Source organism: Ancylobacter crimeensis (assembly GCF_023016805.1).
Lineage (GTDB): Bacteria > Pseudomonadota > Alphaproteobacteria > Rhizobiales > Xanthobacteraceae > Ancylobacter > Ancylobacter crimeensis.
Genome location: NZ_JALKCH010000006.1, coordinates 336,572 through 385,003, shown reverse-complemented (window position 1 = coordinate 385,003; position 48,432 = coordinate 336,572). Strand labels below are relative to the sequence as shown.

Below are 48,432 nucleotides of genomic sequence, written 5' to 3'. Positions count from 1 at the left end.
TTCGAAAGCTCAACGCCGCTTCCGTCCGCCTTAACCCGGACCTTGACGTTGTAGTCAACAACGCGCTTCACGGGGACGAGGATCTTCATGTCGGAACTCCCACCACCCGAAAGGGCGGCGCGGCAGGGCGCGGAGGAGGGACCGACGCACCCGACCGACGCTTGAAGAAGCCGGACGACGCCCGCGCCGCGCCGCCTCGAAGCTCCCTGGCCGGATACGTCTCGCTCGGGAAATCGGCGCGAACCTATGGGCGCCCCCGCAGCCTGTCAACGTGGCGATTGGGCGGAGGGCGGGCCGGACGGAGGGCCTTCGGGAGGCGCCGCCGAGGGCGGCGGAGCGGGCGGCGTTCCGTCCCGCGTCGTGACCCAGAGCGGCACGCCCCGCCGGCGCATCGGAATGACCAGCAGCCCGCCCGCCACCAGCCCGCCGAGATGGGCGAGCCAGGCGGTGTCGGCCTGGTTCTGCGTCACCGCGCTCCAGACCTGGTAGAGGATCCACGCCCCGATCGGCCAGATCGCCGGCAGGCGCAGCGGAATGCGCATCAGCACCAGCACCCAGATCCGCACATTGGGATGCAGCATGGCATAGGCGCCCACCACCCCGGACACCGCCGCCGAAGCCCCGATCAGCGGCACCTCCGAGGCGGGATGGCCGAGGGTGTAGACGATGGCGCCGGCAATGCCGGTGAGGAAATAGAAGGCGAGATAGCGGGCATGGCCCAGCGCATCCTCGACATTATCGCCGAACACCCAGAGGAAGGCCATGTTGACGATGAGATGGCCCCAACCGCCATGGAAGAACATGTAGCTCGCCAGCGTCGCCTCGGCCGGCAGGTGAATGAAGTCCTCCGGCAGCACCGCCATATGGCTGAGCACGGCGGGAATCGTGCCGTAGGAAAAGGCCGTCGAGGTCTCGATGGCGCCGGTCCAACCCTGCTGCACCAGCAGGAACACCGCGACATTGGCGGCGATCAGCGCCCAGGTGACATAAGCATGGCGCACCTCCTCGAGCGGGTTCTCGTCATTGAGCGGCAGGAACATCGTCGCGGGTCTCGGAGGCGGGGACGGAGCCGGGTTTGCTGCCGCAGCGGCGCGGCCGATGAACTGTGCCGCCGAACCGGCGAAAGAGGAAGAGGGGATGCGCAGCGGCGGGCGGGCGCACGGTGGCGCCGGGACGCGACCCGTCTCAGCGCCCCGCCGCCGGCACCCACAGCACGTCGCCGGGACCGTCCTGCGCATTGGCGAAGCGGCTCGCCACGAAGAGCAGGTCCGACAGCCGGTTGAGATAGCGCATCGCCGCGGCGCCGACCTCCTCGCCCGGCGTGCCGGCGAGCGCGACGCAGAGCCGTTCCGCGCGGCGGCAGACGGTGCGCGCGACATGGAGATGCGCCGCCGCCGGGCTTCCGGCCGGAAGCACGAAGGAGCGCAGCGGCTTCAGCCCGGCATTGAAGCGGTCGATGTCGCGCTCCAGCCGGTCCACCTGCCCGGCCACGATGCGCAGCGGCTCATAGCCAAGAGGCTCACCGCTCTCCGGCGTCGCAAGATCGGCGCCGAGGTCGAACAGATCGTTCTGGATGCGCCCGAGCACCGCGTCGAGTTCGGGAAGCGCGGCCAGATGCAGCCGCGCCACCCCGATGGCGGCATTGGTCTCGTCGACGGTGCCATAGGCCTCGATGCGCAGGTCCGATTTCGCCCGCCGCTCCCCGCTGCCGAGCGCGGTGGTGCCGTCGTCGCCGGTTCGGGTGTAGATGCGGTTGAGCACGACCATCGGCAGCCTCCCTGCGGCGCGCGCCGGACCCGCGCAATCCGGCCCGCGCAACCGGCACGTTTTAGAGCGATTTTGGCGGGAGCGCGAGATTTCCGCGGGCGGCTTCCATGCCGAAGGGCCGAACCAAGATTTGCACGCGCCGGCGCGCTCAGCCGCCCGCCGCCGTGCCCAGCGCGGCGCGCAGCAGCGCAAGCGCATCCGGCCCCGCCCAGTCGGCCGGCCCGGCCATGAACCCGATCTCGCAGCCCTTGGCATCGACCAGCAGCGTCGCCGGCAGGCCGAAACCGCGGCCGGCGCTGCGCAGGTCCTGGAAGGCCTGCGCCTTTTCATCCGCATAGAAGGCGAGGTGCTGAACGCCGGTCTCCTTGAGGAAGTCGCGCGGCTTCTGCGGATCGCGGGTGTCGACATTCACCGCCACCACGCCGAAATCGTCGCCGCCGAGCTCGCCCTGCAGCCGGTCGAGCGCCGGCATCTCCTTGCGGCAGGGGGCGCACCAGGTCGCCCACACATTCACCAGCCGCACCTTGCCGCCGAGGTCGGCGAGCCTCAACGGCTTTCCGGCACCGTCGGTGAAGGCGAGGTCGGGCACCCGGCGCGGGGTCAGCGTGGGGGAGAAGGCGGCGACCTCGCCCTTCACGAGCGGCTGGATGCGGCGCGCGGTCTCGCTCGCCGAACTGCACTCACCATCCACCAGACTGGACTGACCGGCCACCGCCATTTCCGGCCCGGTCGCGTTCGCCGACGCATCGCCGTTGCGCGCCAGCCCTCCCATCCCGTATACGCCAGCAAGCCCGACGGCGCCGCCCGCCACCAGCGCCGCGGCAAGGATGAGGGCGAAGCGACCGCGCGTGATCCCCCGGCCCGACTTTGGCGGAAGGGGCTCATCAGGTCGTTCGGTCATAGGCCCGCCTCGCGGAGAAAAAGTCGCATGAGCAACAAGATGTGGGGCGGCCGGTTCGAAACCGGCCCGGACGCGATCATGGAGGAGATCAACGCCTCCATCGGATTCGATCAACGCCTGTACGCACAGGACATCCGCGGCTCAAAGGCGCATGCGGCCATGCTTGCGGCACAGGGCATCATCACCGCGAGTGATGCCGAAAAGATCACGGCGGGTCTAGACACGATCCTGTCAGAGATCGAGGCCGGCGATTTCACCTTCCAGCGGGCGCTGGAAGACATCCACATGAATGTGGAATCGCGCCTCGCCGCCCTCGCCGGCCCGGCCGCCGGCCGCCTCCACACCGCCCGTTCGCGCAACGACCAGGTGGCGACGGATTTCCGGCTCTATGTCCGCGACACCGTCGACACCCTCGACGTCCAGCTCGCCGACCTGCAGAAAGCGTTGGCGGAAAAGGCACTTGAGCATGCCGGCACGGTCATGCCGGGCTTCACCCACCTGCAGACCGCCCAGCCGGTGACCTTCGGCCATCACCTGCTCGCCTATGTCGAGATGCTGTCCCGCGACCGCGGCCGCTTCGCCGATGCGCGCCGGCGCCTCAACGAGTGCCCGCTCGGCGCCGCCGCGCTGGCCGGCACCTCGTTCCCGATCGACCGTTTCGCGACCGCAACGAGCCTTGGCTTCGATCGCCCCACGGCCAATTCGCTGGATTCCGTCTCCGACCGCGACTTCGTGCTGGAGACGCTGGCGGCGGCCTCCATCGCGGCCATGCACCTCTCCCGCTTCGCCGAGGAGATCGTGATCTGGACCTCGCCGCTGACGGGCCTGATGAAGCTGTCCGACCGCTTCACCACCGGCTCCTCCATCATGCCGCAGAAGCGCAACCCGGATGCCGCCGAGCTGGTGCGCGCCAAGATCGGCCGCATTGCGGGGGCCTTCTCCGGACTGCTGATGGTGATGAAGGGGCTGGCGCTGGCCTATGCCAAGGACATGCAGGAGGACAAGGAAGGCGCCTTCGACGCGTTCTCCACCCTCTCGCTGATGATCGCCGCCACTGCCGGCATGGTCCGCGACATGGTGCCGGACGAGGCGCGGATGAAGGCGGCAGCCGGCTCCGGCTATTCCACCGCCACCGACCTCGCCGACTGGCTGGTGCGGGTGCTGAACCTGCCGTTCCGCGAGGCGCACCACGTGACCGGGCGCATCGTCGCGCTGGCGGCGGGCAGGAACGCCCCCCTGCACAAGCTCACCCTCGCCGAGATGCGGTCGGTGGAGCCGCGGATCACCCCGGAGGTGTTCGGCGTGCTCTCGGTGGCGAAGTCGGTTGGGAGCCGCGTCTCCTATGGGGGCACCGCGCCGAAGAATGTGCGCGCGCAGGCGAAGAAGTGGTTGAAGACTTTGGAGAAATGAGGCGATGAGGCCGGGCGGAGCGGCGGCGTCCGGCCTCTCACCTCCGCTCAGGAGGCGCGACGCCCGCCGAGCAGCCGGAGTGCATTGGCGGTCACCAGCACCGTCGCGCCGGTATCGGCAAGGATCGCCGGCCACAGCCCGGTGATGCCGGCAATGGTGGTGACGAGGAACACCGCCTTCAGTCCCAGCGCGATGGCGATGTTCTGGTGAATGTTGGCCATGGTCCGCCGCGCCAGCGCGATCATGGCGCCGACATCACGCAGCCGGCCATGCAGGATCGCCGCATCGGCGGTCTCAAGCGCGACATCCGTGCCGCCGCCCATGGCGATGCCGACGTCGGCCGCCGCAAGGGCGGGCGCGTCATTGATGCCGTCGCCCACCTTAGCGACGCGCAAGCCCTCGGCCTGCAATTCATGAACGATCCGGCTCTTGTCGGCCGGCATCAACTCGGCCCGCACCTCGATGCCCAGCGCCGCGCCCACCGCCTGCGCGGTGCGCGCATTGTCGCCTGTAAGCATCAACGTGCGCAGGCCATGCGCCTTCAGCTCCGCAAGCGCGGCCGCCGCATCGGGCCGCGGCTCGTCGCGCAAGGCGATGAGGCCGGCCACCGTTCCCTCCACGACCAGCACGGCAATGCTCTTGCCCGCAGCGTTCAGCGCCTCGATCCGGCCGTCCATCCCCTCCGGCAGCGCCGCGAGAGCTGCCGCCGCGCGCGGCGAGCCGAGGAATAGCGTACGTCCCTCGACCGTGCCCTCCACACCCTCGCCGCCCCGCGCGCCGGCATTGCCGACGGCGGGAAGCGTGATCCCGTCAGCAGTGGCGCGGGCGAGGATGGCGGTGGCGAGCGGATGGGTCGAACCCGCTTCCAGTGCCGCCGACAGGCGCAGCACCTCATCGGCCGGCTGGCTGGCCGGCACGATGTCGGTCACGGTCGGCTGGCCGAGCGTAAGGGTTCCCGTCTTGTCGAAGCAGACGGCCGTAATGGTGCGCAACTGCTCCAGCACCGCGCCGCCCTTGATGAGCAGGCCGTTGCGGGCGCCATGGGCCAGCGCCGCCGCCACCGCGGCCGGGGTCGAGATCACCAGTGCGCAGGGGCAACCGATCAGCAGGATCGCGAGGCCCTTGTAGATCCATTCGTCCCAGGCGCCGCCCGCGAAAAGCGGGGGCACCGCCGCCACCAGCGCCGCGAGCACCACCACGAGCGGCGTGTACCAGCGCGAGAAACGGTCGATGAAACGCTCGGTCGGCGCCCGCGCCTCCTGTGCTTCCTCGACGAGCCGCACCACGCGGGCGATGGTGTTGTCGGACGCCGTCGCCGTCGCGCGGATGGTAAGCGCCGTCTCGCCATTCACGGTGCCGGCAAAGACGGGATCGCCCGGCGCCCGGCGCACCGGCACGCTCTCACCGGTGACGGGCGCCTCGTTCACCGCGCTGGAGCCTTCAAGCACCTCGCCATCGGCCGGGATGCGCTCGCCGGGACGGACCAGCAACACCGTGCCGACACCGACCGATTCGGCCGGGATGTCGCGGGTCGTGGCGCCCTCCACCAGCCGCGCCGTCTTGGGCACCAGGGCGGAAAGCGAGCGGATGGAGGCGCGGGCCCGGCCCGCTGCGACGCCTTCCAGCATTTCTCCGACCAGGAACAGGAAGACGACCATGGCCCCTTCCTCTCCGGCGCCGATCAACACCGCGCCGATGGCGGCAATGGTCATCAGCATCTCGATGGAAAAAGGCGTCCCGGCCAAAGCCGCCATGATGGCGCGGCGGGCGATCGGGATGAGGCCGACCAGCATCGCCGCGGTGAACAGATAGAGGTCCGCTCCCGGCATGAAGCGGCCCAGCCCATAAGCCGCGACCAGCGCGACCCCGCAGGCGATCGTCAGCCGCCCCTTGGCGCTGCGCCACCACGGGCCTTCCTCGAGCCCGTGATCGTGACCATGAAGACCGGACAGCGGCTCTGCCTGTGCCGCGACGTGGGCGTGGGCATGGGTGTGGGCATGGGTGTGGGTGTGGGTGTGGGTGTGGCCCGCATGATGATCACCAGCATGGTCGTGATGGCCATGCCCGTGATCATGATGGTCGTGGTCGTGCCCGCTGCAGGTATCGCCATGGGCGTGGCCGCAGACCGGGCCGGGCGGCTGCGCCGCGGCGGGCGACGTCGCATCCATCTGGGCAATGCGATAGCCGAGGCCGGTGACGCGCTTTTCCACCAGCGCCAGGTCGGCGCCGGCATGGCGCACCGTCATGGTGCCGGCCGTCACCGAGACGCGGACATCGTCCACCCCGTCGATCCGCCGCACTGCCGTGTCTATCTTCGCCGCGCAGGACGCGCAGTCCATGCCGGCGACGCGGAAGCGCGTGGCGAGGAGCGCGTCGGTCGGGACGGAGTCGTACCCAGTAAAGCTGTGATCAGTGGAGTTGGGGTCAGACATGGCGCATCGCTTTTGGACAAAGATCCGCTCGGACGAAGCGTCCGGCGCATCTTGCGGGATCGTGCCGGCAGGCTACATCCTCTAGCGACTGGAGGAGCAAGCCCCAAACTGCAGGAACAGGACATGCGCGAGCATCCCGCATCCACCATCGATACCCGCGCGCACAGCATCGGCGCGGCGGCGCAGGCGAGCGGCGTAAAGGTGCCGACCATCCGCTATTATGAGGAGATCGGCCTGCTGCCGGCCCCGCCGAGGACGGATGGCGGCCGCCGCGCCTATGCGATGGGTGACATCCGCCGGCTGGCCTTCATCCGCCATGCCCGCGAGCTTGGCTTCGAGATCGAGGCGATCCGCGCGCTGCTGGCGCTGCAGGACCGGCCGGACCAGTCCTGCGCGGCGGCCGACGCCATCGCCCGCGACCGGCTCGCCGAGGTGGAGGAACGCATTGCCAGCCTCACCGCGCTGAAGGCCGAGCTCACCCGGATGATCGAGGGCTGCTCGCATGGCGAGGTCGGGGTCTGCCGGGTGATCGAGACGCTGGCCGACCATGGCGCCTGCCGCCATCACCGCCGCGGCGACGCCTGAGCGATCAGCGCCCCATGCCGGCCGGCATCGCGGCGCGGGTGAGCAGTGCAATGGCGAACGCGCCGCCGATCAGCAGCACGAAGGCGCTGCGCAGCCCCCAGCCATCGGCGACAAAGCCGATCAGCGGCGGCCCGAGCAGGCCGCCACCATAGGCGAGGGTCACCACCATCGCCACGCCCGCCGTAGGTCCGATTCCGGGCAGCCGGCCGGCGAGCGAGAAGAACACCGGCACCAGATTGGCGATGCCGAGCCCGGCAAGGAAGAAGCCGGGCAATGCCGCCACCGGCGAGGGGGCGAGCACCACCGCCGCCAGCCCCAGCGCGGCGACCAAAGCTGAGAGCCGCAACGTCGCCATGTCGCCAAGCCGCGCCACCAGCCGGTCGCCGGACAGCCGCCCTCCGGCCATCGCCAGCGAGAAGGCGGCCAGCGCATGAGAACCATGGGCCGGGGCCGCGTGCATGACCTGGATGAGGAACAGCGCGCCCCAGTCCATCACGCCCAGTTCCAGCACGAAGCACATGGCGGTGAGCACCCCGACCCCCAGCACCTTGCGGGTGGGAAGCTGGAACAGCGGCGCGCCGGCCTCGCGCAGATGCTCCTCCGGAAGCCAGAGGCGCTGCGAGGCGAGGAGCGCCAGCACGGCGAGGCCCGACGCCGCTGCACCGAGGCCGCCGCCGATCGGCAGTCCGACCCCGATCAGGCCTCCGGCCGCGAGCGCGCCGGCAAAGGTGCCGATACTGAAAAAGGCATGGACGGAGGACATGATCGGCCGCCCGAGCTCACGCTCGACCGCCGAGGCGTGCGCGTTCATGCAGATGTCGAGGAAGCCGAAGCACAGGCCGAGCAGCGCCCCCGCCAGCGCCAGCGACGCCATGCCGGTGGCGAGCGCAGGCGTCACGACACTCGCGGCAAAGGCCGCCGCTGCCAGACGACCGGCCCGGATGGCGCCGAGCCGCGGTCGCAGCAGGCCCGCCACCGGCATGCCGCCCAGCGCCCCCAGCGCGACGCAGAGCAGCACGAGTCCCATGCGCGCATCGTCGAGATCGGCGCGGACTTTCAGCAGCGGGATATAGGCGGCCCACAGGGCGATGCCCGCCCCGGCCACGAAAAACACGACACCCACCGCTCGGCGCGAGGCCGCAAGGCGGCGCGCGTCCTCATCCTGCATCCGCCGCTCGTCACGCGGCAGGCAGGCGTCTCCAGCACTCATGGCCGCTCACTGAATTCTGCCGCGCTGCCCGCATTTGCACGCAGCGCCCATCCGCTCCTTCTGATGTGGATCGCCCGCAAATGCCATCGTCGGGCCCATCACGAATGACGACAGGCCGCACCACCACGCGCACATCCGTGAAGATGGCCGGCGCGATAGTCCCTTGTTTCACGTGAAAAGAACATATAGTGAACATATATGACGCGCCGATCCCTGAAAGAACGTCTCGCCATATTGTCGGATGCCGCCAAATACGACGCCTCCTGCGCGTCGAGCGGCACCAGCCGGCGGGATTCCACCCGCGGCGGGCTCGGCTCGACCGAAGGCTCCGGCATCTGCCATGCCTATGCGCCGGACGGGCGCTGCATTTCGCTGCTGAAGATCCTGCTCACCAATTTCTGCATCTTCGACTGCGCCTATTGCATCAACCGCTCCTCCAGCAATGTCGAGCGGGCGCGCTTCACGCCGGAGGAGGTGGTCTGGCTGACGCTGGAATTCTACCGGCGCAATTATATCGAGGGGCTGTTCCTCTCTTCCGGCATCGTGCGCTCCTCCGACCACACCATGGAACAGATGGTGCGGGTGGCGCGCGAGCTGCGCCTCACCCATCGCTTCAACGGTTATATCCACCTCAAGACCATTCCCGACGCCGCCTCGGCACTGATCGCCGAGGCCGGGCTCTATGCCGACCGGCTCTCCATCAATGTCGAGCTGCCGACCGATGCCGGCGTTGCGGCCCTCGCCCCCGAAAAGCGACCCGCCGGCATCCGTCGCGCCATGGCCGATGTGCGGCTCAGCATCGAGGAGGCAGGCGAACCGACCCTGCGCACCCGCACCCGTCGCCGCTTCGCCCCGGCGGGGCAATCGACCCAGATGATCATCGGCGCCGACAATGCCTCCGACGCCACCATCCTCGGCTCCAGCGCGCGGCTCTATGGCAGCTATGGCCTGAAGCGGGTCTATTATTCGGCCTTCAGCCCCATCCCCGACGCGTCCTCCCGCCTGCCGCCAGTGAAGCCGCCGCTCATGCGCGAGCACCGGCTCTACCAGGCGGACTGGCTCTACCGGTTCTACGGCTTCGCCATCGGCGAGGTGACCGCGCAGCGCCCGGACGGGATGCTCGATCTCGACCTCGATCCCAAGCTCGCCTGGGCGCTGGCCCATCGCGACCGCTTCCCCGTCGACGTGAACCGTGCCGCACGCGAGATGCTGCTGCGGGTGCCCGGCTTCGGCGTGCGCACGGTGGATGCGCTGCTCATCGCCCGCCGGCAGAAACGGCTGCGCCTCGACGACCTCGCCCGGCTGCGGGTGCCGTTGCGCAAGGCGCGCCCCTTCATCGTCATGGAAGGCTGGACGCCCCGCCGCCTTGCCGACCGCGCCGATCTGCGGGCGCTTTTCCTGCCGGAACCGCAACAGCTGGTGCTGCTGTGATGGAACGGGTGGAACTCGAGGGCCGCGGCGACCTGCGCGAATGGCGCGAGGCCGCGCGGCGCCTCTTGTTGGCCGGCGTGCCGCCGCACCGGGTCGACTGGAGCACCGAGCCGGCGGCGCCAGGTCTCTTTCCGGAGGAGCCTCGCCCGGCCGCCGCACCAACCGCGGAGCGATCGGCCCCACCCACCGTGCCGGCGCGTTTCATGGAGATGGCGGAAGCCGTCATCTGCCATCGCGATCCTGCCCGCTTCGCGCTGCTCTATCGGCTGCTGGTTCGCCTGCAGACCGAGCGCGAGCTTCTCGCGGTGGCGCCCGATCCCGATGTCGCCGCCGCCTGCCAGCTCGAGAAGGCGGTGCGCCGCGACTGCCACAAGATGACGGCCTTCGTCCGCTTTCACGAGATCGGGCCACAGGAGATTTCCCCGCGCCGGCGCTTCATCGCCTGGTTCGAGCCCGACCATCACATCGTGGTGCGCATTGCCCCGTTCTTCGCCCGCCGCTTCGCCGACATGGACTGGCTGATCCTGACACCGAAGGGCACGGCCGCCTTTTGCGACGGCACGCTCCACACCAGCACGGAGCCGGCGGAGAAGCCGGCGCTGGAAGACCCCACCGACGCGCTGTGGCTCACCTATTACGCCTCGATCTTCAACCCCGCCCGACTGAAGATCGAAGCGATGCGCGCGGAGATGCCGAAGAAATACTGGAAGAACCTGCCCGAGGCCGCGCTGATCCCGGAACTGATCGCCGGCGCCGGTGGCCGCGTCGCCGCGATGGCAGAGGCCTCGGACCAGCCGGCACCGCTGTTCCACGAGCGGTTGCAGGCCCGGCAGGCCGCGCCAGAGCCCGGCCCCGAGGTGCCCGCAACGCTCGACACCCTGCGCAAGCAGGCCGCAGGCTGCACCCGCTGCCCCTTGCATTGCCAGGCGACGCAGACCGTGTTCGGGGAGGGGCCGGAACGCGCGCCGCTCATGGTGGTGGGCGAGCAGCCCGGGGACCGCGAGGATCTTGCCGGCCGCCCGTTCGTCGGCCCGGCCGGCCAGCTCTTCGACGAAAACCTGCAGGCGGCGGGGATCGAGCGGGCGCGCACCTATGTCACCAATGCAGTGAAGCACTTCAAGAACGAGCCGCGCGGCAAGCGCCGTATCCACCGCACGCCCAATGCCGGCGAGATCCGGCAATGCCGGTGGTGGCTCGGCCGTGAGCTCGATCTCGTCAGACCGAAGGTCGTGGTGGCGATGGGTGCGAGTGCGCTCTTCGCCTTGACCGATGAAAAGCCGCGCCTCGCCGATCTGCGCGGACAGGTTCTGCCGCTCGGCACGGATCGGCACCTGCTCGTCACCGTGCACCCGGCCTATCTGCTGCGCCTGCCCGACGCCGGACGGCAGGCCGAGGAAACCCGCCGCTTCCGCCAGGACCTCACCCTTGCCCATGACTGGCTGAAAAAGAACGATGAATAGCCGGCAACTGATAGAAAACCGGACACTGTCCGACGCATCCGGTTTCTACGGATAGATAAGCATTTCAGGATATTAAGCCGGATTTCTTCCGCGCGCCATCTGCACTTTACCGCTCACACCACGGTAAAGCCGTGGGCGAAGGGGTCGCGGTCGTCGATGAAAATGGTGTTGTAGCCGGTCATCCGCGCCCAGCCGCCGATGGAGGGGATGATCGCGTCCCGGTCGCCCACCCGGGTTGCCGCTTCCACCCGGCCGCGGAACAGCGAGCCGATGATGCTCTCATGGATAAATTCGTCGCCCACCTTCAGTTCGCCCTTGGCGGCGAGCTGTGCCATGCGCGAGGAGGTACCGGTACCGCACGGCGAGCGGTCGATGGCCTTGTCGCCATAGAACACCGCATTGCGGGCATGGGCCTGCGGATGCTTCGCTACCCCGGTCCAGAGAATGTGCGAGAGCCCGCGGATCGCCGGCTTTTCCGGATGCACGAAGTCGTATTTCGCATTCAGCGCCGCGCGCAGCGCCGGACTCATGGCGATGAGCTGGCCGGCACTGAAATCGTCCATGTCGCGGAAGGCCGGCTGCGGGCCGACAATGGCGTAGAAATTCCCGCCATAGGCGACGTCCACCGACACTTCGCCGAGGCCCGGGCATTCCGCCGTTAGCCCCTCGGCATAGAGGAAGGCCGGAACATTGGTGATGCGGACCTCCTCCACATATTGTCCCTCCTGCCGGTACTCCGCCTTCACCAAGCCGGCCGGCGTGTCGAGCATCAGCACACCGGGCGTCTTCGGCGTCACCAGCCCGTGCTCGATCGCCATGGTCACCGTGCCGATGGTGCCGTGGCCGCACATCGGCAGGCATCCGGAGGTCTCGATGAACAGGATGGCGACATCGCAATCCGGCCGGGTCGGCGGGTAGAGGATGGAGCCGGACATCACGTCATGGCCACGCGGCTCGAACATCAGGCCGGTGCGGATCCAGTCGTGATGCGCGAGGAAATCGGCGCGCTTCTCGATCATGTTCGCGCCCTGGAGGTTCGGGCCGCCGCCGGCCACGAGACGCACCGGATTGCCGCAGGTGTGGCCGTCTATGCAGAAGAAGCTGTGTCGCGCCATGGTCGTGTCTCGGTTGCCGCTCAGAAGCGGTCGGGGCGGAAAGGCGAGGGGTCGATGCCGGGCGTGCGCCCAGTGGCAAGGTCGGCAACCAGCCGTCCTGTCGCCGCGCTCTGGGTAAGCCCAAGATGGCCGTGGCCGAAGGCATAAAAGATGCGTGGGCTGGCGCGCGAGGCGCCGATTGCCGGCAGGCTGTCGGGCAATGACGGGCGAAAGCCTATCCATTGCTTGCCGCCATCGGTCCTGAGGCCGGGCAGGAAGGCGGCCGCTTTCGTCAGCATCGCCGCCGAGCGGGCAAAGTTCGGCGGCAGCTTGAGCCCGCCCAGTTCCACCGCCCCGCCGACGCGGATGCCAGTTGAGAGCGGGGTGACGACAAAGCCGTGGCCACCGAAGGTGACCTGCCGCTTCAGGTCGAAGGCGCCCGGCGGCAGAGTTGTGTTGTAGCCGCGCTCGGTCTCCAGCGGGATGGCGTCGCCCAGCCTCTTCGCCAGCGGCCGCGACCAGGCCCCGCCCGCGATCACCGCCTGCCGCGCGGCGAGGGTCGTGCCGTCCGCGAGGCGCAGCGTCACGCCCTCGCCGGCCGGCTCCACCGCAACGACCTCGCCGCGGGCGATGGCGCCACCGCGCTGCATCACCGCGTCGAACAAAGCGAGCGCGAAGAGATAGGGATCGGCGACGCTCTTCCAGCCGGGCGTGAAGGTGCCGGCGACGAAGCGCGGCGATAGTCCGGGCTGCAATTCGGCGAGCCGGGCGCCGCGCACATGCTCGAAGCCGATGCCGGCGCGCTCGCGGGCCTGCCAGCCGGCCATGGACGCCGCCAGCTCCGCCTCGCTCTCATAGAGCTCGAGGTTGCCGTTGCTGCGGACATGGTCGGCAAGCCCGGCCTCGGCCACCATGGTTGTCATGGAATCGGCGGCATAAGCCATCAGCCGGCCCTGCACCTCCATGGAATGGCGGTAGCGGTCGGGCAGCGAGGCGCGCCAGAAGCGCAGCAGCCAGGGTGCGATGTTGGGAAGACAGGCGGGCGGAATGGCGAGCGGCCCGAGCGGGTCCATCAGCCATTTCGGCGCCTTGCGCAGGATACCCGGGGAAGCGAGGGGCAGGATGTCGGTGAAGGCGAAGGCCCCGGCATTGCCGAAACTGGCGCCTTCCGCCACCCCTCCCCGCTCGATCAGCCGAACCCTGTTGCCGTCGCGCTGGAGATGGAAGGCGATGGCAAGGCCGACAATGCCGGCTCCGACGATGGCGATCTCGTCACTCATGTCCCGTCCCGGGCTGGGAAAAGGCTGTCGCAGAAAGGCAAAGGCGGCCCGTGGGCCGCCTCTTCGTCTCAGGTCGTTCACGCCGCCTTGGCGAGCACCGGCCGGCTGGCCAGAGCCTCGGCGACGATGCGCTCGACCTTGGCGCGCTGTTCGCCTTCCAGCGGCAGGCGCGGCTCGCGCACGCGCTCGGTGGTGCCGGTGACGATGGCTTCGACCAGCTTCAGATTCTGGACCAGATAGGTCGAGACGTCGAGGTCGAGCAGCGGGCGGAACCAGCGATAGATCGCCAGCGCCTCGTCGAAGCGCTTCTGCTTCATCAGGCGGTAGATCGCGACAGTCTCATGCGGGAAGGCCACGACGAGGCCGGCAACCCAACCCACCGCACCGAGCGCCAGCGCCTCATAGGCGAGATTGTCGACGCCGGTGAAGATGTCGAAACGATCGCCGAAGGCGTTCTGCAGGTCGACGGTGCGGCGGATGTCGTCCGAGGATTCCTTGACCGCGACGAAGCGGCTGTCCTTGGCGAGCTCTTCCATGATCTCGACGGTGACGTCGACCCGGTAGGCGATCCGGTTGGAATAGATCATCACCGGCAGATCGGCCGCCTTGGCGATGGCGGAGAGGGTGGCGACCGTCTCCTTCGGGTTGGTGTGGTAGACGAGGCTCGGCACCACCATCAGGCCATCGGCGCCTTCCTTGGCGGCGCGGGCGGCGAGGCTGGCGCAATCCCGGGTGGCGGCGTCGGCGATGGTCATCAGCACGGGCTTCTTGCCGGCGACCGACTTGGCGGTCTTCAGCACGGCGATGCGCTCGTCATGGGAGAGCATCGGGCCTTCGCCGAGCGAACCGTTGACGATGAGACCATCCACGCCGGCATCCATCTGGAACGCGAAGCAGCGCTCCATCTCCTTGTGGTCGAGCGCGTCGGCTTCAGTGAACTTGGCAGTGACGGCAGGCAGCACACCGGACCACATGGGCCTCTCCTAAAGCTGTGATGGCAAGCGCGGGCGGCGCAGCGAATGGCGATGAAGAGAGCTTGCAATTTTTGGATCCAATTTGCAATATCCCATTCGAGATATTTTTGCAGCCAAGCCGCCCGCCCGTATGGTGGCCGGCAGGGGAACTGGCGCTATGAAGCTGAACACCACCAATATCGCCCAGATGGCGTCCGCTTCCGACGTGATCTTCGAGGCGCTGCGCGAGGCGATATCACGAGGCGACATCAAGGAAGGCGAGGTTCTGCGGCAGGAGAACATCGCCAGGCTGTTCAATGTGAGTCGGATCCCCGTGCGCGAGGCACTGACCCGGCTGGAGGAGCAGGGCCTCGTCGCCACCCAGCGCTATCGCGGCGCGGTGGTGACGACGCTGTCCATTGCCGAGATCCGCGAGATCTTCGAGTTCCGCGCCTTACTGGAGCCGGAGATGCTGCGCCACTCGATTCCGCGCCTGTCAGAGGAGGCGCTCGACAAGGCGCGCGAGGCTGCGCATGCCTTCGCCACGGAACCCGATTCCGCGCAATGGGGCGAACTCAACCGCCGCCTGCATTACAGCCTGTATGAGGAAGCCGGCCGCCCCTTCTATCTGCAGAGCATCAGCGCCGCGCTCGACCGGGTGGATCGCTATTCGCGCGCCCAGCTCGTGCTCACCTCCGGCATGCAGAAAGCAGTGGAAGAGCACCGCCTCATCATCGAAGCCTGCGCGGCGCGCGATGTGGAGATGGCGGTGCGGCTCACCCACGACCACATCATGGGCGCCTGCGAATCTCTGATCGCCTTTCTGGGGCGCACCCGCAGCAAGGCGAGCGAACAAGGCTGAGATCGCGTCTTCGCCAACAAGACAAAGACGTTATCAGGCAAGCTGCCAACAAAAGATCGCGCACCCGTCCAACGGGTGCGCGAGAGCCGGATCATCCATTGCCGATGATCTTGAAGGCGTAAACTTCCGCGCCGCTCATCGAAAGCGCAAAACCGGCGAGCAAAGCGACGGTCAGCCAGCCTTTCAGGCGAGACAAGGTCAGCATGTATCCTCCTGATCTTCTCGACATGGGCCCGACAGCGGGACGCCGCAAGCGCGGGAGGGCCATCACATTGCGGTGACGCCTTTGCTCACGCCACCGCGAAGATCGTGGCTCCGGTATCGGCCGTCCCGACCGCCGCCCGAAAGGCGCCGAACAACTCGCGTCCGACCCCGATATGGGACGGCGCGAGGTCGATCCGCGCCGGCGCACGCTCGGCCCAGGTGGTCGGATCAACCAGGACCGTCAGCGTGCCCGCCACCGCGTCGAGCCGCACGACGTCTCCGTCGCGGATCAGCGCGATCGGGCCGCCATCGGCGGCCTCGGGGGTTACATGGATCGCCGCCGGCACCTTGCCCGAAGCCCCGGAAAGCCGGCCGTCGGTGACCAGCGCAACCTTGTGGCCGCGGTCCTGCAGGACGCCGAGCGGCGGCATCAGCTTGTGCAGCTCCGGCATGCCGTTGGCCTTCGGGCCCTGGAAGCGCACCACCGCAACGAGATCGCCGGTCAGCTCCCCCGCCCGGAACGCCATCTGCAGTTCCTCCTGCGAATGGAACACCCGCGCCGGCGCCTCGATGATGTGACGCTCCTTCGCGATGGCGGAGGTCTTGATAACCGCGCGCCCGAGATCGCCGGCGAGCAATTTGAGACCCCCGGTCGCCTGGAAGGCGCCTTCGACGCCACGCAGCACCGCCTCGTCGCCGCTCGCCCGCGCCGCCTCGCGCCAGCCGAGCGCGCCGTCCTCGGCCAGAACCGGCTCCTGTACGTAATCGGCAAGCCCGCCGCCCCACACCGTCTCGACATCGGCGTGGAGCAGGCCGGCGCCGAGCAGTTCGCGGATGACGAAACCCATACCGCCGGCGGCGTGGAAATGGTTCACGTCGGCCTTGCCGTTCGGATAGACCCGGCACAGCAACGGCACGACATCGGCGAGGTCGGAGAAGTCGTCCCAGGTCAGGGTGATGCCGGCCGCCGCCGCCATGGCGACGATGTGCAGCGTGTGGTTGGTGGAGCCGCCGGTGGCGTGGAGGCCGACCACGCCATTGACGAAGGCACGCTCGTCCAGCATCCGCCCGATCGGCCGGTAGTCGTTGCCGAGCGCGGTCATCGACATCGCCCGCTCGGCGGCGGCACTGGTCAGTGCGTCGCGCAACGGGGTGTTGGGATTGACGAAGGAGGCGCCGGGCAGATGCAGGCCCATGATCTCCATCATCATCTGGTTGGTGTTGGCTGTGCCGTAGAAGGTGCAGGTGCCCGGCCCGTGATAGGACTGGCTCTCGGCTTCCAGCAGCGCCTCGCGCCCGACCTTCCCCTCGGCGAAGAGCTGGCGGATCTTGGCCTTGTCGTCATTGGGCAGACCCGAGGTCATCGGACCCGCCGGAATGAACACCGCCGGCAGATGGCCGAAGCTCAGCGCGCCGATCACGAGGCCCGGCACGATCTTGTCGCAGATGCCGAGAAACACCGCGGCGTCGAAAGTCTGATGCGAGAGTGCCACCGCGGTCGCCAGCGCGATCACGTCGCGGGAGAACAGCGACAGCTCCATGCCGGCCTCGCCCTGGGTGACGCCGTCGCACATCGCCGGCACGCCGCCGGCAACCTGCGCGACACCGCCCGCCGCCCGCGCCGCGGCGCGGATGAGATCGGGATAGCGCTCATAGGGCTGGTGAGCGGACAGCATGTCGTTATAGGCGGTGACGATGCCGAGATTGGCGCCGCCGCCTGCCCGCAGCATCGCCTTGTCGGAAGGGCCGCAGGCGGCGAAGCCATGTGCCTGGTTCGCACAGCCGAGCTTCTGCCGGCCCGGCCCCTTCAGCGCCGCCACCGCGATCCGTTCCAGATAGCGCGAGCGCTTGTCTCGGGAGCGATGAACGATGCGCTCGGTCACCTCGCCGATGCGGGCGTGGACGGTGGACGGAACGGCTGGGTCGGTCATCGGGACCTCCTGGCTTTTCGTAAAAGGCTGCGGAAACCGGAACGGACCGGCGAGGCGGCAACGCATCCAGACCTGTCGACGGGATAGGCCGACCACCCGTCAGCGGGATGGATCGCCCACCGTCCTGCGACGGATCACGGGCACCAGAAGATCTCAGGCGGACGTGGCGCGCGCAGGACGGCACGCACCGGCATCTCGCTCGCCGGGCCTTCGTCGAGCGCACGCGCTAACACCCGCCGCTTCTCCTCGCCCTCAATGTGCAGGAAGAGCGCATCCGCGGCCAGAAGAACCGGCAGCGTCAGGGTGATGCGCGGCTCGCCGGCCCCCGGCGCCCGCATCGGCAGGAGGCCGAGGCCGCCCTCCGGATCCAGCGCCTCCTCCAGCCGGTCGCCGCCCGGGAAGAACGAGGCGGTGTGCCCGTCATCGCCCATGCCAAGCACCGCGCAAGCAAGCGGCCAGGTCAATGCCTCCAGAGCCTCGTTCAGCGCGAAGAGGCCTTCCTCCGGGGTCGGCGCGTCATTGGCGAGCGGCACGAACTTCGCCGCCGCCGCCGGTCCCTTCAGCAAATGCTGGCGCACCAGCCGGGCATTGGAGCGGTCCGAGGTCTCGCGCACCCAACGCTCGTCCACCAGCGTGAAGGCAACCTTTGCCCACGGCAGATCCTGGGTCGACAACGCCTCGAAGAAATGCACCGGCGTCCGCCCGCCGGAGACGGCGAAGCTCGCCGTGCCGCCGCGCGCGATCCTTTCGCGCAGGCAGGACGCCACCCGCCCGGCCAGCGTGGCGGCCAGGGTAGCGCTATCTGCGAAGCGTTCGACATGCAATTCCGGGGCGGTGCTCATTCGCTTTCCTCCAGCCAGGTGCGGCCATCGCGTTCGATCAGCGCGATGGCGGCCGACGGCCCCCAGGTTCCCGCCGTATAGGGCCGCGGCGGCTCCTTGAGGTGGCGCCATGCGTTGAGGATCGGATCGACCCACTTCCAGGCCGCCTCGACCTCGTCGCGACGCATGAACAATGTCTGGTTGCCGCGCACCACGTCCAGCAGCAACCGCTCATAAGCGTCGGGATTACGCACCTTGAACGCCTTGGCGAAGCTCATGTCCAGCGGAACATGGGACAGGCGGATGCCGCCCGGGCCGGGATCCTTGATCATCAGCCACAGCTTCACACCTTCATCCGGCTGCAGGCGGATGACGAGGCGGTTGGCCTCGATCGGGCCGGCGCTCTTGTCGAACACCGAATGCGGCACATGGCGGAACTCGACCACGATTTCCGAAACCCGCGAGGCGAGGCGCTTGCCCGTGCGCAGATAGAACGGCACGCCGGCCCAGCGCCAGTTCTCGACCTCCGCCTTCACCGCGACGAAGGTTTCGGTGCGACTGCGGTCGGAGCCCAACTCCTCCAGATAGCCCGGCACCGCGCCGCCGGACGATGCACCGGCCCGATACTGGCCGCGCACGGTGAGGGCGTTGACATTGTGATCGTCGATCGGCTTCAGCGCCCGCAGCACCTTCAGCTTCTCGTCGCGCACCGCGTCGTCGTCGAGGGAGTGCGGGGGCTCCATGGCGACGAGGCAGAGCAGCTGGAGCATGTGGTTCTGCAGCATGTCGCGCATCGCGCCGGCGGTGTCGTAATAGCCGGCGCGTTCCTCGACCCCGAGGCTCTCGGCTACCGTGATCTGCACATGGTCGATATGCGCGTTGTTCCAGAGCGGCTCCAGCAGCGCATTGGCGAAGCGCAACGCCATCAGGTTCTGCACCGTCTCCTTACCGAGATAGTGGTCGATCCGGTACACGCTGTCTTCCGAGAAGTAGCGCCCGATCTGCTCGTTCAGGGCGAGGGCCGAGGCGAGATCCTTGCCGATCGGCTTTTCGATCACGACGCGGGCATTTTCGGCCAGGCCATGGGCGCCGAGCTGCTCGCAGATCGGGCCGAACAAATGCGGGGCCGTGGCGAGATAGAAGACGCGGATCCGCTCGCCTTCTCCGGCCAAAGCGTCCGCCAGATCGGTCCAGCCTTCGCCGCCCTCGGCATTCACCGCGATATAGCGCAGCCGGTCGAGGAACCGGTTCACCTCGGAGCCTTGAAGCTCGGAAGCCGGCACATGATCCATCAATGCCTGGCGCGCGAACTGGCGAAACTCGTCCTGATCGAGATCGCGGCGCGAGACCCCGATGATCTCGGCTTCATCGGGAAGCTGCCCGGCGAGGTCGCGGTGGAACAGCGCGGGCAGCAGCTTGCGCCGCGCCAGGTCGCCGGTCGCGCCGAAGACCGTGAGAACGAAAGGCGCTACCGGGATCACGCGGCTGGTCATGAAAGATCTCCTCTGCGCTCGTCATGTGGCGGGCGTGTGCGCGAACCCGGAGCCATGTGCCGGCCGAGCCGCCGTCACGGGGTATTTAGCAAAAATGATTCCGCGCCGCGACGGGGCGCGATCGAAATTGAGACAGCGCTACCCGGCTGCAGGTCACCCATCGGCATAAACTTCCGCAGCTGCCGTTCCGGCTTCCCCAGAGAAAATTCGTCGCTGCGGCGCACGCGCGCCACCTCCCAGGAACAACGCCGGAGGCATTCCGCAGGGTCTCATGCGCGTTACTTTGTCGCCGGATGATACCGTGCACGTTCTTGTTGTTCCCGCGTTGGCGCATGGGAAGGACCCCGCCGAGGCGGCGCGGACAGCCTGTGCGGGCGCCCCGATCGCTTTTCTTGGGATAATTCTCAAGCAGGATCAAATGCTTGAATAATAAGGCATGAGGCATTACGGCATACTGTATTTGGCATACTAAACACCTTGTTCCAGATGCCTGAAATGCTTATGGCGTCAAGTAAATCGACCGTGCGACGCAACATCGGTATCCGGATTTAGTACTTGGCAGCCCCGGATTCTTGGTACACCTTATTCTACATAATAACCGGGCATGTCGTTCCAGGCTCTCACCGGAGCGGCCTCTCGGTCATTGGACGCGAAAAGGTCCGGCAAGGATCGCGCGCAAAAGATGCCGACGCAAAACGAGCGGTACTCTGAGAAACCCTTATGGGAAGGAAACGCTAGATGAAGCATCTTCATGCCTTCGGGCTGGGCGTCGCTGCGGCGCTCGGTCTTTCCGCCATGACCCTCCAGCCCGCCGCGGCATGGGAGCCGACCAAGCCGGTCGAGTTCATCGTGCCCGCGGGCACGGGCGGCGGCGCCGACCAGATGGCTCGCACCCTCCAGGGCATCATCGCCAAGCATTCGCTGATGCCGACCCAGCTCATCGTCATCAACAAGTCCGGCGGCGCCGGTGGCGAAGGCTTCCTCGACGTCAAGAATTCCAAGGCGAATCCGCACAAGATCGTCATCACCCTGTCGAATCTGTTCACCACCCCTCTGGCAACCGGCATCCCCTTCAACTGGAAGGATCTGACCCCGGTCGCAATGCTGGCACTAGACGAATTCGTGCTGTGGGTGAATGCCGAGAAGCCCTACAAAACCGCGCAGGAATATGTCGAGGCCATCAAGGCGGCACCGGACGGCCAGTTCAAGATGGGCGGCACCGGCTCCAAGCAGGAAGACCAGATCATCACGGTCGCTCTTGAAAAGGCAATCGGCAAGAAGCTGACCTACATCCCCTACAAGGGCGGCGGCGAAGTGGCGGTGCAGCTGGTCGGCGGGCACATCGATTCCTCGGTGAACAACCCGATCGAGGCGGTGTCGCAGTGGCGCGGCGAGAAGGTGCGCCCGCTTTGCGTGTTCGACGACAAGCAGCTCACCTACACCGACAAGATCGTCGGCGATCTGTCCTGGTCGAGCATCCCGACCTGCAAGTCGGCCGGAATCGACGTGGAATATCTGATGCTGCGCGGCATCTTCATGCCGCCGGGCGTCAGCAAGGAACAGGTCGCCTATTTCGTCGATCTGTTCAAGAAGGTCCGTGAGACCCCGGAATGGCAGCAGCTGATGAAGGATGGCGCGTTCAACCAGACCTTCATGGCGGGCGACGAGTTCAAGACCTGGGTCGAAGGCGCCGAGAAGACCCACAAGGGTCTGATGCAGGAAGCCGGCTTCCTCGCCGCGAACTGACCGACAATCCGCCGCGCGCTCCTCATGGAGCGTGCGGCGCCACGGCTTGCGGTGCCGTGCGGGCGATCCGTCCGCCGGCAGGCAGCGACAGCCGGAGCCGGCAGCAGCGACATCCCCGAGCGCCAGAGGCCCCCGGGACCTGAGACATGAGTCGCGTGTGCAGGATGTGCCGGCGGAAGCCCTTCCGCCGGACGGGGCCGTGCACGCCGAATTTCCCCGGAGAGATCGTGATGCAAGAAGCCCCTCACGGCGCGGCCGCCGGCGTGAAACAGCGCTCCGCAGAGATCGGAGTCGGCCTGTTCACCCTGCTGCTCGGCGCCATCGTCATCTATGGAAGCAGCAAGGTCGGCATAGGTTGGGGCTCGGACGGGCCCGAGGCCGGATTCTTCCCCTTCTATGTCGGATTGTTCATCGCCGTCTGCAGCCTGATCAACCTGTTCAGCGCGCTGCGAGAGGACCCCGACGCGATCTGCTCCGAATGGAGCCAGATCCGCCAGGTCCTCAAGGTGCTGATCCCCACCGCCATCTACTGCCTGCTGGTGGAGCCGCTCGGCATCTACGTGCCGTCGATCATCCTCATCGCGGTCTTCATGAAATGGCTCGGCCATTATCGCTGGCCGATCACCGCCGCCATCGCCATCGGCGTGCCCGCGGCCTTCTACTTCGTCTTCGAGAAGTGGTTCCTCATCCCCCTGCCCAAGGGGCCGGTCGAAGCCCTGCTGGGGCTCTGACACCGACGCCACGCCGACATTCGCAGGCCGACATTGCGGTGACGGGCCTCCGGCACCTTCGAGGGAAACGCTCATGTTCGACAATTTTATCAATCTCTGGCACGGCTTCGCCATAGCCGGCGACCCGTTCAACATCCTCTTGATGGTGGTCGGCATCCTGCTCGGCGTCATCATCGGCGTGCTGCCCGGCCTCGGCGGGGCGAACGGCGTCGCGATCCTCCTGCCGCTCACCTTCTCGATGTCGCCGACCTCGGCGATCATCCTGCTGTCCTGCATCTACTGGGGCGCGCTGTTCGGCGGCGCCATCACCTCGGTGCTGTTCAACATCCCCGGCGAGCCCTGGTCAGTGGCCACCACCTTCGACGGCCATCCCATGGCCCGGCAGGGCAAGGCCGGCGAGGCGCTCACCGCGGCCTTCACCTCGTCCTTCGTCGGCGCCTTCGTCGCGATCATCATGATCACGCTGGTCGCCCCGCTGGTCGCCGCCTTCGCGCTGAAATTCGGCCCGGCGGAGAAGTTCGCGGTGTATTTCCTTGCCTTCTGCTCCTTCATCGGCATGAGCAAGGAACCGCCCACCAAGACCATCGTGTCGATGATGATCGGCTTCGCCCTCGCCGCCGTCGGCCTCGACATGGTGACCGGACAGCTGCGTCTCACCTTCGGTTTCGAGGAGCTTCTGAACGGCTTCGACTTCCTCATCGCGGTCATCGGCCTGTTCGGCATCGGCGAAATCCTGCTGACCATGGAGGAAGGCCTCGAATTCCGCGGCAAGGCGGCCAAGATCGACGCCAAGGTCGTGCTCAGGACATGGGCCACGCTGCCCCGCTACTGGGCGACCTCGATCCGCTCCTGCATCATCGGCTGCTGGATGGGCATCACCCCGGCGGGCGCGACCCCGGCCTCCTTCATGGCCTATGGCATCGCCAAGCGGGTGTCGAAGAACGGCAAGAACTTCGGCAATGGCGAGATCGAGGGCGTCGTCGCCCCCGAGACCGCCGCACATGCCGCCGGCACCTCGGCGCTGCTGCCCATGCTGGCGCTCGGCGTGCCCGGCTCGCCCACCGCGGCGGTGCTGCTCGGCGGCCTGCTGATCTGGGGCCTGCAGCCCGGCCCGATGCTCTTCGTGGAGCAGAAGGAGTTCGTGTGGGGCCTGATCGCCTCCATGTATCTCGGCAACGTCGTCGGTCTCCTGGTCGTGCTCACCACGGTTCCGCTGTTCGCGGCGATCCTGCGCATTCCCTTCTCGATCATCGCCCCGGTGATCCTGGTGATCTGCGCCATCGGTGCCTACACCGTGAACAACAACGTGTTCGACGTGGTGATGATGCTGGTCTTCGGCATAGCCGGCTATGCGATGAAGAAGACCGGTTACCCCCTCGCCCCGCTGGTGCTGGCCATCGTACTCGGCGACAGCGCGGAGGAAGCCTTCCGCCAGTCGCTGCTCTCCTCGGGCGGATCGATCAGCGTGTTCTGGGCCAATCCGCTGGTGTCGACCATCATGGGTCTCGGCATCCTGGCCCTCGTCTGGCCGCTCATCTCCAACGCCATGAGCCGCCTGCGCGTCGCCCAGCCGGCCTGACCAGGGGCCTGAAAGCGGTGCGGCGGACCACAACGGCCCGTCGCACGATACCCCTTCGCCTCCCCGCCGATGCGCGGATGCGGAGCTGCCGCCCGGTGCGGGATTCCTCCCTCACCCGATCCCTCATCCTCCCCGGAGAGCGGAGCTCGGGCATTCGCAGGACGCGGAAGCCCTCCACCGGCGGCACACGGGCACCATGCCCCGCGCCGGCCGGGCCTCCGTCGAAGACACCGGCCGGACGGCCTGATCCCGACGCGTGATCATCGGCGGCTCCACGGGCCCCGATCTTCCCGGGAACGGACAGGCGCCAATGCAGATCGACCCCGGCCGGGACTTCGTCCAGACACACGCGCTCCCCTTTGCACAGGCTTCGGGTTCGGGAGGACAGTGCCAATGCCCATCACCACGCGCGTCGCCATCGCGCATCCCGGCAGCGCCCCCGCGCGCCGGCGCGACTCCGCCGGCTGAGCCCGGAGGCCATTTCATGAGCTTCGATCCGCAGCTCCGTCGCCAGCAAGGCGCCTCGAAACTTGCCGTCGCCCCGCTGGAGGACACCTCCACCTTCAAGAACCGCGCCTACAGCGCGCTCAAGGAGGTCATCGTTTCGCTGAACATCTACGACCAGCCCCACGAGGTGCGGCTGGACGAGCGGCAGCTCGCGCAGAGCCTCGGCGTCTCCCGCACCCCGGTGCGCGAGGCCATGGCACAGCTGGAGCGGGAAGGCTTCGTCCATTCCGTGCCCCGCCGCGGCATCTATGTGGTGCGCAAGACCAAAGCCGAGGTCATCGAGATGATCCAGGTCTGGGCGGCGCTGGAAAGCCTCGCCGCACGGCTCATCACCCAGCATTGCAGCGACGAGGCCATTGCCCGGCTGCGGCAGATGTTCACCACCTTCGAGGATGGAACCCTGCACGCCAAGCTGGACGAGTATTCCGAGATCAACATCCAGTTCCACCAGACGATCATCGCCATGGGGGGGAACGGCATGCTGGTGAACCTTGCCGAGAACCTGTTCACCCATATGCGGATGATCCGCCGCAAGACCATCGGCGAGGAAAACCGCGCCGCCCGCTCCATCCAGGACCACCTCGCCATCATCCAGGCGCTGGAAGCCCGCGACACGGAGCGCGCCGAGCACCTGGTGAAGATGCATGCCCTCGGCCTTGCCGATCACATCGCCCGCCACGCCACCTACCTGGACTGACGAACGACGCCCGGCCCTCACCGCTGGACGGATGCCCGGCAGGAGCCTCGGCCCTGCCGGGCTTTTTCGTGCACCCTGGCCGATGCACCCGCGCATCACTGCGCGTCAAAGACCGCGCCAGAGACCGCACCTTGTCCCGACCGGCGTTGCACGCCCCCCGGCTTTCGGCTACCGACGACGGGTGGGCCTGCATCCGGCCGGCCGCCGTCAACCCCGATCCCCGCGAGGAGCCGAGCCCGGCCATGCTGCGCGCCTTGACCGATTTCATCGCCGAGATCGCCGGGGGACACCGGGAAAGCTTCGCTGAAAACGATTACCGGCTCGCCGCAGCGGCGCTGCTGGTGCATGTCGTCACCATAGACGGCATGGTCGGCAAGGCGGAAAGCGACAAGCTCCGCAGCCTCCTCGCCGAGCGCTTCGCGCTGACGCCCGCCCAGGCCGAGGAACTGGTCGAGGCCGCCATCGCCCGCGATGCCGAGGCGGTGGACCTCTACAGCTTCACCAGCATCCTCAATCGCGCCCTCGACGAGGACGGCCGCAAGCGCGTCATCGAGATGATGTTCGAGGTCGCCTATGCCGATGGCGGGCTGACCGAATTCGAGGACAATCTGGTCTGGCGGGCGGCCGAACTGCTCAACGTCGCCTCGCGCGACCGGGTGGAGATCCGCAAGCAGGTCCGCGATGCCGTCGAGGACGGCACCGCGGGCGACTGACGCTTGCCTGCTGATCCTGACTCCCGCGTTCGGCGCCCTCAGAAATCCGAGGCGATGCCCTTCACTTCCCAGTCGCCATAGCGCACCGGTTCCGGCCCGCCCCGGCCGTTGATCTCGCGCGGTGCCTCGTTCGCGTCGCGCTCTGCGCGCCGCGCGGCCGCTTCCGCCAGCGCACGCTCGGCCGCCGGCGGCAGGATGCGGGCGGGTTGGGCAGCCCCGCGCGCGGCATCGGCCGGAAGGTCCGGCCCGTCTGTGTTCCCGGTCATGGCCGGTATTGCAAACACCCTTGCCGGCGAGGGTCAAGTCGGAGCCATGTTCCGCTGCGGCAGATATGGGCTTGAACCTGCGCCCGCGCACCCCATCCTAATGCCTGCGGAGTGCTGTCCCGCCCGCATCCGCTTCGCTCTCGAACGACCGGCCGCTGCCGGAGGAGACCATGAACTATCTGCGCACGGCCATCCTGCTCGCCGGCATGACCGCCCTCTTCATGGCGGTCGGCTTCCTCATCGGCGGCCGCGGCGGCATGCTGATCGCCTTCGTGCTCGCGGCGGGCATGAACCTGTTCAGCTACTGGAATTCCGACCGCATGGTGCTCTCCATGTATGGGGCGCACCCGGTCGACCGCGCCAGCGCGCCCGATTTCTACGGGCTGGTCGAGGAACTCGCCCAGCGCGCCGGGCTGCCGATGCCGCGCGTCTACATCATGGACAACCCGCAACCCAACGCCTTCGCCACCGGGCGCAACCCGCAGAACGCGGCGGTCGCGGCGACGACGGGCCTGCTCAATTCATTGTCCCGGGAGGAAGTGGCGGGCGTGATGGCGCATGAATTGGCGCACGTTCGCAACCACGACACCCTCACCATGACGATCACCGCCACACTCGCCGGCGCGATCTCCATGCTGGCGAATTTCGGCATGTTCTTCGGCGGCGGCAACCGCGAGAACAACAGCCCCTTCGGCGCGATCGGCACCATCCTGATGATGGTGCTCGCTCCGCTCGCGGCCATGGTGGTGCAGATGGCGATCTCGCGCTCGCGCGAATACGAGGCCGACAAGCTCGGCGCGCAGATCTGCGGCCAGCCGCTCTGGCTCGCCTCGGCGCTGGCGAAGATCTCCAATGCCGCCCACCAGGTGCCGAACATGCCGGCCGAGCACAACCCCGCCACCGCGCACATGTTCATCATCAACCCGCTCTCCGGCCAGCGGATGGACAATCTCTTCTCCACTCATCCCGACACCGGCAACCGCATCGCCGCGCTGCGCGAGATGGCCCAGCAGATGGCCGCCACGCCCCGCGCCCGTTCCTCGTCCGGCAGCGAGGCCGGCTGGAACGGATTCCCCGACGCGGATGCCGATGTGCCGGCCGGCCCGTGGACCGCCGGCAGCGCCGGGCGTCCCCGCTCCGACGCATGGGGCGGCGGCGAAGCCCGGCCGCCCCGCGGCCCATGGGGCTGACGCGCCGGGAAACCGCCCCCTGCGCAAAAGCCGGGCCGCCGTCTTGAAATGACAGGCCTTCGCGGCTACAGAAGCCGCGGATGCCGCGGTAGCTCAGCTGGTAGAGCAACGCATTCGTAATGCGTGGGTCGGGGGTTCGAATCCCTTCCGCGGCACCATTTTCGAGCCGGCGCTCAAATCTCCATACATTCCAATCGATTATACGAGGAACGGCCTCACGCGCCTCCGTCGTGACGGCGGGAATGCGCGTCGCTGTGGGTATCGGCCGACGGCAGGACGCCTCTTGCCCCGCGCGACGGCGAGCGCCATCAAAGGGCGCACGGAAGCCGCGCACCGGCCTTTCCCGTCCCCATCCCGATTCGCCCGCCACGGAGCCCGCCTGTGAAGCCCGCGCCCATCACCACCGCCCCGACCGATGCCGAGGCCCGCCGCGCCATCGCCCCCGTGGTGTGCTACCCGGTCGAGACCCTGTCGCGCCCCGATCTTGCCGCCTATCGCGCGCTGCGCGAGGGGATGGAGTTGGTGGAAACCGTCATCGTGCCGCCGCGCGAGGCTTCCGCGTGGACGGTGCCGGCCGGCCATTTCTGCCGGATGGTGAGCCGCGAGGGACCGCAGGTCGGTGATCTCAACCTGTTCAACGCGAACGACCTGAAGGAGCGCTTCTATTCCGGCAAGACGCGGGCCCTGAACGGCACTCATGTCGGGCTCGGCGACCAGCTCTTCTCCAGCTTCCCCTATCTGCGTCCGATGGCCACCATCACCCACGACACGCTGGACTGGTACGGCTTCGACGCTTTCGGCGGCTCGGTGCACGACGTGATCGGCACCCGCTGCGATCCCTACACCCACAACCTGCTCAGCCATGGCGGGCAGTACCACCATTGCTGCCACTCCAACCTCACCCGCGCGCTCGCCGCCCATACCGGGCTGCCGCTGCATGAGGCGGAAGGGCATGTGCATGACGTGCTGAACGTCTTCATGTGCACCGGCTTCACTCGCGACACCGGCCAGTATTTCATGAAGGCGAGCCCGGTGCGGCCGGGCGACTATCTGGAGTTCTTCGCCGAGATCGACCTTCTGGCCGTGCTCTCCGCCTGTCCGGGCGGGGACTGCTCCTCCGAGCATTCCTCCGACACGGTGGCCTGCTATCCCCTCGTGGTCGAGGTCTATCGGCCCGCGGGACTGCCGGAAGGCTGGGCGCCGCCCGCCCTCAACGGCTATGACCGCACCCACGGCCTCTGAGGGCCGGCACGGTTGAGACGGGCGGGGCGGGGGAAACCCCGCGCCGCTCACTTCAGCGGCACGAAGATGTCGATGACCAGGTCGTCCGGCGAGCTGGTGCGCGGGTCGGAGCGGTATTCCTCGACATAGAGGTCCTGCGCCTCGAGGTCCTTGGCGTCGAGCAGATTGGCGATCTGCTCATAGGTCGGGTCCATCGCATCATAGGAACCGCGATGGGTGAAGCGCAGCGCCTTGCCCGCCGGGGAGGCGGAGAAGGCGAACCCCTCGCCCGGCTTCTCCGTGGTGGCCCCGGCGAAGGGCATCGCCACCTCATAGTCGAAGCCGGCATCGTCGGTGCCGGTATAGACCACCAGCGGCGCGCCGAGCGGCTTCAGCTTCAGCCGCGCCAGCTCCGCATCCACCGCGGTCACCGCCTTTACGATGGTCTGGAAGCCGTCGTCCCAGCTCGACTGGCCCTTCACCGTGAGCACGGGCTTGGGCTGCATCTGCACCAGTTCGCCGAAGCCGTCCGGCCGCTTCATCGGGTCGTCGGCCTGCGCGTTGGCCGGTGGCGCCGGCGGCACGGGCTGCGTCTCGACCGCCTTGGGGTCGACCACCGGCGGGCTCGACAGGTCGCCATCGTCCGGCACCGCGGGAGCGACGCCCGGCGGCGGGGTCTGCCCGGCATCGGGGACGGGTTCGGTCTTCCCGGGGGCGGCTTTGGGCGCGTCGACCTTGGGCGCATCGGCGGTCTGGGCAAGCGCCGGGGCGACCGGTCCCAGTGCGAGCACGCCGGCGAGGCCCCATCGACCCAGCACATGGCCCAAAAGCGGGCCAAAGGCGCGGATCCGGCGGAAGGTCGGGAAAGGCGAAGGCAAGCCTGCTGTCATCATCTCACCAAATCGGCGTCCGCTGGCACGTGGCAGCGCTGTTCTAGCATTCTCCCCGCGCCCTCGCGATGGCCCGGACACACCGAATTTTTCGGCATGCGGATCACGTCTGGCGCGTCAGCGACGCCCCGCTGACGCAAGGCTGGCCTTCACGCGGTGCTTTCCCATATAAGGGGCCGGAAACCGACCCGGATGCACGGGAAGCGGCAGGCTCGTCCCCATCCCTGCCTCCGCCGCGCCGATCCTGACGAAATGCGAGCCTTGAGCCGATGGCGACGCTGGCGAACCGCCCCTTCGTGAAGATGAACGGCCTCGGCAACGAGATCGTCGTTCTCGACCTGCGCGCCGATCCGGTCATGGTGCCGCCGCAGGAGGCACGCGCACTCGCCCGGCCGGAGGCGCTGCCCTTCGATCAGATCATGGCGCTCTATCCGCCGAAGCGGGCGGGCACCGACGCCTTCGTGCGCATCATCAATGCCGATGGCTCGGAGGCCGGCGCCTGCGGCAACGGCACGCGCTGCATCGCACTCTATGAATCGGTGCGCACCGGGCGCGACCATCTGGTGTTCGAAAGCCCGGCCGGCCTGCTCGATTGCCGCATGGTGCCGGACGGCATCACCGCCGACATGGGCGCGCCGCGCTTCGGCTGGCAGGAGATTCCGCTCGCCCACGCCGTCGCGCACACCGATGCGGTCGACCTCACGCTGGAGAACCTCTCCTCCCCCGCGCTCGCCAATGTCGGCAACCCCCACGCCACCTTCTTCGTGGACGAGGCCGAGGCGGTGGACCTTGCCCGGCTCGGCCCGCTTCTGGAGCGGCACGAACTGTTCCCCGACCGCGCCAATATCGGCATCGCCCGCCTGCTGGCGCCCGACCATATCCGCCTCGACGTGTGGGAACGCGGCGCCGGCCTCACCCGCGCCTGCGGCTCGGCGGCCTGCGCGGCGGCGGTCAACGCCATGCGTACCGGCCGCAGCCCGCGGGCCGACAACCGGCCGGTGCGGGTGAGCCTGCCCGGCGGGGATCTCTTCATCGTCTGGCGCGCCGCCGACGACCACATCTTGATGACTGGCCCGGCCGAAACCGAATTCGAGGGCGTGCTCGCCCCCGACATGCTCGGGCTGGCGTCCGGCACGCCCGCCTGAGACGACCGCATGGACATGGATTCGCTCGCCCCCGACAGCCCCGCACCCGCCGAACAGACGCTCATCCCCTCCCTCGCCGGCGGCGCTGCGGGCGTCGAGGTGATGACCTTCGGCTGCCGGCTCAACACGCTGGAATCGGAAGCCATGCGCCGCGCCGCCGAGGGCGCCGGGCTGGAGCGCACCATCGTGGTCAACACCTGCGCGGTCACCGCCGAGGCGGTACGGCAGGCGAAGCAGGCGATCCGCCGGCTGAAGCGGGACAATCCGGACCGCCGCATCGTCGTCACCGGCTGCGCTGCCCAGACCGAGCCGGAGACTTTCGCCGGCATGGACGAGGTCGCCCGCGTGGTCGGCAATGCCGAGAAGGCGAAGCCCGAGACCTGGGCGGCGACGCGCTCCTTTCTCGATTTCGGCCTCGGGGCGGAGGAAAAGGCGCTCGTCGGCGACATCATGAGCGTGCGCGAGACCGCGCTGCACCTGATCGATGGGATGGAAGGGCGTACCCGCGCCTTCGTGCAGGTGCAGAATGGCTGCGACCACCGCTGCACCTTCTGCATCATCCCATATGGCCGCGGCAATTCCCGCTCCGTGCCGATGGGCGAGGTGGTGGCGCAGGTCCGCGCCCTGGTCGAGAACGGTTATTGCGAGGTCGTGCTCACCGGCGTCGACCTCACCTCCTACGGCGCCGGCCTGCCCGGCACGCCCCGGCTCGGCACGCTGGTGCGCGCCATTCTGCGCCATGTGCCGGAGCTTGCCCGACTGCGCCTGTCCTCCATCGATTCGGTGGAGGCGGACGACGACCTTCTCGCCGCCATCGCCGAGGAGGAGCGGCTGATGCCGCATCTCCACCTCTCGCTGCAGGCGGGCGACGATCTGATCCTGAAGCGGATGAAGCGCCGCCATTCCCGCGGCGACGCCATCGCCTTCTGCCGGCGGATCCGCGCGCTTCGTCCCGATATGGTGTTCGGCGCCGACATCATCGCCGGCTTCCCGACCGAAACCGAGGCGCATTTCCGCAATTCGCTCGATCTGGTGGATGCCTGCGGGCTGACCCATCTGCACGTCTTCCCCTTCTCGCCCCGCCGCGGCACGTCCGCCGCGCGCATGCCGCAACTGCCGCGCGAGGTGGTGAAGGCGCGGGCGAAGCTGCTGCGGGAGAAGGGCAGGCAGGCGCTGCAGCGCCACCTCGCGGGCGAAGTAGGGGCGCGCCGGCAGGTTCTGGCGGAAACCGATGGCATCGGCCGCACGGAGGGCTTCACCGCGGTGCGCCTCGCCCGCCCGCTCACTCCCGGCACGATCGCAAGCCTGCGCATCGCCGGCCATGACGGCACGCGCCTGGTCGCGGCCTAGAGGATCATTTCGGAAACGACATGAGCGAGACCGACAACGCACGTCCCGGCTTCTGGAAGCGCCTGAGCCAGGGCCTGACCCGCACCGCCAGCAACCTCACGACCGGCATCACCGACCTCTTCACCAAGAAGAAGCTGGATGCGGCGACGCTGGAGGACCTTGAGGACATCCTCATCCGCGCCGATCTCGGCGTGCAGACGGCGGAAAACATATCCGCCGTGGTCGGCAAGGGCCGCTACGAGAAGGACATCGACCCGGAGGAGGTGCGCGCGCTGATCGCCGGCGAGATCGAGAAGACGCTGGCGCCGGTGGCCGTGCCCCTTGTGTTCGATTCCGCGCACAAGCCCTTCGTGCTGCTGATGGTCGGCGTCAACGGCTCGGGCAAGACCACCACCATCGGCAAGGTCGCCTCGAAGCTGCGCGCCGAGGGAAAGAAGGTCGTGCTGGCCGCCGCCGACACCTTCCGCGCCGCCGCCATCGAGCAGCTCAAGGTGTGGGCGGACCGTACCGGCGCCGCCATCGTTGCTCGCGAGCAGGGCTCGGACGCGGCCGGAGTCGCCTTCGACGCCTATGCGAAGGCGAAGGCCGAAGGCGCCGACGTGCTCATCGTCGACACCGCCGGCCGGCTGCAGAACCGCACCGAGCTGATGGCGGAATTGGAAAAGGTGGTGCGCGTCCTCAAGAAGCAGGAGCCCGCCGCGCCGCATGCGGTCGTGCTGGTGCTGGACGCCACCGTCGGCCAGAACGCGCTGGTTCAGGTCGAGGCGTTCAAGCGGGTCGCCGGCGTCACCGGCCTCGTCATGACCAAGCTCGACGGCACCGCGCGCGGCGGCATCCTCGTCGCGATCGCCGCCAAGCATGGGCTGCCGGTGCATCTCGTCGGGGTGGGCGAGGGGATCGACGACCTCCAGCCCTTCGCCGCCCGCGACTTCGCCCGTGCCATCGTCGGGCTGGAATAGGCGCGGCATGAGGCGCCCCGCCGTCTTGATCCGGCCACGCCCGCGCGCCACAACATCCCTCGTCAACCCGAGGACCGACGCCGCATGACGACCACGCCCGCCCCCCGCCGCAGCATGCATCCGCTGGTGAAGTTCGCGCTGGAGATGGGGCCGCTGGTCGTCTTCTTCGTCGCCAACGGCAAGGCCGGCATCTATGCCGCGACCGGCGCCTTCATGGTCGCCACCTTCGTCGCGCTGGCGCTGATGTGGATTCTTGCCCGCAAGATCGCGGTGATGCCGCTGGTCTCCGCCGCGGTGGTGCTGGTGTTCGGCACGCTGACGCTGTGGCTGCAGGACGACCATTTCATCAAGATGAAGCCGACCATCGTGAACGGCCTGTTCGCCGTCGCTTTGCTCGGCGGGCTCGCCTTTGGCCGGCCGCTGATGACCTATGTGCTCGGCGACGTGTTCCAGCTGAAGGCCGAGGGCTGGCGCCGCCTCACCATACGCTGGGGGGTGTTCTTCCTGGTGATGGCGGTGCTGAACGAAGTTGTCTGGCGCTCGGTGTCGACCGACGCCTGGGTCGCGTTCAAGACCTTCGGCTATCTGCCGCTCACCTTCATCTTCGCCCTCGCCCAGGCCCCGCTGCTCACGCGCTACGCGGAAGAGCCGAAGGCCGCCGAACAGAACGCCGAGCACGCCGCCGACGGCACGCTGGCGGAATAGGGCGGGCGGAGCAGGGCGGGCATACCTCCCTCTCCCACCGTCATCCCGGCGGGAGGTGAGCCCGGGAGCCGGGATCGGCCGGGATTGGCGCGCCCTCTGCGCGCAATCCCGTCGCCCATCGAACCCGCCCGCACAGCGTCATGGCCGGGTCGCGGCCATCGACGCCTTCGGCCGGGAAGGGCCATTCATCGATTCCGTGAAACGATGAATCACCCTGGAAAAGACGTGTATCGCCGGGCCGAGCCCGGGGATGAGGGCGCGCATCTCTCATCCGTGGCGAACCACAGAACGCCTCACGGGCAGGGATTGCCCACCTTCTGGTGCACGGCGTCGATCGCCGCCTCCACCTCGGGCGTGATCGTCACGTCGATCGCGTCGATGTCGGTCTTCAACTGCTCCATCGTGGTGGCGCCGATGATCACCGAGGTCATGAAGGAGCGCGACAGGCAGAACGCGATCGCCATCTGCGAGGGATCGAGGCCGGCCTCGCGCGCCACCGCGAGATAGGCGTCGATCGCCTCCTCCGCGCCGGGCGTCTGGTAGCGCTGGCCGCGGTTGAACAGCGTGGTGCGGGCGCCCTCCGGCCGGGCGCCGTTCTGATACTTCCCGGTCAGGAAGCCCTGCGCCAGCGGCGAATAGGCCAGCAGCGCCACATCCTCGCGCAGGCTCACCTCGGCCAGCGCCACCTCATAGGTGCGGTTCAGCAGGTGATAGGCGTTCTGCACCGAGGCGACGCGCGGCAGACCGCGCTTTTCCGCCTCCGCGAGCCAGCTCATCGTGCCCCAGGCGCTTTCGTTGGAAAGCCCGAAATGCCGGAGCTTGCCTTCCTTCACCAGTTCGGCGAAGGCCTCCAGCGTCTCGTGGATCGGCGTTTCCTCGCCGGGCGCGTCCTGCCAGCGGGTCGGGTTCGAGCCGAAGACGGCGACCGGACGGCCGGGCCAGTGGAGCTGATAGAGGTCGATATAATCGGTCTGCAGCCGCTTCAGGCTCTTCTCCACCGCCTCGCGGATCTGCGCCCGGTTGGGCTTGCCGGGAACATTCCCGTTGCGGAACCAGGTCATCTCCGTCAGGCCCACCGCCTTGGTGGCGACGATCACCTTGTCGCGGTTACCCCGCGCCTTCAGCCACGAACCGATGATGCGCTCGGTGGAACCCTGCGTCTCCGGCTTGGGCGGGATCGAATAGAGCTCGGCGGCGTCGAGGACATTGATGCCCCGGTCGAGGGCATAGTCCATCTGAGCGTGGCCCTCGGCCTCGGTGTTCTGCTGGCCGAACGTCATGGTGCCAAGGCAGATGGTGCTGACCTCAAGGCCGGTACGGCCGAGCGGACGGTACTTCATGGCGATGTTCCGGAACGTCTTCGATAAGGAGGGTGGCCATAGATAGGCCGCCCGTCCCGCCCGGGCAAGGTGACGCAGCGGAGGTAGCGGGCGGCGCGGGGTCCGGGCGGCGCTCTGTTCGTGCGCGCCGCGCCCGCCGTCCCGCCCATAGGCGAAGCATCCGGGATCGCGCGAACGTCCGCGCACGCAAAGGCCGTAACCTTGCGGCAAATCGGCGAGACGGCGGAAAGACCTTGGCGCGGGGTGGCGAGACCTTGCCGCAACGCGGATGGGCGGCCCGCCGCCGGCGGCACGGCGGCGCTCGCGGCGGAAGGCGTTTCCCGGCTCCGCGGCCTCGTCTCCGCGGGAAGGACGTATCGGAGATACCGGCCTCCCCCATCGGGCAGAGGGAGAAGGCCCCGCTCCCGGCCTTCGATCCGGTCCCATCGCCTGCCGTTACGGCCCCGGCAGCTGCCCCTTCTTCCCTCCCCATTGGGAAGAGGTGGCCCGCGCAGCGGGTCGGTGAGGGAGCCCCGCCGCCGGCAGCTGCCCCGCAACGGGGAGAGAAGGAAGGCGCCTGATCCCTGGCCACCACGCCCACCCGCAGGTCGTCACGCCGGTGCCCGAAGGCCGGCGTGCGGCCCGTCCGCGCGCGGCCCGGCCCATCCCTCACCCGCCCTTGATCGCGGCCAGCCACGCCTCCACCGCCGGCAGCATCCGTTCCACGATCACATCCACCCCCTTGGCGGTGGGATGCATGCCGTCGGGCTGGTTCAGGCCGGGCTGGCCGGCGACTCCGTCGAGGAAGAAGGGGTAGAACGCGACCGCGTATGTTCCCGCCAGCGCCGGATAGATTGCGTTGAACCGGCCCGCATAGTCGGCGCCCATATTGGGCGGCGCCATCATCCCCGTGAACAGCACCGGAATGTTGCGCGCCTTGAGGCCGGCGAGAATGTCGTCGAGCGCCTTCCGGGTCAGCGCCGGGTCGAGCCCGCGCAGCGCATCATTGGCGCCGAGTTCGAGGATCACGCCCTGCGTGCCGTCCGGCACCGACCAGTCGAGCCGCGCCAGTCCGGCCGAGCTGGTGTCGCCGGAAACGCCGGCATTCTCGATCACAACGTCGTGTCCCTTCGCCTTCAGCGCCGCTTGCAGCTTCGCCGGAAAGGCCTCCGACGCCGGCAGGCCGAGTCCGGCGGTGAGGCTATCGCCGAAGGCCACGAGCCTGACGGGGTCGGCCTTTGCCGACCCCCCCAGCACCAGCGCCGGCAGCAGAACGGCCCCGACGAGCCAGGCGAACAATGCGCGCCGCAACGTCAGCCTGCCGGCATCCGCCCTCTTTCGCCCCGGGTGCGCTGCACCATATGCTGCGGAGCGAACCCGTAGCCGGCTCATTCTTTCGATGCCGATGACGGTGCCGATGCCGTCCGCGAGACCAGAGATCATGCAGCGCGATTCCTCTTGCTTCCCCGCCGCCGACGGGCCCGACGCCGCAACGGCGGTGCGCCTGTCCGATGTCGAGCTTTCGCTCGGTTCCGGCGCGGCGCGGGTCCACATCCTCAAGGGCGTCTCCCTCAATATAGGCGCCGGCGAGGCGGTGGGACTGGTCGGCCCCTCGGGATCGGGAAAATCCAGCCTGCTGATGGTGCTTGCCGGGCTGGAACGCGCTGATTCCGGCGAGGTCGAGGTTGCCGGGCAACGGCTCACCGGCCTGAGCGAGGATGCGCTGGCCCGGTTCCGCGGTCGCCATGTCGGCATCGTGTTCCAGGCCTTCCACCTCATCCCGACCATGACGGCGCTGGAAAACGTCGCGGTGCCGCTGGAGCTGGCCGGCCGCTCCGACGCCTTCGAGCGCGCGAGCGCCGAGCTGAAGGCGGTCGGGCTCGGCCATCGGCTCGACCACTACCCGGCCCAGCTTTCCGGCGGCGAGCAGCAGCGCGTGGCGGTGGCCCGCGCCCTCGCCCCTGAACCGGCGATCCTCGTCGCCGACGAGCCGACCGGCAATCTCGACGAGGCGATCGGCCAGCAGATCATGGATCTGCTGTTCGCCAGCCGTGCCGCGCGCGGCACCACGCTGGTCATCGTCACCCACGACCTCGGCCTCGCCCGGCGCTGCGACCGCATGGTGCGGCTGCGTTCCGGCCATATCGAGGCGGAAGCGGCCATGACGGCAACGGCGCCGGACGCGATACCTGAAACGGTGACGGCATGAGCGTCGCCGCCTCGGACGGGACCCGCGCGCTGGCCAGCGCCCCATCGTCCCCGATGCAGGCGGGCGGGCTGCGCATCGCGGTCCGCTTCGCGCTGCGCGAATTGCGCGGCGGGCTGCGCGGCTTCGCGGTGTTTCTCGCCTGCCTCACGCTCGGCGTCGCCGCCATCGCCGGCGTCGGCTCCTTCTCCAGCGCGCTGACCGACAGCCTCGCCCGGCAGGGTGCCGCCATCCTCGGCGGAGACGCGGCGTTCAGTCTGGTCCAGCGACAGGCGAACGAGGCCGAAATGGCCGCGTTGGGACGGGAGGGAACGGTCTCCACCGTCGCGACATTGCGTGCCATGGCCCGTATCGGCCAGGGCGAGAGCTTCGCCTCCACCCTGTCCGAAGTGAAGGCGGTGGACGGCGCCTATCCGCTCGCCGGCACGCTGGAAGCCGAACCCGCGCTCCCGCTGTCCGACGCGCTCGCGCAGAAGGACGGGGCCTATGGCGCCGTGGTCGATCCGCTGCTGGCGGAACGACTCAACCTGAAGGCGGGGGACCGTTTCCAGCTTGGCGAGGCGACGCTGCGGCTCGCCGCCACACTCAAGGCCGAGCCGGACCTGCTCTCCACCGGCATCGGCTTCGGCCCCCGGCTGATGATCTCCCGCGCCGCGCTCGATGCCAGCCGGCTGGTGCAGCCCGGCAGCCTCGTGCGCTGGTCCTACCGGGTGAAGCTGAACGACCCGGGCCGGCTCGCGGCCTTCGTCGAAGACGTGAAGCAGGCCGTCCCCGATGCCGGCTTCGAGGTGCGCACCCGCGAATCCGCCGCCCCCCGGCTGGAGAAGGACGTCAACCGCTTCACCCAATACCTCACCCTGGTCGGGCTGACCGCGCTGCTGGTCGGCGGGGTCGGGGTCGCCAATGCGGTGAAGAGCCATCTCGACGCCAAGCGGGCGGTGATCGCGACCATCAAGTCGCTCGGCGCGCCCGGCGGCACGGTGTTCGCGATCTATCTCGTCGAGATCGGACTCATTGCACTGATCGGTCTCCTCATCGGACTGATCGTCGGCGCCGCTCTGCCCTATCTCGTGGTGTGGGGTTTCGGCGGCTTCATCCCCATTCCGATCGAGGCCAGCCTGCAGCCAACGGCGCTGCTGCTGGCGGTGGGATATGGCCTGCTGGTGGCGCTGGCCTTCGCGTTGTGGCCACTGGGTCTGGCCCATGACGTGCCCGTCTCCGCCCTGTTCCGCGAGCGGGTGGAAGGCGGCCGCCGCAAGCCGCGGCTCGCCTATCGCCTCGCCACCTTCACCGCCGCCGGCGCGCTGGCGCTGCTGGCGGTGCTCGCCGCCGAGGACCGGCGGATCGCGGTCTACTATCTCATTGGCGCGGCTGCGGTTCTTCTCGCGCTGCGGCTGGTTGCGAGCGGCCTCATGGCGCTCGCCCGACGCCTGCCGCGCCCGCGCGCAACGGAAGCCCGGCTGGCGCTCGGCAACATCCACCGTCCCGGCGCTTTGACACCGACCGTGGTGCTGTCCCTCGGCCTCGGCCTGACGCTGATCGTCATCCTGGCGCTGATCGACCGCAGCCTCACCCGCGAACTCACCGCCAATTTGCCCAACGAGGCGCCGAGCTTCTATTTCCTCGACGTGCAGAGCACGGAGGCCGACCGTTTCGCAGCCTTCCTCAACAGGGAGGCGGATGGCGGGAAGGTGGAAATGGTACCGATGCTGCGCGGCCGCCTGATCACGCTGGGCGGCCGGCCGGTGGAAGACCTCAAGCCGCCACCGGAATTCGCCTGGGTGCTGTCCTCGGACCGCGGCATCACCTATGCCGACGCCGTGCCGGAGGGTTCGAACATCGTGGAAGGTTCGTGGTGGGACCCCGGCTATGCCGGCCCGCCGCTGGTGTCCTTCGAGAAGGAGATCGCCGACGCCTTCGGCCTCAGGATCGGCGACACCGTGGTGGTGAACGTGCTGGGCCGGCCGATCACCGCCAAGATCGCCAATCTGCGCAAGGTGGACTGGCAGCGGCTCGCCATCAATTTCGTCATGGTGTTCTCACCCAACACCTTCCGCGGCGCCCCGCACACAGCCCTCGCCACGCTCAAGCTGCCGGAGGATTCCGTACAGGCCGAAGGGCGGGTGGCACGCGATGTCGGCAGCGCCTTTCCGGGCGTTACCGTGGTGCGGGTGAAGGATGCCCTCGCCCAGATCAGCGAGATCATGGGACAGCTCCTGCTCGGGATCCGGGCCGCGAGCCTGGTAACGCTGATGTCGAGCGTGCTGGTGCTTGCGGGCGCGCTTGCCGCCGGGCAGCACCAGCGGGTCTATGACGCGGTGGTGCTGAAGACGCTGGGCGCGACGCGGGGGCGGCTGCTGCTGGCCTACGGCCTCGAATATGCCGCGCTCGGCCTCGCCACCGCCGTCGTGGCCATCGGGGCCGGCACCTTCGCGGCCTTCATCATCGTCACTCAGGTGATGAAGCTCGGATTCTCCTTCTCTGCACCGGCGGCGCTGGGAGCTGCCGGCATCGCGCTGGCGCTGACCGTCGGCTTCGGGCTCATCGGTACGGCACGGGCGCTTGGGCAGAAGCCTGCCCGGTTGCTGCGCAATCTGTAAGCCGCCAGCGCAAGGGCAGGTCCGAAGGTTCGCCGGGATGCCGTAGCGTCATCTCTGACGCAAAGTTCACTTGCGAGTATCGCCGGCGTTGCCCATATTCCGCTTGGAAAAACAGGGCTCAAGCTCCGGCGTTCGGTCGGCTCGGGTCCGTTTGGGGATTTTCAAGAAGGATCCGACACGATGTCCGACTATGATCGCAACGCCGCCGCGCCGCGCTTCGGCACAACGGCGACGCGGACGCAGGCCGCGGTCGATCAGGGCCTCCGTTCCTATATGCTGAGCGTCTACAACTACATGACGCTCGGCCTCGCCATCACCGGCGCCGCGGCGCTGGGCATTTTCATGCTGTCCGTGACCAATGATGCCAGCCAGGCGGCCGGGCAGGTGGCCGGCGGCATCATGCTCACCCAGTTCGGCTATGCGCTGTTCGTCAGCCCGCTGAAGTGGGTGGTGGTGCTCGCCCCCCTCGCTGCGGTGTTCTTCCTTAGCTTCCGCATTCAGACCATGAGCGTCGCGGCGGCTCAGACGGTGTTCTGGGTCTATGCGGCGCTGGTGGGCGTCTCGCTCTCCACCATCTTCCTCGTCTACACGCATGAGAGCATCGTGCGGGTGTTCTTCATCACCGCGGCAACCTTCGGCGCGCTCAGCCTCTACGGCTACACGACGCCGCGCAGCCTGTCGGCGATGGGTTCGTTCCTGATCATGGGCCTGTTCGGCATCATCATCGCGAGCCTGGTGAACATCTTCCTCGGCTCCTCGATGCTGCAGTTCGTGATCTCGGTGGTCGGCGTGCTGGTCTTCGCGGGCCTCACTGCCTACGACACGCAGCGCATCAAGGAGATGTATTTCGAGGGCGACGATACGCTCGTCGCCGGCCGCAAGGCCATCATGGGCGCACTCACGCTTTATCTCGACTTCATCAACCTGTTCATGATGCTGCTGCAGCTGTTCGGCAACCGGAACAACAACTGATCCCTTGCCGACGGCGAGGCCTTGAAAAAGAAAGACCCCGGCACGCGATGGCCGGGGTCTTTTCCTATCCGGAGCCGGGACGGCGCATGTGGAACGGCGCGCCGCCTCACCAGCGCAAATGCTTCTCCAGCCAGTAGTTCACCTCGCGATGGCCGATGCCGCGATAGGGCATCTTCATCACAGCGAGATAGAGGCTGTCGCCATCATCCACGAATTCGTGCAGGCGGTCGAACAGGTCCTCGTCGCTCTCGCTCGTCGCCACGGCAAATGCATGTTCGGTAAGCTGCGTCCACGGCATCTGCTTTATGGCGGCCAGAAGTGCCGGCTCGCGAGTGGATGCGCCGAGCTCATAGGTGACGAAAAATACGGCCATGCCGTCCCCTTACGCTGAGTTTTCAGGATGGGTAAGCACGCGTCATGCCAGATCGATCCCTTTTGCCGCAGCCGGCTGCAAAAGGATTTTCGGGTCCTCACGGATTTCGGCACCCCCGAGCAACGCGCCGACAGTCGCGTTCAGCGGCCGGATATGTTATGAGGCACTCAAACGGTTCCTCAGATTCATGACCACGATCCTCGACACCGCGCCGCGCCTCGCGCCGTCGGACGCGACGACATCATTTCCGGCCGCAGCAGGCGGCGGTGCGATTCTGCCGTCCCTGGCAGGCCTCAGTCGCGCCCGCCTGAAGGATGCCCTTGCCACGCTCGGCCTTCCCGAGCGGGAGCAGCGCATGCGCGCCGCCCAGCTCTGGCACTGGATCTATCTGCGCGGCGCAACCTCCTTCGACGAGATGACGAATGTCGGCAAGGGCCTGCGTGCGCAGCTCGCCCGGCATTTTTCGCTGGCCCGCCCGGAGGTCGTGGTCGAGCAGGTTTCCGCTGACGGCACCCGCAAATGGCTGCTCCGCCTGCCGCCCGAGATCGCCGGCGACCGACCGCACGACGTCGAGATGGTCTACATTCCCGAGAGCGACCGCGGCACGCTGTGCGTCTCCTCGCAGGTCGGCTGCACGCTGAACTGCTCCTTCTGCCACACCGGGACCCAGCGTCTGGTGCGCAACCTCACCGCGGCCGAGATCGTCGCGCAGGTGATGGTGGCGCGCGACCGGCTGGGCGACTATCCGGGGCAGGAACGCGCCATCGGCCCCGGCCTGCCGACCGAGGGCGACCGCCTCGTCACCAACATCGTCTTCATGGGCATGGGCGAGCCGCTCTATGCTTACGACTCGGTGGCGGAGGCGATCGAGATCCTCGCCGACGGCGAGGGCCTCGGCATCGGCAAGCGCCGCATCACCGTCTCCACCTCCGGCGTCGTGCCCGAGATCGAGCGCCTCGGCCAGGAAGTCGGCCCTATGCTGGCCATCTCGCTCCATGCGGTGCGCGACGATCTGCGCGACGTCCTGGTGCCGATCAACAAGAAATATCCGCTGAAGGATCTTCTGGAGGCCTGCCGCACCTATCCCGCGGCCTCCAACGCCAAGCGCATCACCTTCGAATATGTGATGCTCAAGGGCGTCAATGACAGCCCGGCCGACGCCAAGGCGCTGGTGCGCCTGCTGACGGGCATCCCGGCGAAGATCAACCTCATCCCGTTCAACCCGTGGCCCGGCACGAAGTACGAGTGCTCGGACTGGGAAACCATCGAAGCCTTCTCCGATATCGTGTTCCGCGCCGGCTATTCGAGCCCGGTGCGCACGCCGCGCGGGCGCGACATCCTTGCCGCCTGCGGCCAGCTCAAGAGCGAGACGGAGCGGCTTTCGGCGCGCGAGCGTCTCGCCCTGCGTGCGCTGGCGGCCGCGGAATAGCCGATGAACAAGCTGCTGCGGTTGCTCCTGCGCTTCCTGGTCGTCCCATTCGGGATCATGGTGGGCATGGGCGTGACGATGGCAATCGTGGCGCTCGGCTATTTCGACGTGATGCGGGCGGTCCCGCGCATCGTCGCTACGGCGGAGCCCTTCGCCTTCGTCCATGCCGCGTCGAACGTGTTCGTTGTTCTGTCGGCGCTCATCATGTTCATCTGGGCGCTGGCGATCATTCCGATCCTGTGCGCGGAGGTCTTCGCCATCCGCTCGCTGCTCTACCATGTCATGAATGTCGGCATCTGCGGCTGGCTGGCAGGGCAGATGCTCCAGCCCTTCGGCCGCTCGCCCGCCGATCCGAATGCCGGCCTCTACACGGTGGCGGCGGGATTTTGCGGCGGACTGGTCTACTGGATCATCGGCGGCTGGAGCGCAGGCTACTGGAAGCCGATCGATCGCGGTCGCTTCACCCCGGCGCCCGACCCGCGGGATGCGGTGCCTCGCCCCATCCCATTGGAGCTGCCCACGAGGGTACGGCCCCACCGTCGCGGGGCGCGCATCATCCAGGCGGAGATTCTTCCGCCCGACGCTCCGGTACCGAGCGACCTGCGCCCGCTGCCGGGCCCCTTGCCCGGAAACGGGCGCTGACGCCGTCCGCTTCCCGCCACAGCCTGGACCCGCTTGCCTCCGCCACTTGCCTCCATTGTCGCAACTTGATCCTTGCGCGGCCTTGCGCGCGAAGCCGGCATGCCTATAGTCCGCGCCGACATCGGGCCCGGACGGGGCATCAAGTGCATCAGCGCGGAATGGAACATGGCTAGCGACGTGAAGCGGGTGGTGCTCGCCTATTCGGGCGGTCTCGACACCTCGGTCATCCTGAAATGGCTGCAGACCACCTATGGCTGCGAGGTGGTGACCTTCACCGCCGATCTCGGCCAGGGCGAGGAACTCGAGCCGGCCCGCAAGAAAGCCGAACTGCTCGGCATCAAGCCGGAACACATCTTCATCGAAGATGTGCGCGAGGAATTCGTCTCCGATTACGTGTTCCCGATGTTCCGGGCTAATGCGCTCTATGAGGGCCTCTACCTCCTCGGCACCTCAATCGCCCGCCCGCTGATCGCCAAGAAGCAGATCGAGATCGCCCGCAAGGTCGGCGCCGATGCGGTTTCCCATGGCGCCACCGGCAAGGGCAACGATCAGGTGCGCTTTGAGCTCAGCTATTATGCGCTCGAACCCGACATCAAGGTGATCGCGCCCTGGCGCGAATGGGACCTGACGTCCCGCACCCGGCTGCTGGAATTTGCCGAGAGCCACCAGATTCCGATCGCCAAGGACAAGCGCGGCGAGGCGCCCTTCTCGGTGGACGCGAACCTGCTGCACTCCTCCTCCGAGGGCAAGGTGCTGGAGAACCCGGACGACGAGGCGCCGGAATATGTCTACCAGCGCACCATCTCGCCCGAGGCCGCCCCCGACAAGCCGACCTACGTCACTGTCGGCTTCGAGAAGGGCGACGCGGTTTCCATCGACGGCGAGCGCCTGTCGCCCGCTACGCTGCTGACAAAGCTGAACGCGCTCGGCAAGGAGAACGGCATCGGCCGTCTCGACCTTGTCGAGAACCGCTTCGTCGGCATGAAGTCCCGCGGCGTCTACGAGACGCCCGGCGGCACGATTCTCCTCCAGGGCCATCGCGGCATCGAGAGCATCACGCTGGATCGCGGCGCAGCGCATCTGAAGGACGACATCATGCCCCGCTATGCGGAGCTGATCTATTACGGCTTCTGGTTCTCGCCCGAGCGCGAAATGCTGCAGGCGCTGATCGACAAAAGCCAGGAGTTCGTCACCGGCGAGGTTCATCTGAAGCTCTACAAGGGCAATGTCGACGTGGTGGGCCGGTCCTCGCCCTATTCGCTCTACAATCAGGACCTGGTGACCTTCGAGGAAGGGGCGGTGGCCTATGATCACCGCGACGCTGCCGGCTTCATCAAGCTGAACGCGTTGCGGCTGCGCACGCTCGGCAACCGGGCGCGCAAGATCGGCGGTTAAGTCTGTCGGCGTCTGATCGCCCTGAGGCTCGACATGACGAAAAAACGGCCGGGCTCGCCCGGCCGTTTGCGTTACAGGCACTGTCAATCCAGAGAAACCTTGCGGTTCTCCCCGAGATCGGCCCGCTTGCCGGTCAGCCGGGCCGCGGCCATCTTGAGGGTGATGAGGATCGAGCTGGCGGTGCCGTCCCAGTATTCCGCGCCCTCTGGCAGGAAGCGCAACACCCGGATGTTCGGGTCGCCCTTGCCGTCCGGCCACCACGCGCGCGCCGCGTCGTTCCAGAGCTCGTCGATCTTCGCCCGGTCATCCAGAACTTCGAACTCGCCGGAGACGGAGAGAAAATCGTTGCTTGACGCCTTGGCGAAGATCAACGCACCCTGCGGATCGCGGTCGAGTTCGTCATCGACATGTCCGCGCCGGTCGGTAAGGAACCAGACGCAACCCTCCTCGCGCGAGGGAAAACCGTGCATCGGCCGCCCGCGCAAGCTCGCGCCCTGCCGGGTGACCAGCATGCACACACGCAGATCTTCCATCATCTCCCAGACGTGATCGACGGCTTCGGCTTCGTTCATCTTCGCCATGTTGTCCTCCTGCCGTGGATGCAGCCGCGCAATGCGCTGCATGAGGCTGTCTGGAGGGCCAACCGGCACCGGGCCGATCCGTTCCATCACGGCCGGAAGCGCCTCGCGCGCGAGGCGACACAGGGCCGGAGGCGGTGAATCTGGGTCTGAGCCTATTCGCCTTCGCGCACGCCGGTCACGGGGGTGAAGGAGGGCGGATCGCTGGCCGGGAAACTGTCTTCCAGTGTTTCGTCGATCTCCTCCTCGGTCGGTTCCGGGGCGGGCGTTGCAGCGGGCGGCGGCGTTTGCGCTTTCGGATTCTCGGGCTTCGGCGTGCTCATGACGGTCTCCCGTGTGGAGGTTAAGGCTGACGCTGAGAATTCAGGCTGACGCTGAGGTTCAGGCTGACGTGGAGCAACGCCACATGCAAGGCGATTACGCCAACCGCACTGCGCCACCCGCACGTGACGGGTGCCCGTCGCGGAACCCTTTTGCTCCTCCCGCGTTATTCGCGACCGGCGTGCCGGTAGGTGCGCCGGTTGGCCAAACCACGCAATTCCTGCGAGGAGGGAGACCGATGACGATGCCGCAAATCTCGACCGGCGCCCCCGCGAAGCTGCAATACTGGCCGGCATCCCACAGCGTGGATGCTCCTGACCAATGGCCGGACAGCTATGAGTTCAACTCGCTCGACGACGCCGTGGCCTTCGCCATGACGCAGTCGCCGGCAGATCGCGAGATCGCGTGGCTGCGGACTCCCGATGGCGAGATCCTCAAATATCCGCAGATCCTGACGCTCTGGGAGCTGAAGCATTCCTGAGCGGGATACCGCTTTCCGGCGGCGCGCTATTCGCCTCACCCGCGCGAGCGGCGTGAAGCGTTGATCTTCGGGGCTTTGCCTGTATATTGCGCCGCGACAATTCACGCGGGTCCGAAATCCTCTCGGGCCCGCTTTTTGGTGTTTTTCCTCATGAAGCTTCGCAATATCGCCATCATCGCTCACGTCGACCACGGCAAGACCACGCTGGTGGACGAGCTGCTGAAGCAGTCCGGCTCCTACCGCGAGAACCAGCGCGTCGCCGAGCGGGTGATGGACTCGAACGACCTCGAGAAGGAGCGTGGCATCACCATCCTCGCCAAGGCCACCTCGGTGGTCTGGAAGGATACCCGCATCAATATCGTCGACACGCCCGGCCACGCCGATTTCGGCGGCGAGGTTGAGCGTATCCTCAACATGGTGGATGGCGCCATCGTGCTGGTGGATGCCGCCGAAGGCCCGATGCCGCAGACCAAGTTCGTGGTAGGCAAGGCGCTGAAGGTCGGGCTGAAGCCGATCGTCGCCATCAACAAGGTGGACCGCCACGACGCCCGCGCGCAGGAGGTCATCAACGAGGTGTTCGACCTGTTCGCCGCGCTCGACGCGAATGACGAGCAGCTCGACTTCCCGATCCTCTACGGCTCGGGCCGCAATGGCTGGATGGCGGATTCGCCGGAGGGCCCGCAGGACCAGGGCATGGCGCCGCTGTTCGACCTCGTGCTCAAGCATGTGCCGGAGCCCACGGTGGAGGACGCCCCCTTCAAGATGATCGGCACGCTGCTGGAAGCCAATCCCTTCCTCGGCCGCATGATCACCGGTCGCATCTCCTCCGGCACGGTGAAGCCGAACCAGACCATCAAGGTGCTGGCGCAGGACGGCTCGCTGGTCGAGCAGGGCCGCGTCTCGAAGATCCTCGCCTTCCGCGGCATCGAGCGCCAGCCGATCGAGGAGGGCGTCGCCGGCGACATCGTCGCCATTGCCGGCCTGCAGAAGGGCACGGTGGCGGAGACCTTCTGCGACCCCGCGGTCGAAACGCCGATGAAGGCGCAGCCGATCGATCCGCCGACCGTGACCATGACCTTCATCGTCAACGATTCTCCGCTCGCCGGAACCGAGGGCGACAAGGTGACGAGCCGCGTCATCCGCGACCGCCTGTTGCGCGAGGCGGAAGGCAATGTGGCCCTGAAGATCGAGGAATCGCAGGAGAAGGATTCCTTCTACGTCTCCGGCCGCGGCGAACTCCAGCTTGCGGTGCTGATCGAAACGATGCGCCGCGAAGGCTTCGAGATCGCCGTGTCGCGCCCGCGCGTCGTCTTCTCGAAGGACGAGACGACCGGCGAGACACTGGAGCCGATCGAGGAAGTGCTGATCGACGTCGACGAGGAATATTCCGGCACCGTCGTTCAGAAGATGAGCGAGCGCCGCGCCGAGATGATCGAGATGCGGCCCTCCGGCGGCAATCGCGTTCGCCTGATGTTTTATGCCCCGACGCGTGGCCTCATCGGCTACCAGTCGGAGCTGCTGACCGACACCCGCGGCACCGCCATCATGAACCGGCTGTTCCACGAATATGCCCCCTACAAGGGCGAGATCGCCGGCCGCACCAATGGCGTGCTGATCGCCAATGAAGCGGGCGAAGCGGTGGCCTATGCGCTGTGGAACCTGGAAGATCGCGGCCCGATGATGATCGAGCCGGGCTGGAAGGTCTATCAGGGCATGCTGATCGGCATCCACACCCGCGACAATGACCTTGAAGTGAACGTGCTCAAGGGCAAGAAGCTCACCAATATCCGCACCACCTCGAAGGACGAGGCGGTACGCCTGACCCCGCCGATCCGCATGACGCTGGAACGCGCGCTGGCCTGGATCCAGGACGACGAACTGGTCGAGGTCACCCCGAAGTCGATCCGCCTGCGCAAGCGCCTGCTCGACCCGAACGAGCGCAAACGCGAGGAGCGCCGCAAGGAGGCCGAGGGCGTCTGACGCCCCGACAGGCTTCGCCGGACACCGCACGAAAACGCCCGGCCGGAGCATCGCTCCGGCCGGGCGTTGTGTTTTTCAGGATGCGCCTGCGAAATCGTCTCGACCGCGATGCACATTTGGGCGAACTGCCCTCTTGATCCGGGGCGGCGCATTTGCTCCCATTCGGCCATGGGCACGCTTCTGATCGAGACCCGCCGGGCCCGCCCGGCAGATGCAGCCGAACTGGCCGAGATCCACGACTCGGCTTGGCGGGGCGCCTATCGCGGCGTGATCCCGGGCTCCGACCTCGAAAAGATGATCCAGCGGCGCGGTCCGGCCTGGTGGCAGTCGGCGCTGAGCCGGGGCTCCCGCGTGCTGGTGCTCACGCTGGGCGATTCGCTGGTGGGCTATGCCAATTTCGGCCGCAACCGTGCCCGCAGCCTGCCCTTCGAGGGCGAGATCTACGAACTGTACCTCAAGCCGGAATATCAGGGCCTCGGCTTCGGCCGCCGGCTGTTCCGCGACGCCCGCAAGGAACTTTCCACCGCTGGCTTCGAAGGCCTCGCCATCTGGGCGCTGGCGGATAATGAGCCTGCCGTCGGCTTCTACCGGGCGCTGGGCGGT

General features: G+C 67.7%; 43 protein-coding genes, 1 tRNA gene and 1 pseudogene (1 of these 45 running past the window's edge). 26 read left to right on the top strand and 19 right to left on the bottom strand.

Annotated features, from left to right (window positions below; all coding sequences use genetic code 11):
* From MWN34_RS11615 to tlpA, 4 genes and pseudogenes are all read right to left on the bottom strand, one after another.
* Positions 1-89 (bottom strand): annotated as a pseudogene (locus MWN34_RS11615) (electron transfer flavoprotein subunit beta/FixA family protein); the annotation flags it as partial.
* A gap of 177 nt (positions 90-266) precedes the next feature.
* A complete protein-coding gene (locus MWN34_RS11610) occupies positions 267-1,040 on the bottom strand; it encodes a rhomboid family intramembrane serine protease (RefSeq protein WP_247029371.1) in 774 nt (257 codons plus the stop codon).
* Positions 1,041-1,185: 145 nt separating this feature from the next.
* On the bottom strand, positions 1,186-1,767 hold the full coding sequence (locus tag MWN34_RS11605) for a cob(I)yrinic acid a,c-diamide adenosyltransferase (protein ID WP_247029369.1): 582 nt from the start codon (positions 1,765-1,767) through the stop codon (positions 1,186-1,188).
* 148 nt (positions 1,768-1,915) lie between these two features.
* Positions 1,916-2,668, bottom strand: a complete 753-nt coding sequence (tlpA, locus tag MWN34_RS11600; protein WP_247029367.1) for a thiol:disulfide interchange protein TlpA — start codon at positions 2,666-2,668, stop codon at positions 1,916-1,918.
* A 27-nt stretch (positions 2,669-2,695) separates the two neighbouring features.
* Between tlpA and argH the strand changes: the two genes are divergently transcribed.
* Complete coding sequence (argH, locus tag MWN34_RS11595; RefSeq protein ID WP_247029365.1) at positions 2,696-4,078, top strand: argininosuccinate lyase; 1,383 nt, start codon at positions 2,696-2,698, stop codon at positions 4,076-4,078.
* A gap of 47 nt (positions 4,079-4,125) precedes the next feature.
* Here argH and MWN34_RS11590 read toward each other — a convergent pair whose 3' ends face one another.
* Positions 4,126-6,510 (bottom strand): heavy metal translocating P-type ATPase, encoded by a 2,385-nt coding sequence (locus MWN34_RS11590; RefSeq protein WP_281502965.1) that lies wholly within the window; start codon positions 6,508-6,510, stop codon positions 4,126-4,128.
* Between the two features lie 123 nt (positions 6,511-6,633).
* On the opposite strand from MWN34_RS11590, the gene MWN34_RS11585 reads away from it, so the two are divergent.
* Positions 6,634-7,095: a MerR family transcriptional regulator gene (locus MWN34_RS11585; RefSeq protein ID WP_247029363.1), complete on the top strand. Its 462-nt coding sequence runs from the start codon at positions 6,634-6,636 to the stop codon at positions 7,093-7,095.
* Positions 7,096-7,099: 4 nt separating this feature from the next.
* Here MWN34_RS11585 and MWN34_RS11580 read toward each other — a convergent pair whose 3' ends face one another.
* Entirely contained in the window at positions 7,100-8,305 is a 1,206-nt protein-coding gene (locus MWN34_RS11580) for an MFS transporter (RefSeq protein ID WP_247029361.1), read from the bottom strand.
* A gap of 198 nt (positions 8,306-8,503) precedes the next feature.
* On the opposite strand from MWN34_RS11580, the gene MWN34_RS11575 reads away from it, so the two are divergent.
* Positions 8,504-9,736 (top strand): putative DNA modification/repair radical SAM protein, encoded by a 1,233-nt coding sequence (locus tag MWN34_RS11575; protein WP_247029359.1) that lies wholly within the window; start codon positions 8,504-8,506, stop codon positions 9,734-9,736.
* Positions 9,736-11,196: a UdgX family uracil-DNA binding protein gene (locus MWN34_RS11570; protein WP_247029357.1), complete on the top strand. Its 1,461-nt coding sequence runs from the start codon at positions 9,736-9,738 to the stop codon at positions 11,194-11,196. Before MWN34_RS11575 ends, MWN34_RS11570 begins: the two co-directional genes overlap by 1 nt.
* Before the next feature lie 113 nt (positions 11,197-11,309).
* On the opposite strand, the gene MWN34_RS11565 is transcribed toward MWN34_RS11570, so the two are convergent.
* The 3 genes from MWN34_RS11565 to MWN34_RS11555 form a co-directional block, all read right to left on the bottom strand.
* Positions 11,310-12,311, bottom strand: a complete 1,002-nt coding sequence (locus tag MWN34_RS11565; RefSeq protein WP_247029356.1) for a 4-hydroxyproline epimerase — start codon at positions 12,309-12,311, stop codon at positions 11,310-11,312.
* A gap of 20 nt (positions 12,312-12,331) precedes the next feature.
* Positions 12,332-13,570, bottom strand: a complete 1,239-nt coding sequence (locus tag MWN34_RS11560; protein WP_247029355.1) for an NAD(P)/FAD-dependent oxidoreductase — start codon at positions 13,568-13,570, stop codon at positions 12,332-12,334.
* A gap of 77 nt (positions 13,571-13,647) precedes the next feature.
* On the bottom strand, positions 13,648-14,544 hold the full coding sequence (locus MWN34_RS11555; RefSeq protein WP_247029354.1) for a dihydrodipicolinate synthase family protein: 897 nt from the start codon (positions 14,542-14,544) through the stop codon (positions 13,648-13,650).
* 157 nt (positions 14,545-14,701) lie between these two features.
* On the opposite strand from MWN34_RS11555, the gene MWN34_RS11550 reads away from it, so the two are divergent.
* A complete protein-coding gene (locus MWN34_RS11550; protein ID WP_247029353.1) occupies positions 14,702-15,385 on the top strand; it encodes a GntR family transcriptional regulator in 684 nt (227 codons plus the stop codon).
* A 290-nt stretch (positions 15,386-15,675) separates the two neighbouring features.
* Here MWN34_RS11550 and edd read toward each other — a convergent pair whose 3' ends face one another.
* From edd to zwf, 3 genes are all read right to left on the bottom strand, one after another.
* Positions 15,676-17,520: a phosphogluconate dehydratase gene (edd, locus tag MWN34_RS11545; RefSeq protein ID WP_247029352.1), complete on the bottom strand. Its 1,845-nt coding sequence runs from the start codon at positions 17,518-17,520 to the stop codon at positions 15,676-15,678.
* A gap of 134 nt (positions 17,521-17,654) precedes the next feature.
* On the bottom strand, positions 17,655-18,362 hold the full coding sequence (gene pgl / locus MWN34_RS11540) for a 6-phosphogluconolactonase (protein ID WP_247029351.1): 708 nt from the start codon (positions 18,360-18,362) through the stop codon (positions 17,655-17,657).
* On the bottom strand, positions 18,359-19,834 hold the full coding sequence (zwf, locus tag MWN34_RS11535) for a glucose-6-phosphate dehydrogenase (protein WP_247029350.1): 1,476 nt from the start codon (positions 19,832-19,834) through the stop codon (positions 18,359-18,361). The genes pgl and zwf overlap by 4 nt, the downstream gene beginning before the upstream one ends.
* 738 nt (positions 19,835-20,572) lie before the next feature.
* On the opposite strand from zwf, the gene MWN34_RS11530 reads away from it, so the two are divergent.
* The 5 genes from MWN34_RS11530 to MWN34_RS11510 all read left to right on the top strand — a co-directional run bounded on the left by MWN34_RS11530 (position 20,573) and on the right by MWN34_RS11510 (position 25,807).
* The gene (locus MWN34_RS11530; protein WP_247029349.1) at positions 20,573-21,580 is read left to right on the top strand and encodes a Bug family tripartite tricarboxylate transporter substrate binding protein; all 1,008 of its coding nucleotides are present in this window, start codon (positions 20,573-20,575) and stop codon (positions 21,578-21,580) included.
* 230 nt (positions 21,581-21,810) lie between these two features.
* Positions 21,811-22,311 carry a tripartite tricarboxylate transporter TctB family protein gene (locus MWN34_RS11525; protein WP_247029348.1) on the top strand — a complete coding sequence of 167 codons (501 nt, stop codon included), beginning with the start codon at positions 21,811-21,813 and terminating at the stop codon, positions 22,309-22,311.
* A 73-nt stretch (positions 22,312-22,384) separates the two neighbouring features.
* Positions 22,385-23,890, top strand: coding sequence for a tripartite tricarboxylate transporter permease (locus MWN34_RS11520; RefSeq protein WP_247029346.1), 1,506 nt, complete (start codon positions 22,385-22,387; stop codon positions 23,888-23,890).
* A 484-nt stretch (positions 23,891-24,374) separates the two neighbouring features.
* Positions 24,375-25,094: a GntR family transcriptional regulator gene (locus tag MWN34_RS11515; protein ID WP_247029344.1), complete on the top strand. Its 720-nt coding sequence runs from the start codon at positions 24,375-24,377 to the stop codon at positions 25,092-25,094.
* Positions 25,095-25,336: 242 nt separating this feature from the next.
* The gene (locus tag MWN34_RS11510) at positions 25,337-25,807 is read left to right on the top strand and encodes a tellurite resistance TerB family protein (RefSeq protein WP_247029342.1); all 471 of its coding nucleotides are present in this window, start codon (positions 25,337-25,339) and stop codon (positions 25,805-25,807) included.
* A 38-nt stretch (positions 25,808-25,845) separates the two neighbouring features.
* On the opposite strand, the gene MWN34_RS11505 is transcribed toward MWN34_RS11510, so the two are convergent.
* The gene (locus MWN34_RS11505; protein WP_247029340.1) at positions 25,846-26,073 is read right to left on the bottom strand and encodes a DUF1674 domain-containing protein; all 228 of its coding nucleotides are present in this window, start codon (positions 26,071-26,073) and stop codon (positions 25,846-25,848) included.
* A gap of 170 nt (positions 26,074-26,243) precedes the next feature.
* Between MWN34_RS11505 and htpX the strand changes: the two genes are divergently transcribed.
* From htpX to MWN34_RS11490, 3 genes are all read left to right on the top strand, one after another.
* On the top strand, positions 26,244-27,263 hold the full coding sequence (gene htpX / locus MWN34_RS11500) for a zinc metalloprotease HtpX (RefSeq protein WP_247029338.1): 1,020 nt from the start codon (positions 26,244-26,246) through the stop codon (positions 27,261-27,263).
* 82 nt (positions 27,264-27,345) lie between these two features.
* Positions 27,346-27,421, top strand: a tRNA-Thr gene (locus tag MWN34_RS11495).
* Between the two features lie 223 nt (positions 27,422-27,644).
* The gene (locus MWN34_RS11490; protein WP_247029336.1) at positions 27,645-28,505 is read left to right on the top strand and encodes a DUF1989 domain-containing protein; all 861 of its coding nucleotides are present in this window, start codon (positions 27,645-27,647) and stop codon (positions 28,503-28,505) included.
* 47 nt (positions 28,506-28,552) lie between these two features.
* Here the strand turns inward: MWN34_RS11490 and MWN34_RS11485 are convergent, their stop codons facing one another.
* On the bottom strand, positions 28,553-29,362 hold the full coding sequence (locus tag MWN34_RS11485) for a GyrI-like domain-containing protein (RefSeq protein WP_247029334.1): 810 nt from the start codon (positions 29,360-29,362) through the stop codon (positions 28,553-28,555).
* 281 nt (positions 29,363-29,643) lie between these two features.
* Between MWN34_RS11485 and dapF the strand changes: the two genes are divergently transcribed.
* The 4 genes from dapF (at position 29,644) to MWN34_RS11465 (ending at position 33,533) form a co-directional block, all read left to right on the top strand.
* Entirely contained in the window at positions 29,644-30,519 is an 876-nt protein-coding gene (dapF, locus tag MWN34_RS11480; protein WP_247029332.1) for a diaminopimelate epimerase, read from the top strand.
* A 102-nt stretch (positions 30,520-30,621) separates the two neighbouring features.
* Positions 30,622-31,869: a tRNA (N(6)-L-threonylcarbamoyladenosine(37)-C(2))-methylthiotransferase MtaB gene (gene mtaB / locus MWN34_RS11475; protein WP_247029388.1), complete on the top strand. Its 1,248-nt coding sequence runs from the start codon at positions 30,622-30,624 to the stop codon at positions 31,867-31,869.
* A gap of 20 nt (positions 31,870-31,889) precedes the next feature.
* Entirely contained in the window at positions 31,890-32,828 is a 939-nt protein-coding gene (ftsY, locus tag MWN34_RS11470) for a signal recognition particle-docking protein FtsY (RefSeq protein WP_247029330.1), read from the top strand.
* A gap of 84 nt (positions 32,829-32,912) precedes the next feature.
* Entirely contained in the window at positions 32,913-33,533 is a 621-nt protein-coding gene (locus tag MWN34_RS11465; protein ID WP_247029329.1) for a septation protein A, read from the top strand.
* A 293-nt stretch (positions 33,534-33,826) separates the two neighbouring features.
* Here the strand turns inward: MWN34_RS11465 and MWN34_RS11460 are convergent, their stop codons facing one another.
* A complete protein-coding gene (locus MWN34_RS11460; RefSeq protein WP_247029328.1) occupies positions 33,827-34,873 on the bottom strand; it encodes an NADP(H)-dependent aldo-keto reductase in 1,047 nt (348 codons plus the stop codon).
* Between the two features lie 648 nt (positions 34,874-35,521).
* The gene (locus MWN34_RS11455) at positions 35,522-36,244 is read right to left on the bottom strand and encodes an arylesterase (RefSeq protein WP_425532096.1); all 723 of its coding nucleotides are present in this window, start codon (positions 36,242-36,244) and stop codon (positions 35,522-35,524) included.
* A gap of 49 nt (positions 36,245-36,293) precedes the next feature.
* Between MWN34_RS11455 and MWN34_RS11450 the strand changes: the two genes are divergently transcribed.
* From MWN34_RS11450 to MWN34_RS11440, 3 genes are all read left to right on the top strand, one after another.
* Positions 36,294-37,061, top strand: coding sequence for an ABC transporter ATP-binding protein (locus tag MWN34_RS11450; protein ID WP_247029326.1), 768 nt, complete (start codon positions 36,294-36,296; stop codon positions 37,059-37,061).
* Positions 37,058-39,658: an ABC transporter permease gene (locus MWN34_RS11445; protein ID WP_247029325.1), complete on the top strand. Its 2,601-nt coding sequence runs from the start codon at positions 37,058-37,060 to the stop codon at positions 39,656-39,658. Before MWN34_RS11450 ends, MWN34_RS11445 begins: the two co-directional genes overlap by 4 nt.
* A gap of 180 nt (positions 39,659-39,838) precedes the next feature.
* Entirely contained in the window at positions 39,839-40,630 is a 792-nt protein-coding gene (locus MWN34_RS11440) for a Bax inhibitor-1/YccA family protein (protein ID WP_247029324.1), read from the top strand.
* A gap of 106 nt (positions 40,631-40,736) precedes the next feature.
* Here the strand turns inward: MWN34_RS11440 and MWN34_RS11435 are convergent, their stop codons facing one another.
* Complete coding sequence (locus MWN34_RS11435) at positions 40,737-41,003, bottom strand: hypothetical protein (RefSeq protein WP_247029322.1); 267 nt, start codon at positions 41,001-41,003, stop codon at positions 40,737-40,739.
* Positions 41,004-41,190: 187 nt separating this feature from the next.
* On the opposite strand from MWN34_RS11435, the gene rlmN reads away from it, so the two are divergent.
* The 3 genes from rlmN (at position 41,191) to MWN34_RS11420 (ending at position 44,469) form a co-directional block, all read left to right on the top strand.
* Positions 41,191-42,432 carry a dual-specificity RNA methyltransferase RlmN gene (gene rlmN, locus MWN34_RS11430; RefSeq protein ID WP_247029320.1) on the top strand — a complete coding sequence of 414 codons (1,242 nt, stop codon included), beginning with the start codon at positions 41,191-41,193 and terminating at the stop codon, positions 42,430-42,432.
* Positions 42,433-42,435: 3 nt separating this feature from the next.
* Positions 42,436-43,074 carry a hypothetical protein gene (locus tag MWN34_RS11425; protein WP_247029319.1) on the top strand — a complete coding sequence of 213 codons (639 nt, stop codon included), beginning with the start codon at positions 42,436-42,438 and terminating at the stop codon, positions 43,072-43,074.
* A gap of 165 nt (positions 43,075-43,239) precedes the next feature.
* A complete protein-coding gene (locus MWN34_RS11420; RefSeq protein WP_247029318.1) occupies positions 43,240-44,469 on the top strand; it encodes an argininosuccinate synthase in 1,230 nt (409 codons plus the stop codon).
* Between the two features lie 83 nt (positions 44,470-44,552).
* Here the strand turns inward: MWN34_RS11420 and MWN34_RS11415 are convergent, their stop codons facing one another.
* Together MWN34_RS11415 and MWN34_RS11410 are read right to left on the bottom strand one after the other, a co-directional pair.
* Positions 44,553-45,050, bottom strand: coding sequence for a pyridoxamine 5'-phosphate oxidase family protein (locus MWN34_RS11415; RefSeq protein ID WP_247029317.1), 498 nt, complete (start codon positions 45,048-45,050; stop codon positions 44,553-44,555).
* Between the two features lie 152 nt (positions 45,051-45,202).
* On the bottom strand, positions 45,203-45,370 hold the full coding sequence (locus tag MWN34_RS11410; RefSeq protein ID WP_247029316.1) for a hypothetical protein: 168 nt from the start codon (positions 45,368-45,370) through the stop codon (positions 45,203-45,205).
* A gap of 236 nt (positions 45,371-45,606) precedes the next feature.
* On the opposite strand from MWN34_RS11410, the gene MWN34_RS11405 reads away from it, so the two are divergent.
* From MWN34_RS11405 to MWN34_RS11395, 3 genes are all read left to right on the top strand, one after another.
* Positions 45,607-45,849 carry a hypothetical protein gene (locus MWN34_RS11405; protein ID WP_247029315.1) on the top strand — a complete coding sequence of 81 codons (243 nt, stop codon included), beginning with the start codon at positions 45,607-45,609 and terminating at the stop codon, positions 45,847-45,849.
* A gap of 150 nt (positions 45,850-45,999) precedes the next feature.
* Positions 46,000-47,829, top strand: coding sequence for a translational GTPase TypA (typA, locus tag MWN34_RS11400; protein ID WP_247029314.1), 1,830 nt, complete (start codon positions 46,000-46,002; stop codon positions 47,827-47,829).
* Between the two features lie 168 nt (positions 47,830-47,997).
* Positions 47,998-48,432, top strand: the 5' portion of a protein-coding gene (locus MWN34_RS11395; protein ID WP_247029313.1) for a GNAT family N-acetyltransferase. The gene runs 75 nt beyond the window's last position; the window shows 435 of its 510 coding nt (coding positions 1-435); the start codon lies at positions 47,998-48,000; its stop codon lies off the right edge, out of view.

Coding starts and splice junctions, on each gene's coding strand:
- MWN34_RS11610 (WP_247029371.1), bottom strand. CDS start 1,040: ATGTTCCTGCCGCTCAATGACGAGAACCCGCTCGAGGAGGTGCGCCAT.
- MWN34_RS11605 (WP_247029369.1), bottom strand. CDS start 1,767: ATGGTCGTGCTCAACCGCATCTACACCCGAACCGGCGACGACGGCACC.
- tlpA (WP_247029367.1), bottom strand. CDS start 2,668: ATGACCGAACGACCTGATGAGCCCCTTCCGCCAAAGTCGGGCCGGGGG.
- argH (WP_247029365.1), top strand. CDS start 2,696: ATGAGCAACAAGATGTGGGGCGGCCGGTTCGAAACCGGCCCGGACGCG.
- MWN34_RS11590 (WP_281502965.1), bottom strand. CDS start 6,510: ATGTCTGACCCCAACTCCACTGATCACAGCTTTACTGGGTACGACTCC.
- MWN34_RS11585 (WP_247029363.1), top strand. CDS start 6,634: ATGCGCGAGCATCCCGCATCCACCATCGATACCCGCGCGCACAGCATC.
- MWN34_RS11580 (WP_247029361.1), bottom strand. CDS start 8,305: ATGAGTGCTGGAGACGCCTGCCTGCCGCGTGACGAGCGGCGGATGCAG.
- MWN34_RS11575 (WP_247029359.1), top strand. CDS start 8,504: ATGACGCGCCGATCCCTGAAAGAACGTCTCGCCATATTGTCGGATGCC.
- MWN34_RS11570 (WP_247029357.1), top strand. CDS start 9,736: ATGGAACGGGTGGAACTCGAGGGCCGCGGCGACCTGCGCGAATGGCGC.
- MWN34_RS11565 (WP_247029356.1), bottom strand. CDS start 12,311: ATGGCGCGACACAGCTTCTTCTGCATAGACGGCCACACCTGCGGCAAT.
- MWN34_RS11560 (WP_247029355.1), bottom strand. CDS start 13,570: ATGAGTGACGAGATCGCCATCGTCGGAGCCGGCATTGTCGGCCTTGCC.
- MWN34_RS11555 (WP_247029354.1), bottom strand. CDS start 14,544: ATGTGGTCCGGTGTGCTGCCTGCCGTCACTGCCAAGTTCACTGAAGCC.
- MWN34_RS11550 (WP_247029353.1), top strand. CDS start 14,702: ATGAAGCTGAACACCACCAATATCGCCCAGATGGCGTCCGCTTCCGAC.
- edd (WP_247029352.1), bottom strand. CDS start 17,520: ATGACCGACCCAGCCGTTCCGTCCACCGTCCACGCCCGCATCGGCGAG.
- pgl (WP_247029351.1), bottom strand. CDS start 18,362: ATGAGCACCGCCCCGGAATTGCATGTCGAACGCTTCGCAGATAGCGCT.
- zwf (WP_247029350.1), bottom strand. CDS start 19,834: ATGACCAGCCGCGTGATCCCGGTAGCGCCTTTCGTTCTCACGGTCTTC.
- MWN34_RS11530 (WP_247029349.1), top strand. CDS start 20,573: ATGAAGCATCTTCATGCCTTCGGGCTGGGCGTCGCTGCGGCGCTCGGT.
- MWN34_RS11525 (WP_247029348.1), top strand. CDS start 21,811: ATGCAAGAAGCCCCTCACGGCGCGGCCGCCGGCGTGAAACAGCGCTCC.
- MWN34_RS11520 (WP_247029346.1), top strand. CDS start 22,385: ATGTTCGACAATTTTATCAATCTCTGGCACGGCTTCGCCATAGCCGGC.
- MWN34_RS11515 (WP_247029344.1), top strand. CDS start 24,375: ATGAGCTTCGATCCGCAGCTCCGTCGCCAGCAAGGCGCCTCGAAACTT.
- MWN34_RS11510 (WP_247029342.1), top strand. CDS start 25,337: ATGCTGCGCGCCTTGACCGATTTCATCGCCGAGATCGCCGGGGGACAC.
- MWN34_RS11505 (WP_247029340.1), bottom strand. CDS start 26,073: ATGACCGGGAACACAGACGGGCCGGACCTTCCGGCCGATGCCGCGCGC.
- htpX (WP_247029338.1), top strand. CDS start 26,244: ATGAACTATCTGCGCACGGCCATCCTGCTCGCCGGCATGACCGCCCTC.
- dapF (WP_247029332.1), top strand. CDS start 29,644: ATGGCGACGCTGGCGAACCGCCCCTTCGTGAAGATGAACGGCCTCGGC.
- mtaB (WP_247029388.1), top strand. CDS start 30,622: ATGACCTTCGGCTGCCGGCTCAACACGCTGGAATCGGAAGCCATGCGC.
- ftsY (WP_247029330.1), top strand. CDS start 31,890: ATGAGCGAGACCGACAACGCACGTCCCGGCTTCTGGAAGCGCCTGAGC.
- MWN34_RS11465 (WP_247029329.1), top strand. CDS start 32,913: ATGACGACCACGCCCGCCCCCCGCCGCAGCATGCATCCGCTGGTGAAG.
- MWN34_RS11460 (WP_247029328.1), bottom strand. CDS start 34,873: ATGAAGTACCGTCCGCTCGGCCGTACCGGCCTTGAGGTCAGCACCATC.
- MWN34_RS11455 (WP_425532096.1), bottom strand. CDS start 36,244: ATGAGCCGGCTACGGGTTCGCTCCGCAGCATATGGTGCAGCGCACCCG.
- MWN34_RS11450 (WP_247029326.1), top strand. CDS start 36,294: ATGCAGCGCGATTCCTCTTGCTTCCCCGCCGCCGACGGGCCCGACGCC.
- MWN34_RS11445 (WP_247029325.1), top strand. CDS start 37,058: ATGAGCGTCGCCGCCTCGGACGGGACCCGCGCGCTGGCCAGCGCCCCA.
- MWN34_RS11440 (WP_247029324.1), top strand. CDS start 39,839: ATGTCCGACTATGATCGCAACGCCGCCGCGCCGCGCTTCGGCACAACG.
- MWN34_RS11435 (WP_247029322.1), bottom strand. CDS start 41,003: ATGGCCGTATTTTTCGTCACCTATGAGCTCGGCGCATCCACTCGCGAG.
- rlmN (WP_247029320.1), top strand. CDS start 41,191: ATGACCACGATCCTCGACACCGCGCCGCGCCTCGCGCCGTCGGACGCG.
- MWN34_RS11425 (WP_247029319.1), top strand. CDS start 42,436: ATGAACAAGCTGCTGCGGTTGCTCCTGCGCTTCCTGGTCGTCCCATTC.
- MWN34_RS11420 (WP_247029318.1), top strand. CDS start 43,240: ATGGCTAGCGACGTGAAGCGGGTGGTGCTCGCCTATTCGGGCGGTCTC.
- MWN34_RS11415 (WP_247029317.1), bottom strand. CDS start 45,050: ATGGCGAAGATGAACGAAGCCGAAGCCGTCGATCACGTCTGGGAGATG.
- MWN34_RS11410 (WP_247029316.1), bottom strand. CDS start 45,370: ATGAGCACGCCGAAGCCCGAGAATCCGAAAGCGCAAACGCCGCCGCCC.
- MWN34_RS11405 (WP_247029315.1), top strand. CDS start 45,607: ATGACGATGCCGCAAATCTCGACCGGCGCCCCCGCGAAGCTGCAATAC.
- typA (WP_247029314.1), top strand. CDS start 46,000: ATGAAGCTTCGCAATATCGCCATCATCGCTCACGTCGACCACGGCAAG.